Raw genomic sequence first — 57,549 nt, 5'->3', positions numbered from 1 at the left:
ATCGCATCTGGGAAGCCATCAACAGCAATGTCGACCCTGACAACCGCGTCACGCTCTATCAGCAAATGGCCGACATCGCAGCCGAGGAATTCGAGGCCTTCGGCGTCACCAAGAACCCCTCGACCTATGGGGTGGTCAAAAACGGGCTGATGAACGTGCTGCCGGGCATGGTCTCGACCAGCCAATGGCCCAGCCCCGCGAACGTCTTCATGCCGCAAGCGTGGTATTGGAAGAAGTAATCACAATATCTGATCTCTCGTTGGGCTGCTCCGGTGGCCCAACGAAGCCTTGCCGCAGGACAGCGGCAATCCGATCAATACGACGGAATATTCTCTCGAAGAACCACCTGAAGACGCGGCGGATATTCCGGCTCTGATTTGCCGTTCACGGCAGAGGCGAGCAGTTTGACGACCTCGCGGGCCTGCACCTTTGGGTTTTGATCAATGACCGCATCAAGCGTGCGGTCAATCAGCATGATCCGGGTCGCTTCGGTGATGTCATGCGCGACAAATACCGTTTTGCGTGCGATCCCTTTTTCCTGCAATGCACGTGCGATGCCCTGGTTGCCCGCACCGATACTGTAAATTGCGCTGATTTCGCCTTTGTTCAGGATGCTCAGGGTTTCCTCATAGGCAAGATCGCGGTCGTCGCTGACCTCTGCCAAGGCGGCAATCGAAAGATCGGGAAACTCTTCCGACAGGATTGATCGGAACCCCATCTCGCGCTCTTCGTGCCCGCGATAGGCATGCGAGCCAAGGAACAGCGCCACCTTGTGCTGACAATCCGCAGGCAGCAATCGCCCAACCAGCAATCCCGCCAATCGCCCGGCAGCCCGGTTGTCGATCCCGACATATCCGACTTTGTGCACCGTCGGGATGTCAGACACCATGGTACATTTTTGAACGCCGGTTTGCGCCAACGCATTCACGGCTTCGCGCACCTCGGGGTGATCCAGCGCAATAAGACCGACCGCATCGGTGGCTCCACGCAGCGCAAGAAGCTGTTCGGCAAGAGTACGGGGTTCAAAAACCTCGATCTGATGGATCTTGATCTCACAGCTTCCATGTCTGGCTATGGCGAGACCGGGCCATATGTGAAACGCCCCGGCCAGGATCTGCTGTTGCAGGCGATGTCGGGGGCGATGCTTTCGGCGGGGCGCAAGGGCGAGGCGCCACAGGCAGCGGGACAATATCTGGTTGATGCGGTCACCGCATATTCGGCATTCGAGGGCGCATTGGCCGCCCTGTTGCACCGCGAACGCACTGGCGAGGGCCAAAAGGTCGAGGTCAACATGCTCGACGCCATCACCACGCTGCAAATGCAGGAGCTTTCTGTTTTCACTGCCGGTGGCGTGCCGCAAACGCGCAGCGCAGAACCACATGCCCATTCCTATATCCGCGCGCCTTATGGGACGTTCAAAACGCTGGACGGCTATATCGCCATCGCGATGCCGGACTTTGACGGGCTGTCGCGCGCGCTGGAAGAGCCTGCGCTCAGCGGTCTGGATGTCGATCAGGCGGGCTGGACCGACCGGGATCAGACATTTGCCATGGTGCGCGACGCGGTGGCGAAATTCCAGACCGAGGACGTGCTGAACCGGCTGGAGGCCGAGGGCGTCTGGTCCGGTCCCGTCTATGGTTATGCGGATCTGGTTGCAGACCCTCAAATCCGCCACAATCAGACCTTTGTGGAATATGATCACCCGACCGAGGGGCGGGTCAAAACGCCGGGTTTTCCCATTCGGTTTGGCCGCACCCCGTCGTCGATCCGCTATGGCGCGCCGCTCACGGGGGAACATACCGATGATATTCTTGCGCACCTCGGCATCCCCGAAGGCGACATCAAAACCCTCGCCGAAACCGGTGTCATCGGGCGGAGGGAGAAATGACCTACCTTGGCCTGACCTGGGATCACCCGAGGGGGTTCAATGCATTGGCCGCCGCCGAGAAAAACGGCGGGCCGGTACATTGGGATGTGCAGCCGCTGGAAGGGTTCGAAACCGCCCGCGAAAACCTCAAGGCGGCATTCAACATGCCATTGGAAAAGGCCATCGCCTACGAGCGTGATCTCCAATCCATTTGCTTTGCGACCGATGACGCCCAGGAGGGGCGCGCCGCCTTTGCCGAAAAACGCACACCTCAGTTCAAGCGGAAATAACATGTCCAATCAAACCCATATCCCCGATGTCGCTGATTTCGACGGGCGCGCTGTTCCTCTGGGCCGTGTGTGGAATGCCGACGTTGCTGGCGAAGGGCTCACCCATAAGATCAATGATACCGTGGTGATTTCAGCCGCCGGTTTCGGCGCATTGCGCAATCGCGTGCGGCTGTCTACCGAGTGCCCGGAATGGGCCTTTGGCATCAGCCATCTGATGCGAAATCTTGCACATCGCAATTTGATCTGATGCTGGGAACATATTGAAACAATGGCATTTGGTCACGGGTTACTGGATCGACGGCCGGGACCGCAGATGGAGTCTATCGGTTGGGTAAATCAAACCCGTAATGCGCCCGGATTGCTGGCAACCCTTGGAACTGGGCCTGCTGATCTCTGAGCATCTTGACATTGCAGCCCCACCTGAGGGTCAGGCCCCCTACGCATACCCCTTGCCCCGCAAGTGCGCCGCCGGTCTGCACGATATACGCCGCGGGTTCGCCCCACGGTTTTTCACCGACCACCCCCGGACAACCAGGTCTTTCCCCTGCCCCGCCTTTGCGGTATCTCGCGTGCAAACCGTATGACAGACCGGAAGCGACGCACATGAAATTCACCTTGTCCTGGCTCAAAGATCATCTCGACACCACTGCGTCGGTCGATGACATTGTTTACGCGCTGACCGATCTCGGGCTTGAGGTCGAGGAAGTGGCCAACCCGGCAGAGCGTCTGGCGGATTTCACCATCGGCAAGGTCGTCAGCGCCGAAAAACACCCCGATGCCGACAAGCTGAAGATCTGTCAGGTGGCCACGGCAGATGGCGAGACCCAGATCATCTGCGGCGCGCCCAACGCACGCGAAGGCATCACCGTGGTGATCGCCAAACCCGGCGTCTATGTCCCCGGCATCGACATCACCATCGGGGTCGGCAAGATCCGCGGCATCGAAAGCTATGGCATGATGTGCTCCGAACGCGAGATGGAGCTCAGCGAGGAACATGACGGCATTATCGAACTGCCTTCTGGCGAAGTGGGCGACCGCTTCATCGACTGGCTGGCCGAAAATGATCCGGCCAAGGTCGATCCGGTGATCGAAATCGCCATCACGCCAAACCGCCCCGATGCGCTTGGCGTGCATGGCATTGCCCGCGATCTGGCGGCGCGCGGGCTTGGCACGTTGAAACCCCTGCCACGTGAACAGGTCGACAGCCAATTCCCCTGCCCGATCCAGATCACAATCGACGACGATGCCCGCAACGATGGCTGTTTCGTCTTTGCCGGCCGCCTGATCCGCAATGTGACAAACGGCCCCTCGCCGCAATGGTTGCAGGACCGCCTGCGCGCAATTGGCCTGCGCCCGATCTCGAAGCTGGTCGATATCACCAATTTCTTCACCTATGATCGCAACCGCCCCTTGCATGTCTTTGACGCGGACAAGGTTGCCGGCCCCCTGCGGGTCCATCGCGCCCAGGACGGCGCGACGCTGACCGGATTGGATGAAAAAGAATACACCTTCTCCTCCGGCCAGGTGGTGATTTCCGATGACAATGGTGTCGAAAGCATCGGCGGCATCATGGGCGGTCTTGCCACCGGCTGTACCCATGAAACGGTCAATGTCTTTCTTGAGGCCGCGGTCTGGGACCACATCCAGATCGCCATGACCGGTCGCGCGCTGAAAATCAATTCCGACGCCCGCTATCGTAATGAACGTGGCATCGACCCGGCCTACAACATGCAAGCCATGGAAGACGCGACACAGATGATCCTGGATCTCTGCGGTGGCGAGGCCTCTTCGCTTGTGGTTGCAGGCGAGGTGCCGAATGTCGCCCGCGCCTATGAGCTGGACCCCAAACGGTTGCAGTCTCTGGTCGGCATGGAAATCCCCGAAAGTGACCAGCGCCAGATCCTCACATCTCTGGGTTTCCGGCTCGAAGGCAATATGGCCCAGGTGCCAAGCTGGCGCCCCGATGTGATGGGCACGGCCGATCTGGTCGAAGAAGTGGCACGGGTGGCCTCGCTCACCAAACTGCCGGCCCAGCCGCTGCCACGCCCAACCGCCGGCATTCCCCGGCCCATCCTGTCGCCGATGCAGAAACGCGAAGCGGCAGCGCGGCGCACCACTGCGGCGCTCGGCTATAACGAATGCGTCACCTACAGCTTCATCGACGAAGCGGCGGCCAAATTGTTCGGCGGCGGCGCGGATGTCACCAAACTGGCCAACCCGATCTCCTCCGAGATGAGCCACATGCGCCCCGATCTTTTGCCCGGCCTGCTTCAGGCCGCGGCCCGCAACCAGGCGCGCGGTTTCATGGATCTGGCGCTGTTCGAACTGGGTCATATCTTCCAGGGCGGCGAACCGGGGGAACAAAGCAACCAGGTTGCCGGTCTTCTTGTCGGACGCACGGCCCCAAAGGATGTGCACGGCACAGCCCGCGCGGTGGATGTCTTCGACGCCAAGGCTGATGCCGAAGCCGTCCTTGCGGCAATGGGCGCCCCGGCCAAGGCACAAATCCGCCGCGATGGCGCCGCATGGTGGCATCCGGGACGTCACGGCGTGATCTGTCTCGGCCCGAAAAAGGTGCTGGGCGTGTTTGGCGAATTGCACCCCAAGGTGCTTCAGGCAATGGACATCAAAGGTCCGGCAATGGCCTTTACCCTCTGGCCCGATGCAATCCCGATGCCGCGTAAATCCGGCGCAACCCGGGCGGCGCTGGCATTGAACGACCTGCAGGCGGTGGAACGCGATTTCGCCTTTGTGCTCGACGCGGATGTCGCGGCGCTCGACGTGGTGAATGCCGCCAGCGGCGCGGACAAGGCGCTGATCGCCGGGGTGCGGGTGTTTGACGAATTCATCGGCGGCTCGCTTGGCGAAGGCAAGAAATCCCTCGCCATCACCGTGCGTCTGCAACCCAGTGACAAAACGCTGACCGAAAAAGACATCGAAGCGGTTTCCGCCAAAGTGGTGGAAAAGGTTGCCAAGGCCACCGGCGGCGTGCTGCGCGGTTAAGCCCTTTCATCTGACCCGAAATATCCCGGGGGTGAGGGGGCTGGCCCCCTCTTCTGCCCGGCCGGATACCTTGGCTCAGAACGGGGCTTTCGCACGAAACTTCATGCCTTCGCCGCCATCCGGGTGGCGCAGGCGCAGCTCCTCGGAATGCAGCATCAGGCGGGGATAGTCCCGCGCCGCGCCCGTGGCATAGAGCGGATCTCCCAAAATCACATGGCCCAGTTCCAGCGCATGCACCCGCAATTGGTGGCTGCGACCGGTCTTGGGCATGAAGCGCACCCGTGTCTCGCCTTCGGGATAGGATTGCACCCGCCAATCGGTCTGCGCCGCCTTGCCGGTGTCATGGCACACTTTCTGCAACGGGCGATTGGGCCAATCCACGATCAACGGCAAATCCACCGTGCCGGTTTTCGGCTCCAGCCGCCCCCAAAGCCGCGCGACATAGGTTTTCTTGACCTGCCGTTTCTCGAACTGCAGGCCAAGATGGCGTTGGGCATGTGGCGTCAGGCCAAACACCATCACCCCCGATGTGTCGCGGTCCAGGCGATGCACCAGCAACGCAGTGGGAAATGCGTCCTGCACCCGCGCAATCAGACAATCCGCCAGATGCGGTCCCTTGCCCGGAACCGAAAGCAGCCCCGAAGGTTTGTTGACGATCAGGATTTCATGATCGGCATGAACAATATCAAGCGGGGTGTTGGGCGGGTCATAATCACTAATCCCCTGCATGTGGCAAATGCTTTGCCCCTCTGCAAGGGCGGATAGCTCAGGCCCGGCCCTGCGCCGTGGCCCGGCGCATGCCACGCACCATCGCCACGCAATAGATCACCAGCGCCACCCAGATCATCGGAAAGGCGATCATTTCCGCGGTGCCAAATGGTTCGCCGAACACCACAACCGCACAGAGGAAGATCAACGTCGGGGCAATGAACTGCAAGATTCCGGTGGTCGACATCCGCAACAGCCGCACCCCATTGGCAAACAACATCAACGGCACCGCCGTCACCACGCCGCAGCCCACCAACAACCAGGTGTCCGACGCCACGCCATTGGCAAAATGCGACTGCCCGGTCATCTGCAAATGCGCCAGCCAAATCAACGCAGGCCCCAGCAGGATCAGAACCTCGAGCAGGAACCCCTGGTTCGGGCCAACGGACAGCTGTTTTTTCGCCAGGGCATAAAACCCCCAGCTCAACATCACGCCCAACGCAGGCCAGGGCAGCTGCCCCGCATCCACTGTCAGGATCATCACCGCCAATGCCGCCAGCGCCAGCGCCGCCAGCTGTGCACGTTGCAGTTTTTCCCCCAGCAGCACCGCGCCAAGAAACACCGAAAACAGCGGATTGATATAATACCCCAGCGCCGCCTCGATCGTGCGATCATTGGCAATCGCCCAGATATAGATGCCCCAATTGATCGACACCAATGCCGCTGTGACACAGCCCATGGCAAGAGTTCGGGGATTGCTCAGGGCTTCGCGCAGCTGGCCGGTGCGCCCCATCAGGATCAAAACCGCCCCCGCCAAGGGAACGGACCAGATCACCCGGTGCACCACGATTTCGACCGCGGGCACATGCGACAGCGCCTTCAGGTAAAGCGGAAGAAACCCCCAAAGCACATAGGCGGCGGTTGAATAGCCCAAGCCCTGCGGCGTGTCTTCGTTCACGGCGGGTTTTTGACTTTCAGCGCTGGCCATAAGAGGTCCCCTTTCACATCCGCGCAAGACTTGGCGAAGTTGAGACCCAAAGGCAAGCGGTCACACCCCTTGGGGGTGCAACCTCACTCTGTCACGCGATCATTCGATCACCGGCCCCCAAAAGGGTCCGGCCGGGACACGCGCATTGCCACCGTGGTGGTGTTAGCTGCCGCTTTCGGCAGTCTCTGCTTGCGGAGCCAAGGACAGCAAGAAGGCATAAAGGTCTTTTGCCTCATCCTCTTTGCGCACCTTGTAGCTCATCTTTTGAACGCGCAGAGCCATCGCCCGTGACCTCCTGGATCGCCGCCTTGGGATCCATCACATAGGTCACAAATCTGGCTTCGTCATAGACCAGACCCGCCTCTCCGGCTGCAACAAGATCATTGCCGTACCGGTATCCTTCCAGCGTGCCGGCGGTCCGTCCCGCCACCGCAAAGAGGTTCGGCCCGGTCTTCGCCGCCCGTCCCGCCAGCACCTCACCGGCGTCGTTTTTCACCACATGGCAGGATTGGCATTTCTTGAACGCCTTTTCGCCTTTGGCCACATCGCCGGTGGCGGTCAAGTCAACAGCGGCCATGTCGGGGTCGTGGCTTTCTGCCAATGCCGGAACAGCAAGGGCCAAAGTCAGGATGGATGTCAGAACTAAACGATTTATCGTTGTCTCTCCTGTGTTATGGGGCTCAATCTGCTGCTTATGGGCCATTGGTCAAGCCATCTGGACGCGACAGATTGCCCTGACCTTTACATGCCGCATGCATCCGCTTGATTTTCCAAGTCCAAAAAGGGTAGGCGATGCAGCCAAACGGGCCTGGGCGTTTCGACGCAGCCATCCCCCGGGGTCGCAACAACGCCAACACGAGGGCAGAATGACAGATTTGGTTCCCGCATGGGTCGATGGGCACTTGACCCCGGTTGGCAAGCTGGAGGCCCATGAACGCGGTCTGCGTCATATGGCGGTATCGGTGTTTGTCATCGCGAAAAGCGGATCGGACGACCTCATCCTGATCCAGCAACGTGCCGCCGGAAAATATCACACGCCGGGGCTTTGGGCGAACACCTGTTGCACCCATCCGCATTGGGACGAAAAGGCCGATGATTGCGCGCGGCGGCGGCTGGATCAGGAACTGGGCATCACCGGGGTGACCCCGGTCTGGCGGCAACAGGTTGAATACCGTGCCGATGTTGGCGGCGGCATGATCGAACATGAGGTGGTCGAGATTTTCACGGTTCACGCCGACCTGACCCTGAGCGTCACCGCCAATCCCGACGAAGTACAGGCCCTGCGCTGGATCACCCGGCAGGATCTGGAACGTGAAATCGCCGCGCAGCCAGATATATTCACCCCGTGGTTGCGGATCTATATCGCGCAACATTCCGCCGCGATTTTCGGCCCGGACTCTGCCCCCTGACCCCCAGATCGGACCGGTCCTGCTCGCGCCCTGACGCCCCTTATGCTGCGACAGGCTGGCGCGCGACGCGACAAGCGTGTATCTGACGCAAAAGCAGTGAACGGGGCAGTGACATGACCACAAACGCCGATCTTGCGGCAGTGACAGACATCGGCCGCCGGGTTTTGCAGACCGAAGCTGACGCGCTGGCCGCCATGGCCGATGCGCTGCCCGAAGACTTCGAAGCCGTTGCGCGGCTTTTTGCCGGGCTGGAGGGGCGAGTCATCGTGTCAGGCATCGGCAAATCCGGCCATATCGGCCGCAAGATTTCAGCCACTTTGGCCTCGACCGGGACGCCGTCGACGTTCGTACACGGCGCCGAGGCCAGCCACGGCGACCTTGGGATGATCACCCGGCATGATGTCTGCCTCTTGATTTCCAACTCCGGTGAGACCCAGGAATTACGCGACATCATCCTGCACACGCGTCGGTTTTCCATTCCGATGGTGGGCCTGTCGTCAAACCCGAACAGCACCTTGATGCAAGCGGCAGATTATCAGCTGACCTTGCCAAAACGCCCCGAAGCCTGCCCCATGGGGCTGGCCCCGACCACCTCGACCACGCTGACGCTGGCCTTGGGGGATGCTTTGGCGGTGGCGGTGATGGAATTGCGCGGCTTTGGCTCTGAGGATTTTCAGGTTTTCCACCCCGGCGGCAAACTGGGTGCGCAGCTGAGCCGGGTATCGGACCTTATGCATGGGCCGGACATGTTGCCGCTGGTGCCTGCTGACACAAAGATGGAGGAGGTGTTGATCACCATGACCTCCAAAAGCTTTGGCATCGCGGCGGTTGTGGAAGACGGAAAATTGGTCGGGGTGATTTCTGATGGCGATCTGCGGCGCAACATTGGCCGGTTGATGCAAATGACAGCTGGCGAATTGGCCAGCCGCAATCCGGTCACCGTGACGCCGGATATTCTGGCGGCCAAGGCGCTGGCGCTGTTGAACGCGCGCAAGATCGGTGCCTTGATGGTGATCGACGAGGCCAACCACCCGGTTGGCATTCTGCATATTCACGATGTCCTGCGGGCGGGGGTGGCATGAAGACGGTAATTCTTATTCCGGCGCGGTATGCGTCGTCACGGTATCCCGGCAAACCGCTGGCGGAACTGACACAGAAAGACGGCAGCAAGAAAACCCTGATCGAGATGAGTCGGGATGCGGCCTGTCAGATCCGCGGCGTCGATGCGGTGCATGTGGTCACCGATGACGCGCTGATCCGCAGCACCGCCGAAGGGTTCGGGGCCTCGGTCATCATGACCTCGCCCGAGGCCGAAAACGGCACCGCTCGCTGTGCCGAGGCACTGGCCAATGGCGCGATCGAGGCAGATCTGGTGGTGAACTTTCAAGGTGACGCGCCGCTTACGCCGCCGTGGTTCGTCGAAGAGCTTATCTCCGCCATGGCGTCAGACCCCGGCGCGAAAATGGCGACCCCGGTGTTGCAATGTGATGCGGCGACCTATGAGATGTTTGTCGAAGACCGCCAGAACGGCCGCGTCGGCGGCACGACGGCAGTGTTTGGCAGCGACAATCGCGCGCTCTATTTTTCCAAGGAAATCGTGCCTTACATTGATCCGGATAAAGTGCCCAAGACCGACATCCCGGTTTATCACCATGTCGGCGTCTATGCCTATCGCCCCGAGGCGCTGCGCGCCTATACCTTCTGGGGGCCAAGTCGGCTGGAAATGCTTGAAGGTTTGGAACAGCTTCGGTTCCTGGTGCACGGCATGCCAGTGCGCTGTGTCGAGGTTCAGGCCCGCGGGCGGCTGTTTTGGGAATTGAACAATCCCGCAGATGTGGCGCGGATCGAAAAGGTGCTGAGAGACAAATGACAGAAGCAAGAACCGTCACCATTGGCGAAGTCGCGGTCAGTGCCAGCCAGCCTTTTGCGCTGATCACCGGGCCCTGCCAATTAGAGAGCCACGCGCACGCCCGCATGATGGCCGAACGCATTGCCGAAGCCTGTGCGCCGACCGGCACACCGTTCATTTTCAAGGCCAGCTACGACAAGGCCAATCGATCTTCGATCACCACCGAACGTGGTCTGGGCATGGATGAAGGGCTGAGTATCCTGTCAAAGATCCGCGACGAATTCGGCTGTCCGGTGCTGACCGACGTACATACCGAAGCGCATTGCGTACCCGCCGCCGAGGCCGTCGACGTGTTGCAAATTCCGGCGTTCCTGTGCCGCCAAACCGATCTTTTGCTGGCGGCCGGCGAAACTGGCAGCGCGATCAACGTCAAGAAGGGCCAGTTTCTGGCCCCTTGGGACATGGGCAATGTCGCGGACAAGATCGCCAGCACGGGCAACCAGCGGATCTTGCTCTGTGATCGCGGCACGTCGTTTGGCTATAACACGTTGGTCAGTGACTTCCGCGGCCTGCCGACCATGGCGCGCACGGGCTATCCGGTGGTGTTTGATGCCACCCATTCAGTGCAACAACCGGGTGGCCAGGGCACCACATCTGGCGGCCAGCGCGAATTCGCGCCGGTGCTGGCGCGCGCGGCGGTTGCGGTGGGGGTCGCGGCGCTGTTCATCGAGACGCATGAAGACCCCGACAACGCGCCTTCGGATGGGCCGAACATGATCCCGGTGGATCAAATGCAAGCTCTGATCGGCCAATTGGCAGCCCATGATCGCCTGACCAAGGGGCTCGCGTGATACTCTGCCTTTTGGCGGCTATTCAGCCGCCAATTCAACGCCGAACTGCTCAATCCTGATATTTTCGGTGGTCAGGTTCTGACCACCCGCGACCTCGGCAATCACCGTGCCATCCAGCGCGACATCAGCCCCGGTCCCATCCTCCCAGACATCCACCGTGACGGCGCGCGCGCCGGTATAGATGTTGGAATAGGTATTGGGATTGATGATGACCACCAGCTCATCCTCGGCAGCGTCGAAATCGGTGATGGTCGAGGGCGCGAAATCAAAACCTTGGGCCACCTCCGGGATTTCATGGTCGACTGCAAAAATATCCGCCCCGGCACCGCCGGTCATCTCATTGCCGTTTTCCGACACCAACAGGTCATCCCCTGCGCCACCAATCAGCGTGTCGCGGCCAATTGTTTGCTCAAAGACCCCTGGTTCAGAGTCATCGTCGTACCAGTACGGCCCATGAACCTCGCCACCTGAGCCAAAGATCTTGTCGTCACCTTCGCCGCCATCCGCCAGATTTTCGCCAGCCTGATAATTGCTGTCGCCCGCCGATGCGCCCCCGACAACGATGTAATCGTCACCGCCACCACCAAGAATCGTATCATCCTCGTAGTTACCATAAAGCGTGGTATCGCCATCGCCGTCTTCCAGCGTTTGCTCTCCGCCGTTTCTCCACAACTGCACCTGCAGCTCGATATCCTCAGCCGCAAGATCCTGACCGCCACCGATATGCGCCACCAGAGCGTCCCCATAATAGAGATCGGCGCCGGTGCCGTCCTCCCAGTCTCGCAGAGTGAGATCGCCGCCTTCCCCCTCGCGGACCTGAATATCAATCCACAATTGGTCTTCAGCCGGATCGAAATCGGTGATCCCGGTGACTTCGTCACGCTCTGGCGTGCGATACATCCGGAAATCATCCGCGCCATCGCCGCCGGACACGGTACTGCCCGCCAGAAACATCAGAGTGTCATCGCCATCGCCGCCATCCATCACACTGGTCGCCGGCCCTGGATCGAGAAAATGATCGTGATCATCCAGCGTGTCATTGCCGCTGCCACCCAGAAGGGTATCAAGCCCCTCTCCGCCGCCAACATAGTCGTTGCCCGCACCGCCATCGACAATGTCGTCACCGTCATCGCCATAGACCAGATCGTTGCCATAGCCCCCCAGAACAGTATCGTCGCCGGTCCAGCCTTCGACGGTATCTTCGCCCAGCCCGCCAACAACAAGATCATCGCCCAGGTCACCCCCCAAAAGGTCGTGACCCGGCCCACCGTAGATTGAATCGCTGCCTGGCCCGCCAAAGACAACATCATCGCCATCCAATGCGCGAATGCTGTCATCGCGCGCGCCGCCGTCCAGAATATCAAAATCATCGGTGCCAGTGATCCGGGCGATCAATGGATCATCCCCGCCATCCGGTGTCACGATGTCGTCGTCATCGGATTCGTCGGGGGTTTGCAGCGGCTGATCGTCATCACCGGACCCATCCGCCCCCAAACCGCCAAATACAAACGGCAAACCCAAAAGCAGACCCGCAAGAAGAAGTAATTCCATCCCCAAATTCCCACCGCAGCAAAATCAATTGTTTCTATGCGCCTCAAGCTAACCAGCCAGACAAGTAAGTCAAATATTTCAGTACCTTGAATCGGCGCACCGGTTTCCAATCCGTATTTGATCCCCGGCGATGATTTCAGGCTCTGCGCCTAAAACGCCCATTATCAGGCGCCGAGATCAAATTTGCGCAATGGTTCGATCAGCCCGGCCTTGCGCAGCGTCAGATTTGGATATTCGGGGTCGTTCAGATACCGATCCAAGGAAAACCCCGGCTCCAGACCTTTGATTTGAAGCAGATATTTCCGCGCTCCGGCCATATCACCCGCATTGGCACATAGCGCCAGCAATTGACGGCGCGGGGCGATGAACCCCGGCGCGGCCTCGCTCGCGCGGGTGGCGGCCAGACGCGCCTCGGTCAATTTGCCGCCGATATACAGACCAGTGCATGATAAAGATCCCAAAGGTGGCTAAGTTCGTCTTCCAACCCGGCGTTGCGACAGGCCGCCGACATTTCATAGGCTTTGGCGGTGTCCCCCACCGCGCTATGGGCCACAGCCAGTGTCTGGCGGGCAAACATATTGTTGGCATTCCACTGCATGGCCAATTCGGCAAGCTCGGCCGGGGCGCGCAGATCATCCTCCAGCATGATCCGGGTTAACGCCACCAAGGCCACCGCCAAACCATTGTCGCGCGCCCCTTCAAGCGACCGGCGGGTCAGCATCGCCACCTCTTCCAGCCGGGATTGATGATCGCCACCCCCACCTTCCACCAATTGCGCCATCCGCACAAAGGCACGCCAGGCCAGATAAACGCCGTTGGCATTGGTGTCATAGGCGCTTTGGAAATAGTTTTGCGCATCTTCAAACGCCGCAGGATCGAACCGCGCCAGTTTCCGCATGCCCAAGCTGGAATACCCCAACGCCGCCGCTTCAGGGCGGCTAAGGTCAATCATCGCCGGCAGGCGGTGCACAATCTTTGAAGCCGCAGAATGCACCAGCCCGGAAATCACATCCGACGAAATAATATCGGATGCCGACCCATCCACGCTGCGGTGGCCGGAAAACAAGGTTCGCCCGTCCCGGCCGCTTTCAACCCGAAGAAACACGACGCCCCGCGCGCCATCCTCGGCCACGTCGCAGCGAATTTCCAGATCCGGGGACTGGGCCGCCCGCGACCGTTCAAAGCTGGCAAAGCGCAGCGCCGACAACCGTTCCTCCAGGCTTTTGGCCACCTGATCGGCAACGATTTGACCGGTGATCCGCTCTGTCGCCGACCCCGCGTCGGACATCGCGGCGCGAATGCTGAGCGTATGCAGGGCCTGATGGGCGTTCAACATCGCCGCCGCCGGTTGTTCGCTGCCGATCTGACGTTTGAGAAGCGCTTGTTGCCAGGCCTCGAATTCGGGATCGCGCACATCCAGACCCTCTAACAGGTCACGATGGGCGGCGCGCAGGGGCGATCCGGGGGCCAGATCGGTCACAATCCGGCTGGCATCCAGCCAGACATCCAGCCGATCCGCCCCAAAGATGTCGGTATCCGGGTGCAGCGCCTGGCGCACTTCGGTCAGGGTCTGTCGCAGGCTGCCGGCGGCCTGAACCTGGGAGCGGCCCGACCAAAGTTTCCCTTCAAGCCAGCGACGCCCGCGACGCATTTCGTCGGCCTCGCACAGCAGCGCCAAAAGACCGCGTGCCTTGGACCCGCGCGGCGTGACATCACGACCCTCCGGGTTGGTGATGGTCAATCCGCCATAGAATCGCACTTCATATTGATCCGCCATGCAGGCCCCCAAGCCTATATACCACGGGAAATATGGTGCGCAGTGCCCGTGTCAATTTTCCGCAAACTTATCATGAATTGATCGCAAGCGTGATTATTTGCCCGTCACTGCCGTAAATCAACCGCAAATCCGACGCGAATTTATCGCCTGAAATTCGCACTGATCCCGGCCTTTGTTGAGCAATCTCCAATCCACTTCATTCTGGTTTTTGCGGATTGACGAATTCGCGCTTTACACGGGTTTTTCGCCCCTCGATCTGCTTTGCAATTTGGCCCTTGGGCTGACCAGAACCGGGCGTGGGCGCAATTCCTGTCATCTTTCAACGCGCAGAGATCAGGAGATTTCCAATGGCAATGCCAAAACCAAAACTCATCACGCAAACACCCCGTCCTTCGATTGGCGCGGGTCGGCTTGCGGTCAAACTGACCAAAGGCTAATTGCCGGGTTGACCCTGTGAGGTAGATTTTGGGAGGGATTTACCGGGGCGATACCTGCCCATGCACTTGTTCGATCCGTGCAATTTGCACCTGCCATTTCGATTGGCAAAAACGGCAACCGGCGGCGTACCGAATGTTTCACCGCGCAGATTTGCGCCCCGAAACCCCGGATGCCGCCGGTGGTCCATATTTGCAGCGCCTTTGGGCGCACGGTAAACGGGTCGCCCCAGCACGCTTTGCGTCGCGACAAACACCGCATCAGAGGTTGGCGACAATAAAGCAGCCAGATCCAACGCTGTCCCCATACGCCCAATCGGCGAAATCAAATACCCGGTGTTATCAGGCCAACACAGCCACGGAACGTAAGTTATTTCCACGTTACGCCAAATGATAACGCATTGCACAGGAACACCGATTTAGCCCCGTGGACACCGGGATTTGGAGTTACGGCGGATGTTTGCGCCATATTGCCCCGGGGCTTTGCGGGGATTGCTGGCGCTGCGCAATGTGTTTGCCAAACCGGCAGTAGGGAAATCTGCGTCGAAAATACTATGCACCGCATGTTGCGCATTTTTCTTCAAATCCGCTTTTTGCAGCACTGCCACCTGAAACAATGGGAAATCACGGGGAAAGAAGATTTCGGACATGGTCCGGGTCAGCTGGATATTGATAAAAAGCGGACAAGGCGCAAAATGATCGGTTTCGACAATACCTTCGTAACACCAATAGGCACTTTTGGTATGCACATTGGCCAGTGGGCGAATTTGCAGCGCCTCGCCCGGGTCGGTCTTTACAAAATAGCCGGTCCAAATCTGGACAATGCCGGTGTCTGATAGATCCTCCAGGAAATTTGGCAGCGGTCCATAATCGGCGGCAAAATCTTTTTCCCAGGCCGTCTCCATTTCCGGTCCCAACGGTTCCGACCGCAGGGCGCGCCATTCGCTCTCATCCGCGAGAAAGACCTCTTTGCCATCGAACAACAGGCTGAAATCACGTGGTGGGAAAACATACCACCCCAGCGCCGACGCCGTGCGCAGCGCTTCGCAGTACTGAAAGGCCGACAAGGGAAGACGGCCCAGCGCGCCGGTATCCGCCTTCATTGGTGGTTTCAGGTCGTCGTGCACAGAGTAGAACGTAAGCATGCGCCGCTTTCTGCAGACCTGAACTCCACTGGCTGCCGGTTACTTCATTTGGCGTTCATCCTGCATCCGTGCCCATTGGCGGGTCAATCCGACCGGCGGGCGTGCCCGGTGTTTTGACGGTGGTTTCACTCTTGGCCAGCGGAATGTCATCCGCGCATACGTTCGCTTTTGGCGTCATACATCGGTTTGAGCGAGGCTTCGGCCCCCACCCGCACCCCGGCCACATCAATCTCGTAGGTTGAGGCCAGCACATCGGCCGGGCTTTCACCGGTGCAGGGCACATAGCCCAGCCCCATCGCCCCGCCCAGATGATGACCATAGGCCCCAGAGGTCAAAAAGCCGACAATCTCGCCATCCCGCAGGATCGGTTCATTGTGATAGAGCAGCGGCTCTGGATCGGTCAGTCGGAATTGCAACATCCGCCGGTCCAGCCCGGCCTCGCGTTTGCGCAGCACCGCATCACGGCCAATGAATGCCGGTTTGTCTGTTTTGACCGCAAACCCCAAACCCGCCTCCAACACGTGATCTTCGCAGGTGATATCATGGCCGAAGTGGCGAAATCCCTTTTCCATCCGGGCGCAATCCATCATGTGCAAACCACAGAGTTTCAGGCCGAGACCCTGCCCCGCCTTTTGCAGAACCTCGAACACATGCGCGGCCATATCGGCGCTGACATAAAGCTCCCAGCCCAGCTCGCCGACATAAGACACCCGATGCGCCCGGGCGAGGCCCATGCCAATCTCGATCTCCTGGGCGCTGCCAAAGGGGTTGACCGCATTGGAGAAATCATCGGGCGACACCAGATTCAACAGATCACGCGACCTTGGCCCCATGATCGCAAGCACGCCTTCGCCCGCCGTGACATCGGTCACAACAACCCGGTGATCCCCCAAATGACGCCGCAGCCATGTTTCATCCGCCAGCCGCGTCGCGGCGGGGGTGACCACCAGATAGGCGGTTTCAGAAAGACGGGTCACGGTCACATCCGCCTCGATCCCGCCCAGCGCATTAAGGAACTGCGTATAGACGATTTTCCCCACCGGAACTGCCATGTCACCGCCGCAGACATGGTTCAGAAATGCTGCGGCGTCCGGTCCTTCGACGCGCAATTTGCCAAAGGACGACATGTCGTACAGGCCGACGCCCCCCCGCACCGCGGCGACCTCGGACGCGACGTTTTCGAAGAAGTTCTGACGTTGCCAGGAGTATTGATATTCCGCTGGCTGGCCGTCACGCGCGAACCAATTGGCGCGTTCCCATCCCGCGAATTCACCAAATACTGCGCCCTGTTCCGCCAGTTGCGCGTGAAACGGCGACCGGCGAATGCCGCGCGCGGTCTCCTTTTGCCGGAACGGAAAATGATCGGCGTAAAGCAGCCCCAGCGTTTCCGTGGCCCGCCTGCGCAGATAGCTGCGATTGCCCTGAAACGGTGCCATGCGGGCAATATCAACATCGCCAAGGTCAAAGGGTTTTTCGCCAGTCTCCATCCATTGCGCCAGCGCCATCCCCGCCCCGCCAGCCGATTGGATGCCGATGGAATTGAACCCCGCCGCGACCCAGACATTGTCCATCCCCGGACATTGCCCAAGGTGATAGGCATCGTCGGGGGTAAAGCTTTCTGGTCCATTGAAGAAGGTGTGAATGCCCGCTTCGGCCAGCATCGGCATGCGGTGGACGGCCTGTTCGAGGATCGGCTCGAAATGGTCGAAATCTTCGGGCAATTGATCGAATTCAAACCTGTCTGGGATGCCGTCCATGCCCCATGGTTTGGCCACCGGCTCAAACGCCCCCAACAGGATCTTGCCCGCGTCTTCCTTGTAGTAGGCGCATTCGTCCGGCACCCGCAGCACCGGCAATTGTGTCAGCCCCGGCACCGCCTCGGTCACGATATAGAAGTGTTCGCAGGCCTGAAGCGGGACATTTGTGCCCAGCATCTTGCCGACCTCACGCCCCCACATGCCCGCGCAGTTGATGACATGATCACAGGTGATATGGCCGCTGCTGCCATCCTCGGCCTGCCAATCAACGCCGGTGATCCGGCTGCCCTGGCGCGTGACGCCAGTGGCCTTGGTCCGTTCGGCAATCTGCGCGCCCCGTTGCCGTGCGCCCTTGGCCAGCGCCAGCGCGATATTGGCCGGATCACCCTGTCCGTCCTTGGGCAGGTAAACACCACCAACAACGCCATCAAGGTTGAGATGCGGATAGCGTGCGCCGATTTCACCCGGCGAAATTTCTTCGATCTCGACACCAAAGGCCCGCGCCATGGCGGCCGATCGTTTCAATTCTTCCAACCGCGCTTTGGTCAGAGCCACGGTGATGGACCCCACCCGTTTGAACCCGGTCGCAACGCCGGTCTCTGCCTCCAACGCGCCGTAAAGCTCCTGCGAATATTTCGCCAGTTTCGTCATATTGGCACTGGCCCGCAGTTGCGCGATCAGCCCGGCGGCGTGCCATGTGGTGCCGGATGTCAGCTGTTTGCGTTCCAGCAACACCACATCCTGCCACCCCAATTGCGTCAGGTGATAGGCGACAGAACAGCCAATCACACCGCCGCCGATAATAACGGCACGCGCATGGGCGGGGATATTGGTCATGCTCTTATCCTTTCGTTTTTCGCGTCCCACAGCGGCGCATCGGGCTGAACCGTTGCGCGGCGGCGTTCGCCAAAGATGTCGACCTCGACCTCGGTTCCCGGCGTGGCAAGATCGGCGCGGATCATGCCCAGCGCAATCGACGCATCCACACGGTATCCCCAACCGCCCGACGTGACCTCGCCCACCACCGCGCCATCGTGCCAAAGCGTCGCCATATAGGGCGCATCGCAATCACCGGCATCGACAATCAGGGTGACAAACCGCTTCGCCGACCCGTGCTGTTTTTCCGCCGCCAGCACAGATTTTCCGGGGAATTCCTTGGACCAGTCGATGAACCGGTCAAGCCCGCCTTCGAGCAGGGTATAATCACTCGAAAGATCACCCTTCCAGGCGCGATACCCCTTCTCAAGCCGCAGAGAATCCAGCGCATACATGCCAAAGGGTCTGGCCCCGGCAGCGGTCACAGCATCCCAGATCGCCGGGGCATCCTCGGCAGCACAGTGAATTTCCCAACCCAGCTCGCCCGCGTAAGACACCCGGACAAGGGCAGCGTCCCTGCCCGCGACCTGACCTTTGAAACTGACCGACAGCCAGGGTTTTGTCAGGTCGTGATCCGTCAAAGGTTCAAGGATATCGCGCGCTTTTGGCCCCGTCACCAATAGGCATTCAACCGCATCGCTGTGGTCGGAAACCACAATACCGTCGGGGGCTTGCCGCGACAGCAGTTCACCATCATGCCATTGCGCCATGGCCGCAGTGATCAGGCCAACCTCATCTTCGCCGTGCACCATCACCGAGGTTTCGGTCAATATCCGCCCGCGTGTGTCGGGGAAATACGCCAACCCGACGCGCCCCGGTTTCGGCAGGCGCGAGGCCGTGAGCCCATCAACATAGGCGCGTGCGCCGGGGCCTTCGACCTTTAGCCGGGTGAAGCCGGAAATCGCGAGGATGCCACAGTGATCGCGCACCGCTTCGCATTCTTCGCGAATACGCGCCTGCCAGGGGCCGTTTCGGTGCCAGGTCTGGGTCGCCTCTTCGCTGGTATCATCGCCGGGAGCGGCAAACCAATTCGCCCGCTCCCAACCGTTATAGACCCCCAGTTGCGCCCCCGCCCCCAGCAGACGGGAATGCAGCGGCGACAACCGTTTGTCGCGACCGGCCGGCCAGGAGTGGTGCGGAAAATGCATGGCGTATTCATGGCCATAGGTCTCGATCGCCTTGGCGTTGCAATAGTCCTGATCCACGTAGCCGGTATATCGGCGGGGATCGACGGCCCACATGTCCCATTCGGTCTGGCCCTCGGTCACCCATTCCGCCAGAACCTTGCCCGCGCCACCGGCCTGGGTGATGCCAAAGGTAAAGACACAGGCCTCATAGGCATTTGTCACCCCCGGCATCGGGCCAATCAGGGGCAAGCCGTCGGGGGCATAGGGGATCGGGCCATTGATGACACGGCCCACGCCAGAGGTGCCAAGGATCGGCACCCGGGCCATCGCATCCTCGATATACCATTCCAGCCGCTCCAGATCGTCGGGGTAAAGCTGGAACGAGAAATCATCGGGCATCGGATCATCCGGCGTAACCCAATGCGCCCGGCAATTGCGCTCATAGGGGCCAAGGTTCAGCCCGGTCTTTTCCTGCCGCAGATAGTAAGAGCTGTCGACATCACGCAAGAGCGGCAGCTTGCCATGCTCTTTGGTCCAATCCTCGATCTCCTGCACCGGTTCTGTCAGGAAATACTGGTGACTCATCACCGTCATCGGCACGGTGCGCCCGCCATAGGGTTTGAACCATTCGCCGACGCGTTGGGCATAATAACCCGCCGCGTTCACCACTTTCTCACAAGCGATATCGCCCTTTTCGGTGTGCACAATCCACTGATCACCCTTGCGGCTGACACCTGTGGCCGGGCAGAAACGTTCGATCTGCGCCCCCGCCATCCGCGCGCCGCGCGCCAGCGCCTGGGTCAATTGCGCCGGGTCAATATCTCCGTCGTCAGGATCGTAAAGCGCCCCGGCAAGGTCGTGCACCTCCATGAAGGGATATCGGTCCTTCAGGTCCGAAACCTGCAACATCTCAAGGCTGAGCCCCTGATAATTCCCCATGCTCAAGGCACGTTCAAATTCCATCATCCTTTCGCGGCTGTGCCCCAGCCGGATTGAACCGGTGACATGATAGTTGATGGGATAATCAACCTCGTCCGACAGCCGACGATACAGATCCAGCGAATACCGCTGCATGTTCATCACCGCCCAATTGGTCGAGAAGTTGGGACAATTGCCTGCGGCGTGCCATGTGCTGCCGGCGGTCAATTCGTTCTTTTCCAGAACCACCACATCCCAGCCCGCCCGAGCAATGTGATAGGCACAGGACACCCCGACCGCGCCGCCGCCGATAATGACCACGCGCGTCTGTGTCGGAAAGGACCGAGGATTTGCATCCTTTTGGTAAATATCGCTCATGGCTGTCTCTCCAATTCTATCAATAGACCGGCGGGGCGATGACCCAGATCGCCACGGCCGGTTCGTCATAGGGATTGCTCCAGCGAAACGGCTCGCCCCGGATGCGGAAACTGTCGCCGGGGTGCAGGGTGAACCGACGTCCGGCGATTTCCAGATCGAGCTTGCCGGACATCAGATAACCGACCTCCTGTGTCGGCCTGCGCACGGTTTCGCCAATTTCGCTGTGGGGTTGAAAGCTGGAGTGCACCATTTCGAAGTCATCGGTCAGATCCGGTGACAAAAGCTCCTCGACCAGCCCCGCGGCACGCGCGCCGATCGGGCGGCGCGCATTGCGGCGCACCACATGACCAACCTCGTCTGCGGGCGCCGGCGCCTGGCCGAACAACATCGACACCGGCACATCCAATGCCGCGCTGATCTGGCGCAGATCAGAAATTGAAGGTTCTGAAAGATCCCGTTCCACCTGGCTAAGCCAGCCCACAGACCGCCCCAACCCCGTCGCCAGATCCGCCAGCGTCATGCCGCGCGCCCGACGCAAGGCCCGCAAATCCGCCCCGAGGCTCTGACTGTGCGGAGAGTGATCCTGCATATGCGCCCTCATGAAATTATCCCGACGAATTTCATGGTGGCGCGAGTCGTGAAATTTTGCAAGATTTTTTCACGCGCCGCGTCATTGTCCCGGCATCACCATCCCGGCATCGCTGTCCCGGGCTTGATCCGGGACCTATCGCAAGTTTCAGCGGAGGTCCCGGATCACGTCCGGGACAGTGGCAGCATGTAAAAAAACGCCCCCTCGACGACGCGAAGGGGCGTTACAATTTTCAAGTCTGATCTGCGTCGGGCCCAGATCAGGCCCAGATCAGGCCGGCATCAAACCGCCTTTTTCAACGCGTCGACCAAATCGGTCTTTTCCCAGCTGAAACCACCATCCGCATCCGGCGCACGGCCGAAATGGCCATAGGCCGCCGTACGCTGATAAATTGGTTTGTTCAGGTCCAGGTGATCGCGAATGCCGCGCGGGGTCAGATCCATGCATTGCGACACTGCTTTTTCGATCTCGGCCTCCGAAACCTCACCCGTGCCGTGGGTATCCACATAGATCGACAACGGCTTGGCCACGCCGATGGCATAGCTCAGCTGCAAGGTACAACGCTCGGCCATGCCGGCGGCAACCACGTTTTTGGCCAGATAGCGCGCAGCATAAGCGGCAGAGCGGTCGACCTTGGTCGGATCTTTGCCGGAAAACGCGCCGCCGCCATGCGGGGCCGCACCCCCGTAGGTGTCAACGATGATCTTGCGTCCGGTCAGGCCGGGCATCGCCATCGGGGCCACCGATGACAAAGGTGCCGGTCGGGTTCACCCACCATTCGGTCTTGTCAGTCACCCACTCCGCCGGCAGCACTTCGCGAATATAAGGTTCGACAATCGCGCGGATGTCATCGGCGGATTGATCTTCGCTTTCATGTTGGGTCGACAGCACGATCGAGGTGACCTCAACCGGTTTGCCGTCTTCATAACGCACCGAAAGCTGGGATTTCGCATCCGGGCGCAGCGACGGGGCCGCGCCGGTTTTGCGTGCCTCGGCCAGACGCCGCAGGATCGCGTGGGAATACTGGATCGGCGCTGGCATCAGCTCGGGCGTTTCCTTGACCGCATAGCCAAACATAATGCCCTGATCGCCCGCGCCGTCGCGATCCACGCCTTGGGCGATATGGGCCGATTGTTCGTGCAGAAAGTTCAGCACATGGCAGGTGTTCCAATGGAATTTTTCCTGCTCATATCCAATGTCCTGAATGCAATCGCGCGCGATTTGGCCGATCCGGCCCATATAATCGCGCAGGCGCTCCTGACTGGACAGGCCAACTTCGCCGCCGATCACCACCATGCCGCTGGTGGCAAAGGTTTCACAGGCGACGCGCGCGGTTGGTTCTTCGGTCAAAAGTGCATCCAGCACCGCATCGGAAATCCGGTCACAAACTTTGTCTGGGTGACCCTCAGAAACAGAACTCTGAGGTGAAAACATAGGCATTACGAGACATTGAGGTCGCTCCATTGATGAAGAGTGCCACGCCAGGAAGCCGTTGTGACACCGGATTGCTCCGCGGTATGCCGCAGGGGCAGCAGGGTCAATCGCTATTGCGTCTTTGCAGCATGATTTGGCTCAAAACGAGAACTAACAGCAACAACGTTAAAGGAAGATCGCCACTGCGTGCGTAGGGTGTTGCGCCCTGCGCAGGCGGCAGCGGCGCGTCCAGATATCCCGCAGTGTTCAGCGGCAGGAAATCAATGATCCTGCCCTTGGCATCAATCACCGCCGACACCCCGGTGTTCGCGACCCGCACCATGGGCAGGCCGGTTTCGATGGCCCGCATGCGCGCCTGTGCCAGATGTTGGTAGGGGCCCGAATTGGCGCCGAACCAGGCGTCGTTGGTCAACTGAATCAACACATCCGGGCGGGGGGTATGGCGCGCGTATTGCGGGAAAACCGCCTCGTAACAGATCAACACCAAAGCTTTGACAGCCCCAAGGTTCAGCGTGCGCGGCCCCGGCCCGGCGGAATACCCGGCCTCGACCCGCGCGGCGAGACCAGTTATCCCCAGCCGCTGCCAAAAGCCGGGAAACGGCATGAATTCCCCGAATGGCACCAAATGAAACTTGTCATATACTGCTGTTACAGCCCCGTTTTCATCGACGTAAGCCGCGGAATTATAGAAATCCGAACCTTCGCTACGTTGTATCCCCAGCAACAACGGGGTCGCCTCTGCCGCCTCGGAAATATAGCCTAGGGTCTCTGCGCCCTCGTTCAATAGGACCGGAACGGCGCTTTCCGGCCAGATCACCAGATCGGGTTTCGGCGCGGCGGCGGAATAATCCACCATGCGGTTGAAAAACACCGGGATCATTTCGGGATCCCATTTCTGATCTTGCGGCGCGTTGGGTTGGATCAGGCGCAAAACCGGCGCGTCCGGCGCCGGTCCCGTCGCATCGTAACTGGTGGCCTGGGTGAGCCCCGCGTACCACAACACGGTGCCAAGACCGAGTGTCAGGCCAAACACCCGTGCCGCCCCCAACAGGGGCAATGTCACCTGCAATCGATGCCACAACCAAACGGGCAAAGCCGCCATGGCCAGGGTCAGCGCGGTCAGACCATAGGGGCCGATCCAGGCCGCCCATTGGGCAAAGGCGCTGTCAATCCAGATGTAGCCGATCAGCGCCCAGGGAAAACCGGTCAACACATAGCCACGCGCCAGTTCCACAACCGCGAGCGCCAAAGCCAACCGCATGGCCCCACCGCCAAGGCGCGCAGCCCCCCAGAAGGCCGGCGCCCAGAACAGCGCCAACCCACCGGACAAGCCAAACAGGCCGAAAGGTGCCAGCCAGCCATAAAGCTCTGGCTCGATCAGGAATGGTTCCACAATCCAGTTCAGCGCAACGGCGAAATACCCGGTGCCCGCCAACCAGCCCAGGATCATCGCCTGTCGTGGGGTTGCCGCGGTCCGGGATGTCGTCACGGTCTGGAACAGGGCCAGCAGAACCGCCAAGGCAAGAAAGGATGGGGCGACCCAGCCAAAGGGCACCTGCCCCAGGGCCACCAATGCGCCCAACAGCGTCGCCGCCGACCCACGGCGCAGAGCACGCGCAGCGACCCAATCGGCGAAACGCGCCAACATTCTATCCCGCCTTGAGCTCGACCGCTTCGGCCTGCGGATGCGGGCTGCTGTGCAGACGGACACGCAGACGTTTGATCCGCCGTGGATCGGCGTCGACGACCTCGAACTCCGGTCCATCGGGATGCGGCACCATTTCGCCACGCGCCGGCACATGGCCCGCCAGCACAAACACCAACCCGCCCAGTGTGTCGATTTCCTCGGCGTCGACCGCATCGGTCGCGGTCAGATCAATGCCGATTTCGGCCTGGAATTCGTCCAGCGGTGTTTTGGCCAGCGCCAGATATGTGCCGCCTTTTTCCTGCGCCCAGAGCTTGTCTTCGTCGACGTCGTGCTCATCCTCGATCTCGCCGATCACCTGTTCGATCAGATCCTCGATCGTGGCAAGCCCGTCGACCCCGCCGTATTCGTCAATCACCAGCGCCATATGGCGCCGTTCGGCCTGCATCTTGGTCAGCAACACGCCAATCGGCATCGAGGGCGGCACAAACAACAGCGGCCGCATCATCGCCTTGAGCGCAAAGCGCCCGCCCGGGCCGCTGTTAAAGCCGTGTTTCAGGGCAAAATCCTTGAGGTGAACCATGCCAAGCGGCGTGTCCAGGGTGCCATCATAGACCGGCAGGCGGCTGAGCCCGCTGTCGCGGAACACATCCAAAAGATCCTCGCGGGTGATGGTCACCGGCACGGCGACAATGTCGGCCTTGGGGATTGCCACGTCTTCGACCGTCAGACGCCGCAGATTGATCATCCCATGTGTCATCGGCATAGGCGCCGGCATCGAGGTGCCGTTCGCCACCTCTGGTGTCACAGGGGTTGGGCGAAACGCCGAAAAAATCCGACGAAAAAATCCGGTTTTCTGAATGGTCTGGGGTTCGGATTGCGCGCGTTGCGCTGCATTAGAAGGGGGATCTGTATCGTCCATCGTCCTGTCCGCTGTGGGCGTCAATCGCCCAATTCGTCTCTATATGGGTCTGAAATACCCAATTTGCCAAGTATGGCACGTTCATGTGCCTCCATGACAGTGGCATCCTTGTCGCGGATATGGTCATAGCCGAGCAAATGTAACACCCCATGAACAACCAAATGGGTCACATGGGCGTCAAACCGCTTGTTCTGATCCTCGGCCTCGCGTTGGCAGGTGCCAAAAGCGATGGCAATATCGCCCAGCGGCTGTGCCTCATCGCCGCCGGTTGGCGGCTCTTCGGGGGGGTGGCCTGCGATCTGGGCGGAAAGATCCTCCTCTGGCCAGGACAGAACATTGGTCGGCTGCGGTTTGCCGCGAAAGTCGGCGTTCAATGTGGCGATGCGGGCATCGTCACAGGCCAGAATTGCGATTTCGAAATGTTCGGGATCAAGGTCCAGATGCCCCAGCACCGCCCGCGACGCGGTTTCGGCCAGATCCGGAAATTCGATCTGCTGCCAATTTGGATCTTCGATAAGTGTTTCCGTCAGCATATGGCACAATTTCGGGGGCGCTGCCCCCGGACCCCCGGGATATTTATCAACAGAAGAAGGGCTGGACCCGCATCAAGGCGCAGCCGCATCCCGTTCATAGGCTTCAATAATCGCCGCAACCAGCGGATGGCGCACCACATCCTTGGATGTGAAATAGTTGAAGGCGATATTGGGGATCATATTGAGCAGCCGCTCGGCATCTGCAAGCCCCGATGCGACCCCGCGTGGCAGGTCGATCTGGGTGCGGTCGCCGGTGATGACCATGCGCGAGCCTTCGCCAAGGCGGGTCAGGAACATTTTCATCTGCATCGAGGTGGCGTTCTGTGCCTCGTCCAGCACCACAAAGGCATTTGCCAGGGTGCGACCGCGCATAAAGGCCAGTGGCGCAATTTCGATTTTCTTTTCTTCGATCAATTTCGCCAGCTGTTTGGCCTGCAGAAAATCATTCAGCGCGTCATAAAGCGGCTGCATGTAGGGATCGACCTTGTCCTTCATGTCACCGGGCAGATAACCGAGCTTTTCACCGGCTTCGACCGCAGGGCGCGACAGGATGATCCGGTCGACATTGCCGTTCATGAACATGTTCACGCCCACCGCCACGGCGAGATAGGTCTTGCCCGTGCCAGGCCGGGCCGATGCCAAAGGCCAGCTCTTTTTCGAACAACGAGCGCACATAGCGTTTTTGCGCATCAGTGCGCGGTTCGATCAGTTTCTTGCGGGTTTTGATTTCCACATGGCCGCCGGGGAACATATCCAGCTGGTCGCCGTCACGGCTGCCTTCGTCCTCTGGCGCCATGCGCAATTCGCGGTCAATGTCACCTGTTTCAACTGTGCGCCCGGCCTCTAGCCGTTGATAAAGCGCGGTAAGGACATCGGCGGCCTGTTGGCGGGCCTCGTCCCCGCCGATCACGGCCAGATGGTTGCCACGGCGCAGAATCTGAACCGACACACGCGATTCAATGGCCGCAAGATTGCGGTCGAATTCACCACACAGGTCGATCAGCAAGCGGTTGTCAGGAAATTCCAGCACTGTTTCTTGCAGGGTGTCCGCTGCGGTCGTGTCATCAAGATGCTGTGGGTCCAATTCGGCCTCCGTCGAATATATGGTAATCAGCAAAGCCGAGACTTCAAGCCTTGGCAAGGGGCCGGTTGGAAAATGTCACCTGGGCTTCATGAATTTGCGGCGTTTTGAGAAAAACCGGGCTTTCCCGTTCACCTTCGCAAACAGAAACAGCCGCAGGACGACCCCCGCGGCTGTTCATTATTCTGGATCGCCAGTGGTGATCAGTTGGGATCGGGAATAAACGACCCGCCCTTGAAATCACCGGCAGTATATGTCGGCGGGGCGACACCGGAACACACCGGTTTGCCGTAGCGGTCAAGCCGATTGACCTGATACCCTTCGACACCATCATCCGAGATCCAGTGGTCGCAACCATCAGGATCCACAAAAATGCCCCATTTCAGGGTTTTCAGCGAATGGTCATTGATGCCGCGATCCACCGTTTTGTCGGCAGGATAGCCGCGCACGCCTTCGTCGCAGGCAGCGACAACAAAGCCCAGCGACAGGGCGGCACAGAGTTTGACGATTTTCATGTCGCGTCCCCTTACTGGAAGCACAGGATTTCAACGCGGCGATTGCGGGCCATGCCGTCGCGCGTACTATTGGTGGCGACGGGGGCGGTTTCGCCCATGCCACGCACGTCGACAATTTTCGCACCAACCGATTTGGCGACCTTGGCGACCGAAACCGCGCGATTGTAGCTCAAACGTTGGTTATATTCGTAGCTGGCGCGGCTGTCGGTGTGACCAACAATTGTATAGGCAAACGCAGACGAACTCTGAAAGAACTGCTGCAACCGGGCGCGGCCCTGGGAATGGATACGATAGCTGTCCGTGGCAAAGAACTGATCGGCATTCAGCACACCGCAGGAGGTCACATCATGACAGATGGGCGTGCCTTTGCGGGTCAGCCGGTTCGATGCATAGCCTTCGGCGCCATCATCTGCGGCCCAGACCTCGCAGCCATCCGGTGTCAGCACGATTTCCGGAATATATTGGCCCCTGTCCCGTCCGTTTTGTGACGGTGTGTCACGCGTAAACGCCTGCGCATCGGCCATGCTGGCCGAGAACAGGGCAACAACAGCAGCGGTGGCGCAACCCATGGCAGCGGCCCGAAAGGCTTTGGTGATAAAAGTCCCCACAGCTTTTTGTCCCTTGTTAAAGTGTTTCCCCCGAGGGGCCCGCCGCAAAGAGAATCAATCCCAGCGGAACCCTAACTCATTCTATATTCAACACTTTAACAAACAATCCAGAGGTGTGAAGGAAAAAATCCAGATATTGCGGGGGTTTGGCGGATGTTCCGCTATATCGGCGATTATTTGACTTATCCACAGCGGTCAGAGTGCAATGTTTCTCAGGCAGTTAGGTCGCTCTGTTCATCCTGGCCGCAAAAAGCAGCAGCGATTTCGCCGGTGACAAATGACCCGGATTTGCGAACAATTCCGATTGATACGTCGGATTGATGTCAATTTGTAACCAAAGAGAAAAACCTCTTTGGAAAGTGTTAACAGAAGATTAATCTCGCAAGCAGTCACGTTGCACCCTGTCACGGCGCAGCCCATCTGCCGGGCCACGATCGTGCGCAATGCGCTTCCCAGGCCAAAGCATTTGGCCGCACCATTCGATTAGGAATACACCATGAAAAAAGCAATTGTCCTGGCTGCCGTCTGTGCGGCCTTCGCGGCCCCTGCGATGGCGGGTGGCAAGCACAAACACAGCCACCACGGCGCCTATGGTCCGACCGGGACGCAAATCGTTGTCAGCTGTTTTCGGGGCCCGTGGAACGACGTGATCTGGGATCGCCCGAATCCGGTGTTCATCGACAGCCTGGTGGCGATTGGCTATGACTTCCCCAACGCCCATGCGATTGCAGAACGGGTCTGCCGCGACCCGGCGTTGGTCGGCAACCCCGAGGGGCTGAAATCAACGATGCTGCGGATTTATTACGACCGCGCGTCGCATCGCAAGCACAACTACTAACGCCTGGTCGATCCGAACAAGCACGACCCAGACGAACATGAGCAAAGGGCGGGGTCACCCCGCCCTGGCCTTTCCCCGGCAATGACGCGGGGCGCCGCGCTCAGGCCAGGACGCCCGCCAGTGAATTGGTCAGGCTTTCGACGACGCGCACGCGGGCGGTGTCGCCGCGCGCGACCTTGGCATCGGTGACATGCACCGCATGAAGATATTCGGATTTTCCGACCATCTGGCCCGGCATACGCCCCGACTTTTCAAACAGGACCGACACTTCGCGCCCGACCATCGCATCCTGAAGGGCGCGTTGTTGTTCGCTGATCAGCGTCTGAAGCCGTTGCAACCGTTCGCTTTTCACCGCTTCTTCGACCTGAGGGCGTTCGGCAGCGGGGGTTCCGGGGCGGGTGGAATATTTGAACGAATAGGCCGTGCCGTAGCGCACTTCGCGGATCAGATCGAGCGTCGCCTGAAAATCCTCTTCGGTTTCTTCCGGGAAGCCGACAATGAAATCGCCGGAAAAATGCATATCAGGCCGCGCCACCCGCAGCCGTTCAATCAGACGCAGATAGCTCTCGGCCGTATGGGCCCGGTTCATCCGCTTCAGGATCTTGTCAGATCCGGCCTGTACCGGCAGATGCAAATAGGGCATCAGCTTCGCGCAGTCCGCATGGGCGGCGATCAGATCGTCCGACATGTCGTTGGGATGGCTGGTGGTATAGCGAATGCGTTCCAGACCGTCGATCTCGGCCAGACCGTCGATCAGCCGCGCCAGCGACCAATCCCCGCCCTGCCCCGCACCATGATAGGCATTCACGTTCTGCCCAAGCAACGTCACTTCGCGCACACCGCGATCGACCAGCTCGCGGGCCTCGTCCAGAACCTGTGTCACCGGGCGTGACACTTCGGCGCCCCGGGTATAGGGCACAACGCAGAAGGCACAGAACTTGTCGCAGCCTTCCTGAACAGTGAGAAAGGCGGTGGGGCCACGGGCCGCCTTGGGCCGGGATTTCAGGTGCTCGAATTTGTCTTCTTCGGGGAAATCGGTGTCCAATGCCTTGGACCCGTCCCGCGTCTTGGCCTCCAGCTCGGGCAGGCGGTGATAGCTTTGCGGGCCCACCACCAAATCGACCATCGGCTGACGGCGCATGATTTCCTGTCCCTCGGCCTGGGCGACACAGCCCGCAACGCCGATTTTCAGATCCGGCTTGGCCTCTTTCAATCCCCTGTAGCGACCTAATTCGGAATAGACCTTTTCCGCCGCCTTTTCCCGAATGTGACAGGTGTTCAGCAGGATCATGTCCGCGTCTTCGGGGCTTTTGGTTTCGACATAGCCCTGCCCGCCCAGCGATTCCGCCATCCTTTCGCTGTCATAGACATTCATCTGGCAGCCGTAGGTCTTGATAAAAAGCTTTTTGGGGTCGGACATTGTCAAATCCTTGGGCGCGTCATAAGGCCGGTCTGAGGGCAGGTTAGAAGGCGTCTAGGTACAGCAAAAACCACCTGTCTTGCAATGCACACAAAATTCACCGAGTTTGCGGCAAGCTTCGGGGTGTCGATGCAGCGAAATTTCAAGATCATGGCAAAATGACAGACATGCGGTTTTCCTCTCTCCTGGACTTTCTGGCGCGCGGCAAGGCCGTTCTGGCCAAAGGCCCGGTTGCGCTGATCCTGTGCGAAGACGATGTTGAAATTGCCTCGACGCTGCGCCACCATCAGCATCTTGGGTTCAAGACAATTGTAGGCTTCATGCCCGACCGGGTGAACCTTCCCGATGATCTGAGCGATGGCATCTGCCGTGTCGATCACACCACCGCACGGGATGGCGGGATCGAGGCATTGGTCAATGCGGTGATCCCGGTCGCGGGGACCAGCTGGCTCTATTATTGTTACAATGCGGAATATCTGTTCTATCCGTTTTGCGAAACCCGCACCATCAGCGAAATGCTGACCTTCCACGCCGAGGAACGGCGCGATGCGATGTTGACCTTTGTGGTTGATCTTTATGCCCAGGATCTGAACAAATTTCCCAATGCTGTGTCACTGGACGACGCCCAGATCGACCGCAGCGGGTATTATGCGCTGGCCCGCCCGGACCCGAAGAACCATGGTCACCCCAAAGAACGACAGTTGGATTTCCACGGCGGTTTGCGCTGGCGGTACGAGGAACATGTGCCCCCCACACGGCGCAAGATCGACCGGGTGTCGATTTTCCGTGCCAAACCCAAGCTCACGATGCGTCCGGACAACACCTTTGATGACGAGGAATTCAACACCTACGCCTGCCCCTGGCACAACAACCTGACGGCGGTGGTTGCCTCGTTCCGCACGGCCAAGGCGCTGAAACTGAACGCCGGATCGACCTTTGATATTCACCAGTTCACCTGGAAAAACTCTGTGCCCTTCGAATGGCATTCGCGGCAATTGCTGGATTTAGGGTTGATGGAAACCGGCCAGTGGTTTTGAAACATGGCACGGGCGCCACGACACCCGAGCGACAGAGACATCACTGCGAAGGGGAATTGCGATCATGAGCTATCTTGGCATTGATCTGGGGACATCGGGATTGCGGGCGCTTTTGGTGACAGAAGACGGCGCGCCGCTGGGCGCGACGGAACGCCATTACCGCGCCCATCACCCCCATCCGGGCTGGTCGGAACAAGACCCCGCCGACTGGATTGCCGCTCTGGACAGCGCGATCGAGGAACTGCGCACCACCTGCCCCGGATTTGCCGACCTGCGCGGCATCGGCGTGGCCGGTCATATGCATGGCGCGACCCTGCTGGATGGCGACGGCAAGGTGCTGCGCCCCTGTATTCTGTGGAACGACAGCCGCGCCAGTCAGGAGGCCGCGCGCCTTGACGCATTGCCGATCCTGCGCGCCGAATCCGGCAATATCGTTTTTCCGGGCTTTACCGCGCCCAAGCTGGATTGGGTCCGCACCCATGAGCCCGAGCTGTTTGATCAGGTGGCCAAGGTGCTTTTGCCGACGGCCTATGTCAATTTCCACCTGACCGGCGCCTATGTCGCCGATATGTCCGACAGCGCCGGCACCTCCTGGCTGAACACGGGGCGACGGGATTGGTCCGATGACCTGCTGGCCGCCGGTCACATGCGCCGCGACCAGATGCCAAGACTGGTCGAAGGCAGCGAAGAAGCCGGACAATTGCGCGAAGAGCTCTGCCAAAAATGGGGATTGCGCGGCCCGGTGTCGGTTGCCGGCGGCGCTGGGGACAATGCGGCGGCGGCCTGTGGCATTGGCGCGCTGAACGAAGGTCAGGGATTTGTCTCGCTCGGCACCTCGGGTGTGCTGCTGGCGGCACGCGATGGCTATGCCCCGGCACCGGAAACTGCGGTGCATACCTTTTGCCATGCCGTGCCCGGGCAATGGTATCAGATGGGCGTGATGTTGTCGGCGACCGACAGTCTCAATTGGCTGGCACAAATCACCGGGGCCACGCCCGCGGAACTGACTGCGCCGCTGCGGGATTTGCAGCCGCCGGGACAGGTCCGGTTCCTGCCCTATTTGTCGGGCGAACGCACACCGCATAACGATGCCGCCATTCGCGGCAGCTTCACCGGGCTGTCCACCGCCACCAGCCGCGAGGATATGACCCGCGCGGTGCTGGAAGGTGTGGCCTTTGGTCTGCGCGACAGTTTCGATGCGCTGGTCCAGACCGGCGCACGGATCGAGCAATTGATTGCGCTGGGGGGCGGCAGCCGGTCGGATTATTGGTTGCAATTGATCGCCACCGTGTTGGGCGTGCCACTGGCGCTGCCGGCCGATGGTGAATTCGGTGCGGCCCTGGGGGCCGCGCGATTGGGCATGGCCGCCGCGGGCGCAAATTGGCAGGACATCATGACCCCGCCCGACATCGCAGGCGTGGTTGCCCCCAATACAGAATTGCAGGGCGCCTATGATGCGGCACATGCCCGGTTCCGCGCCGCCTATGGTCCGACCAAGGTCGTGCAATAACGCCGCTTTTCATTCCCCACCCTCCGCCATAGGAAGAGCCCATGGATTTACGTGCGATATTGATGGGCCTGGCTTTTGCCGCCATGTGGTCTTCGGCCTTTACCTCGGCCCGGATCATCGTTGCCTATGCCCCGCCGATGGGGTCTTTGGCGCTGCGGTTTCTGGTGTCCGGGGTGATCGGGATCGCCATCGCATTGGCCATGGGCCAGAACTTCCGGCTCAGCCGCTTGCAATGGCGGGCGACGCTGGTGTTCGGCATATGCCAGAACGCGATGTACCTTGGCCTGAATTTTGTCGCCATGCGAACCATCGAAGCTTCACTGGCCTCGATCATCGCATCCACAATGCCGCTTATGGTGGCGCTGGCGGGCTGGGTGTTCTTTCGCGAAAAACTGCCAAGGCTGGCGGTGGCCGGGCTGGTCGCCGGGTTTGGCGGGGTCATGGTGATCATGGGCGCGCGGATTGGCGCCGGTGTCGATATGTTTGGCCTGACGCTGTGCATGGCCGGCGCGGCGGCGCTGACAATTGCCACCCTGTCGGTCCGCGGCGCATCATCGGGCGGCAATGTGATGATGATCGTCGGATTGCAGATGCTTGTGGGGGCGGCAATTCTTGGGGTGGCGTCCTTTGCATTGGAATGGCCGTTTGAGGTCCAGATGACAACGTCATTGGTGCTGGCCTTTATCTACACCACATTTGTGCCCGGTCTTTTGGCCACCTTTGTCTGGTTCACGCTGGTCAACCGCATTGGCGCGGTCAAGGCCGCAACCTTTCATTTCCTGAACCCCTTCTTTGGCGCTGCGGTTGCGGCCGTGCTGCTGAAAGAAAACCTGGGGCTGCTGGATGTGATTGGCGTGGCGATTATCGCCGCGGGTATCCTGGCGGTGCAATTGTCGAAACAACGGGCGCCCAAGACGCCACGGTCGACCCTGTGACCTTGTGTTCCTGTGTTCCTGTGTTCCTGTGATCCTGTGATCCTGTGATCCTGTGATCCGGGGCGATCACCCACTTGTCAGATGACATTTCAACCGCCCGAGGCAACAAAAGGGCGATGGAAATGTTGTTTGCATATGGCGCGGGGCTGCTGACCCTGATCAACCCCTGCGTTCTGCCGGTGCTGCCAATTGTGCTGGCCACCGCCCTGCAATCCGGGCGATCCGGGCCGCTGTGGCTCGCGGCGGGTATGAGCCTGTCTTTTGTCGTGCTGGGTGTATCCGTGACCGCATTCGGCCATTTGATCGGGCTGCATTCCGACCATATTGCCCAGGCTGGCGCGGTGTTGATGATTGTGTTTGGCACCATGCTGGTGATCCCCCGGTTTTCCGCCGCCTTTTCAACGGCAACTGCGGGTTTTGCAGCCAGCGCCGATGGACAGCTTGATCAGATCGACCGATCAAGACCACAGGGCCAGTTTCTGGGCGGGTTGCTGTTGGGGGCGGTTTGGTCGCCCTGTGTCGGGCCGACGTTGGGCGGGGCCATCGCCCTGGCAAGCCAAGGCGACGATCTGCTGCGCGCCACGGGGATCATGGTATTTTTTGCGGCGGGCGTGTCGACCATCATCATCGCGCTGGCCTATGTTGCACAAAATACAATGGCCCTGCGCCGCCTGGCAAAAGTATCACGCCCGGTGTTGGGCGGCGTTTTCATTGCGGTTGGGCTGGCGCTGCTGTTCCGATTGAACCATGTCATCGAAGCCTGGGCGCTACAGAATATGCCCAACTGGCTGATCGACTTTTCTGTGATCTTGTGAACCCGAGGACCCCGATATGCATCGACGCGATTTTTTCCAACTGAGCGCAGCTTTCCTTGCAACCACAGGCAGCGGACTGTTGCCGCATGCCGCTGGTGCGGCGCCTTTGGCTTACAAACCCGGGATGCTGGATGCGCGGCTGGACGCGGGCGAGACCCTGTTTCTCGATTTCACCGCCAGCTGGTGCAGCACCTGTCATGCGCAAAAGCGGGTCATGGACAAGCTGAAGGCCGAGAACCCGGCTTATGAAGCCAACATCACCTTTATCGAGATTGACTGGGATCTTTATGGCCGCTCCCAGATGGCTGCGCGGATGCGGATTCCGCGCCGCTCGACGCTGGTTGTTCTGAAAGGCGACGATGAGCTGGGCCGTGTCGTCGCGCAAACCCGTGAAGAAAAGATCCGTGAATTGATGGACATTGCGCTGAACGCGGCGACCTCTGCCTAAGGAGGGACAGGTCGAATTCCCCCAAGATTTCTTGCGACACGTCAGATCCGGCGGTGCTTTCTTTGGTGGGTCTGACGCCGATGGATCTGATCGTTGGGGTCTTTTCCCGCGCCGGGGCGATCGGGAAATAGTGTCCGGGCACGGCATCCAACAGGTCTCCGACCGGCATTCAACGGGAGATTGGGACGCGAGGCTAGGAACGGATTGTTTGGGGGTATAACCTTGGCGCATAGAGCGCGGGAGGCCTCCACATGATCAAACTACAGCATATCGAAATGCTTTTGGCGATTGAACAGGCCGGCAGCATTCGTGCGGCCGCGAAACTGTTGGGCAAGACCCAACCAGCGGTCACCAAGGCCCTGCGCCAGGCCGAGGCCGAATTGAACACCGCGATCTTCAAACGTGCACCAAGCGGTGTCGCAGTGACCGAAGAAGGCACGCAGGTTCTGCGCCGCGCCGGGATCATTCGGGCGGAATTGCGCAAGATGCAGGAAGACGTCGAACAACGCAGCAGCGCAGGCACCGGGCAGCTGAACATCACTGTGTCCCCCATGGCCGCCAGCCGGATCGTCGGCGGCGCCATCCGCCGGTTCAAGCGGCGCTTTCCCAAGGTACGCGTGCAAATCACCGGCGGGCATGAGCCGATGGCCTTTGGCCCGGTGCGCGACGGTTTGGTCGATCTGGTGATCGGGCCGGAACCACGCGCCGCGGATACCGCCGGGCTGACGGTGGCGCATCTTGTCGACACGCCTGTCGCGATCATCGCAAGCAACAATTCTCGCTGGGTGAACAAAACCCGGCTGGCGGATCTGGAAGGGGCGGATTGGCTGATGATCGGCACGCGGGCGCGTCTGCCTTATCTGCAACGGCATTTCATCTCGCGCGGGTTGCCGCCGCCCGACCCGATGGTGACCTCGGATTCCATCACCAGTATTCTGGCAATGGTCGAAGGCGGCGATGTGCTGTGCACCTTTCCCGCGTTGCTGCTGGATATCATCGAGGGCCGGTACAAAATCCGGGCGCTGGCGCTGGAAGATCCGCTCTCGTCCTCGCCAATTGCGCTTGTCACCGCCTCGGAACGTCCCCCGACCCCGGCCGTGCGGTATTTTTCGGATTGCGTGCTGCAGGTCGCCCAGAACGAATTTGGCTAGGGTATTCCCAAAGGATATACCCATCAACATTTCGGTTCTCGTGCGAATAGATTTTCAGCGCTACACCTGACCCATCGGGAGGGCGCCGCGCCGCGGTGCACAGGTTGGGAGGCCGCGATGAATATCTTGTTCATCATGTATGATCAGTTGCGCTTTGATTATTTGAGCTGTGCAGGTCATGCCACATTGGATACGCCGAATTTTGACCGGGTGGCGGCGCGCGGCGTGCGCTTTACCAATGCTTACGTACAATCACCAATCTGCGGCGCCTCGCGGATAAGCTTTTATACCGGGCGCTATGTGTCTTCGCATGGGGCGCAGTGGAACGGATTTCCCCTGCGCGTAGGCGAGGTGACACTGGGCGATCACCTGCGTGAGGCCGGCATGGATTGCTGGCTGATGGGCAAGACCCACATGAAGGCCGATGCCAAGGGCATGGCGCGGCTGGGACTGGCACCCGACAGCGTGATCGGCGCGCGGCAGGCGGATTGCGGTTTCGACGCATGGGCGCGGGATGACGGGCTTTGGGGGATGGGGCCGGATGGGTTCTATGACGAAAAACGCTCCCCCTATAACGAATTCCTGAAGGCACAGGGGTATGACGGCGAAAACCCCTGGGCCGATTATGCCAATGCCGGGGTCAGCGATGGCGAGATCGCATCGGGCTGGATGTTTCGCAACGCCGACAAACCCGCAAATATCCGCGAAGAACACAGCGAAACCCCGTGGTTGACCTCCGAAACCATCCGGTTTGTGGACGAGGCCAAGGGCCCCTGGTGCGCGCATGTGTCCTTTATCAAGCCGCATTGGCCTTATATCGTGCCCGCGCCCTATCACGACATGTACGGCCACAACCAGATACAGGCACCTGTGCGGGACGCTTCGGAGCTGAACGATCCACACCCTGTTCTGGACGCCTATCACAACATTCGCGTGGCACAGGCGTTTCAGCAGGACGCAGTGCGCGAAAAGGTCATCCCGGCCTATATGGGCCTGATCAAGCAATGTGATGATCAATTGGGCCGCCTGCTTGATCACCTCGAAACCACGGGCAAGATGGACGACACGATGATCGTTCTGACCTCGGACCATGGTGATTATCTGGGCGATCACTGGCTGGGCGAAAAGGATTTCTTTCACGAGGCATCGGTCAAGATCCCGATGATCATCTGCGACCCACGCGACAGCGCCGACGCCACGCGCGGCACCACCTGTGATGCGCTGGTCGAGGCCATCGACCTTGCCGCGACATTTGTCGATGCGGCAGGCGGCACTGTGGCCGATCATATCATCGAAGGTCGATCGCTCATGCCGTGGATTCAGGGCGAAACGCCCGAGGATTGGCGCGACTACGTCATCAGTGAATACGACTATTCTGTCACGCCGCGCGCCGCGCAACTGGGCGTCACGCCCCGCGATGCGCGGATGTTCATGGTTTTTGACGGGCGCTGGAAACTGATCCACTTCGAAGGTGGCTTTCGCCCGATGCTGTTTGACCTGGCCACCGACCCACAGGAATTCACCGATCTCGGCGCGAAGGAGGAGCACGCGCCACAGATCGACCGGCTGTATGAATTCCTTGGGCAATGGGGCCGGCGCATGGCGCAACGGGTGACAAAATCCGACGCCGACATCTTGGCAATGCGCGGTGTCACGATGCGCCGCGGCATCCTGCCCTTTCTCGTCGATGGCAGCGAAGTGCCGGACGAGCTTACAGAAAAATACCGGGGGCCTGCGCGTCAGGTTCATCTGGACGGCCCTGAGGCCGGGGAGGAAACCCAATGACAACCGATGCAAAGACAATGCCGCAGAGGCGCGGCATCCTGTTTGATAAACACATCTCGGATGTGATTGCGGCGATCTTTGTCGGCGTGATCGTGCTGTATTCCGCTTCTGGCCCGATCAGCGATTTTGTCCGCTGGTTCATCGAAACCACGACCCCCGCCTTCGACGAGATGAGCCGCCGCGATCAACGGGTTTTCCTGCGCGAACATTGGCTGGGCGCCACCTATCGCGCGTTTGAGCAGGGGTTCCTGCTGCCCACCGGGTTGATTGTCGGGCTGCCCATCGTGCTCAGCTTTGCCATCACGCTTTTGACGCTGCACCGCGAACCGGGGCTGAGGGCGGTCAACTGGGCGTTGACGATCCTGGCGGCGGCGGCCTTTACCAGCTGGATCATCGCGATCTTTGCATCAGACGCAGGCGTTTTGCCATCGGCGCGCGGCATCGACTATGTCATGTTCCCGCTGGCCACGGCCATCACGCTGTACCTGACATGGCGGCTGTTTGGCGGCTTTATCGTCGGGTTCTGCCTGCTTTGGGTGGTCTACTTTTTCATCAAGGGTTATCTGCCGGACTGGACCGGTATCCTGGCCGGGTCCGAGTCGACGTTCAGCCAGAACCTGCGCCAGATGATCCTGCAATTCTGGGCCCAGACGGGCGGCATGTTCGGCCAACCGATTCAGGTGGTCACCGGCAACGTTCTGATCTTTATCGTCTTTGGCGCTGTGCTGATGGCCAGCGGGGCGGGTGATCTGTTGATGAAGATCGCCAACCGGTTGACCGGTGGCATGACCGGCGGGGCGGCGCATGCCTCGGTTGCGTCGTCGGCGCTGTTTGGCACATTGTCGGGGGCGGCGATTTCCAACGTCGTGTCCACCGGGGTGATGACCATTCCGGTCATCCGCAAGGCCGGGTTCAAACCCGCCTTTGCAGGCGCGGTCGAGGCCGCCGCTTCGACCGGGGGGCAGATCATGCCGCCGGTGATGGGGGTTGTGGCCTTTTTCGTCGCGGGGCAGATCGGGCTGGAATACCGCTACATCGTGGTGGCGGCGATCCTGCCTGCGATCTTCTTTTATCTCGGGACGTTTCTGGCGGTCTATTTCGAGGCCCGCAAATGCGGCATCGGCGCTTTGCCCGCGTCCGAACGCCCGAAATTGACCGGCAAGGAATGGCTGCAATGCCTGGTCTTCGTGATCCCGCTTGGCACGCTCAGCTATTTCCTGTTTTCCCAACCTTCGGTGCCAAAGGCCGGTTTTTACGGGCTGGTTGTGGCGCTGATCTCGGCGAGTATCCTGTTCCGCGAATTCCGTTCGGCCAGCCGGTTGTGGCGTGCGATTGTTGATGCCGGCCGGATGGCCGCCACCATCGTAATCATCGTGACCGCCATCGGGTTGATCGTCGGGTTGATCCAGACCTCGGGCTTTGCCGGTCGTTTGTCACAGCTTTTGGCGGAACTGGCCGATGGTCCGCTGCCGCTGGTGCTGGTGGTGGTGGCGCTGGGGGCAATCGTGCTGGGCATGGGCCTGCCGCCGGGGGCAACCTATTTCATCATCGTGATTGCGCTTAGCTCGGGTATCGACGCGGTGGGCATTGCGCCGCTGACCCTGCACCTGTTCGTCGTCGTCTTTGCGATGATGTCGACGGTCACGCCGCCGGTTGCGCTTGCGGCCTTTGCCGCCGCGCCCATCGCCGGGGCCGATCCGATCAGAACCGGATTCGAGGCCGCCAAGATCGCCCTCGCGGGGTTCCTGATCCCCTTTGTTTTCGTCTATCATCCGGCGGTTCTGTACAAGCTTCAGGTGATGTTCGAATGGTTCGGCGAAGACCGGGTCGTGTCCCGCGCCATGATCGACATTTCGACCGTCACCTGGTTTGATTTCTTCTGGATCATCGGCGCTTTCACCCTTGCGATGTGGCTGATCGCCTCGGCGCTTGCGGGCTTTGACCGCAACCGTCTGCCCCGATCGAGCGGGTCTTGCGGCTGGCCCTGGGCGGGCTGACCCTGCTGCCGCAACTGGCCATCGCCGCACCCGCCGCCGCACTGGGCCTCGCGCTGATTATCGCAAGTCCGCGCCTTGCCAGACCCACGGCCGCGACACCGACCTGACACAAGAACGCATTCAACCGGGAGGAAACAAGATGCGATACCTGACCCTGGCGGCCCTGACCGCCACGACATTCGCCACCACGACGGGCGCAGAAACGCTCAAGATGGCCACCATCGAACCAAGCCTTGGACAGGCGATCACAATGGCGACCTTCGCCAATGTGGTGAACTCGAACCAGGACACGGTCGAGATCGAAGTGGCCGGCGGTGGCGCCGCCACGGTGCACCAGCTCGAGGCCGCACGCGGCAATCTCGACATGTGGATGACCTCGCCGACGATCTACACGTTCCAGAAAAACGGCACGGCCATGTATGCCAGAGAGGCCGACGCCGCCGCCCTTGCCGAAAACCTCGCGCTGTTGATGTGGTTCCCCTATGGCGACTACCATTATGCCGTGCGTGGCGACAGCGACATCGAATATCTCGATGACATCGAAGGGACCACCGTCTTTCTCGGCCCCGCAGGCGGCGGCGCGTTCAACGCGGCCAAAGGCTGGATCGAGGCGACGACCGGCCTTGTCGCGGGTGAGGATTATGAAGCGATCACCGCCAACTGGGCAACCGGTTTCCAGGCCTTTCAAGACGGCAAGATCGACATGTATGTGAACGGCTGTATCGACCCCTGCCAGCAGTTCCTGCAGTTCACCGAAACCGAAAGCGTGCGCTTTATCGCGCCCGAGGATCACACCGGCGAGGCGGTCGACAAATATCTCGGCAATTTCCGCTATATCACCGAACTTGCCCCCAACATGTACAAGAACCAGATGAACGACGGCCCGGTCGTGTCCAATGACACGCCGGTCGGCATCGGTGTGCGCGCCGATCTGGATGAAGAAGCGGTTTACCAGATGACCAAGGCGTTCTGGGACAATCTCGACTCGATCTCTTCGGATGCGCCCTGGGCCACGGCGTTGAACATTGAATTCGCCGTCGAAGACCGGGCCGGCATGCCGCTGCATCCGGGTGCCGCGCGGTATTACCGCGAAGTCGGTGCATTGAAGTAAACAATTGGCCGGGGTGGTTTTCTGCCGCTTCGGCCCTTTTTCCTGCGCTCAGCCCAGCCGCGCGCAAACACGGCTAGGTAGTTTGGCCGAGGAACCAATCACACATCTCTATCCTGTCCTGCCCAAAGAAAAGCTGATCCCCGAACACCAGTGACGGCGTGCCCCAATGTCCGGCCTGGTCCAGATCTGCACTGTTGGCGGACAGGATACGATCACAGGTCTCGGGGTTTTCTTTGATATGTGTGCAGAGATGCGCCCAATCACAGCCCGCACGCCGCATCGCATCCTCTAGCGCACCTGCGGCAGACCAATCGCCTCGCTCGCGAAACAACAGACGGCTCATTGCCCGATAGGCCTGAACACCCTGCCCCATGTCGCATGCAGCAACGAGCAGTCGGGACAAGCGCCGAATATGCGGCTGTTCGGTTGCAATTTCGCTTGTCGCCAAATCCTGCACAATCGGGTCCGGCATGGGCCATGAAAACAATATGCCCTGCATCTGCGCCACACGCTCGGCATCTCGTCGCAGATAGGTCAGCAATGCCGGATGGCCAGCGTCAAAAAACGCAGGCAAGCGTATCGCCAAGGGGTAAACCGGCTTCAAAACCAGCTCAAGCTGGTGTTTTTCGGCCAATGCCACGACGCGATCAAGCGCCAGATAGGAATACGGCGACCGCACCGTGACGTAGAATTGCAACTGATCCATCGGGCGCACCCTTTGTTGTTGCGGTATCATCGCATACCGCGCGCTGGGATCGCACGCGATGATCCCGCGCCTATGCCTTGGGGTCAGGCCCCATTCATCCTGCCCCTAGCCACCGAGGTAGCTGCGCTGCACCGCCTCGTCCTTTGACAGATCCTCACCAGAGCCGCTCAGGACAACATTGCCGATCTCCAGAACATAGGCCCGCTTGGACATGTTCAACGCGCGCTTTGCATTCTGTTCGACCAACAGGATGGGCAAGCCCGTGTCAGCGACATTGTGAATGATTTCGAAAATCGTATCGATGACCTTGGGGGCAAGCCCCATGGAAGGTTCGTCCAAAAGCAGGATCTTGGGCTTCGCCATCAAAGAGCGCGCCATGGCCACCATTTGTTGCTCGCCACCACTCAGCGTTCCGCTCACCTGTCCGAGACGCTCCTTCACCCTTGGGAACAGCGCATAGACGGTTTCAAGATCTTCGGAAATACCGTCGCTGTCCTGACGCCCATATGACCCCATCAACAGATTTTCGCGCACCGTCAGCCCCTTGAAAAGATGCCGCCCCTCAAGCACGTGCCCAATTCCGTTTCGCGCAATTTGATGCGGTGGCATGGTGGTCAGATCGGCCCCATTCAACGTGATGGACCCGGCATAGGGTTTCAGGATGCCGGAAACACAGCGCAATGTCGTGGTCTTGCCCGCGCCATTGGCCCCAATCAGCGCAACAACCTCACCTGCATTGACCTCCAGATCAATGCCATGCAGCGTCTCGACATTGCCATAGCGAAACTTCAAACCCTTGACGCTCAGCATTGCTCGGCTCCTTCACCAATATAGGCCCTGATGACCTCGGGGTCGTTCTGGATGTCCTTGGGCAGACCTTCTGCAATCCGAACACCGTGATCGAGCACTGTAATCTTGTCCGCGACGCCCATGACCAGCTGCATGTCATGCTCGACGATCAACACGGTCACACCCTTGTTTGCGATCTGTCGAATGGTATCGCTAAGGCGGATTTTCTCTGTCGGGTTCATCCCCGCCGCAGGCTCATCCAGCAAGATCAACTTGGGGTCCCCCGCAAGCGCACGGGCGATTTCGAGAATGCGTTGCTCACCATAAGACAGGCTGCCGGCAAGCATCAAACCCGCGCCCGCGCTATCGCCCAAACCGACAAAATCCAGCAGCTCAAGCGCCCGCGCCTTTGTCGCTTCGGCTTCACGGCGGGCACTGGGCAAATTCAACATCGACGCCAAGATCCCCGAATGCGTTCGACAATAGGCCCCCGCCATGACGTTTTCGATGACGTTCATCTCTTTGAACAGGCTGATCAGCTGAAATGTGCGCGCAATGCCCATCTTCATGCGATCATGCGGCAATGTCCCCGCCAAATCCTGGCCGTCGAAATTGATCGCCCCATCCGAGACCGCAAGCGCCCCGCCAATCATGTTGAACATGGTGGTTTTGCCCGCGCCGTTCGGGCCGATCAGCGCATGAACCGCGCCCTGTTCGACGCTAAAGGAGCACGAGTCGACAGCCGTCAATCCCGCAAAGCGTTTGGTTACGTTATCTACTTTAAGAAGCGTCACTTGATAGCTCCAGTTTTTTGGAATTCTGGCGGTTAAAACGGTCGTTCAACGTGCCTGCAATTCCGCGCGGCAGGAACATGATGACCACCATGATGATCAACCCATAGACAACCATCTGGACCTGACCAAAGGGCTGAAGAGCTTCGAACAGGATCGAAATCAGCACGGTGCCGATCACCGGGCCCCAAAGCGTCCCGCTGCCCCCCAACAGAACCATGGTCAGGAAGATGACCGACTGTTGCAGCGCAAAGGTTTCCGGGCTGATGAAGCCGACCAAATGGGCATAAAGCGCGCCACCAAAGCCGCCGAAAAACCCCTCGACGGTGAAGGCTGTGACCTTCATCCGGCGCACATTGATCCCGAAAGCCGCAGCCGCCGCATTGTCATCACGAATGGACCGGAACGCGCGCCCCACCCGGGAGGTGACAAGGTTGTGTTTGATCACAAGGAAGACCACGACACAGGCCAGAACGAAGTAGTAATAAGACCCGACCGTTTCAAAGACATAGCCAAAAAGGTTCAGTTTCGGGATAAACGAAATCCCGTCCGCCGCCCCTGTGAGTTCGCCACCATTCATCGCAAGCAGTCGAATGATTTCGCCAAAACCGATCGTCACCATCGCCAGAAAATGGTGCACCAGTTTGACGGATGGAATGGCCACCAACATGCCAAGAAACGACGACAGCAAACCGCCGAAAATCATGCAGAAAATCACCGGGATTTCGGTATGAATGGACAAGATCGCCGAAGAATAGGCCCCAATGGCGTAAAAGCCGGCCTGCCCCAATGTGATCTGCCCGGAATAGCCGAACACGATATCAAGGCCGCAGTTCACGATGATGTAAATCCCGATCAACGTGGCAACCAGCAACAGATAGTTGTTGGTCAATATCAGCGGCACACAGACCAGCGCGACCAACAGCACCGCCAGGACATACTTTTGATTGATCTGACCCATCAGAGATCCTCCAACGCAGGGCTTGGCAAAAGACCTTCGGGGCGCACAAACAGCACCAACAAGAGCACGCCGAAAACCACGACGTCCTTGAAGCTTAAATCGATGTAGCCAGAGGAAAACGCTTCGATCAAACCAACCAGAAAGCCCCCGATCACAGCGCCATAGATAGAGCCATAGCCCCCGACCACGGCGGCGGCGAAACCCTTGAGGCCAACCAGAAGGCCCATGTGCGCCGTGACGCCAAAAATGGGCGCGATCAACAGACCGGCAATCCCGGCCAACCCGACGGAAATCCCCCAGGTCAAACCAATCGCAAAGACAACATTGATGCCCAATGTCGCCGCTGCCATCTTATCCTGTGCCGCCGCGCGCAACGCGGTGCCGACCTTGCTTTTGTTCATGAAAATATGCAGCGCGACCATGATGCCAAGCGTGATGAACACAATCGCCAGATTTTGCGGAACGACATAGATATCGCCGAACTTCATGGGCATATCACCCATCACGGAAGGCACATGAAACCCTTGGCTGCCCCAAATGATCATCGCCATGTTCTGCAAGAAGATAGAAAGGCCAATGGTCGCAAGAACGATGTAAATCGGGCCGCTTCCGCGCGCAATGAGCGGGCCGATCAACACCCGTTCGGTCAAGAACCCGAGCCCAAGCATCAGCGCGCCAACAAGGGGCAGGACCACAAAGAACGGAAGTCCCACCAATACCGAAAAGGTAAAGGTAAGAAATGCGCCAAGCATGAAGTAGTCGCCCTGGGCGAAGGTCAACAATCCCGACGCGCGGTAGATAAGGCTATACCCCATTCCGAGCAGCGCATAGATGGCGCCGACCATCAGCCCGCCGAGGGCAAGTTGGATGAAAAATTGCATTGTATGCCGCCTGCATAAGAGAGGCCTGCGGCAGGGGATGCCACAGGCCCAGAGTTGCGATTAGGGATTATTGCACTTCGGAGAAGTTGCCGTCTTCGATTGCAAACAAGCGGACCGCGTCGATCCCCTCGCCTTGACCGCCAACGAAATTGAACGTCCCGGCGAGCCCCTCATACCCTTCGATATTGTTGATCGCATCGCGCAGGGTTGCGCCGTCGAATGTTCCGGCGGCTTCTGCGGCCTCTGCAAAAAGCTTCACCGCATCATAGCCGCGATAGGAATTGTCGGAATCCGGCATACGTCCGATCAATGCGACGTAATCCTCAAGAAAGCTTTTGATCGCGTCATTCGATGCCTCCTCGGGGAAGTTTGGCAGCAGGTATTGCGAGGCAAGGATAACGCCATTCGCCGTCGATCCGGCGATTTCAATCGCTTCCGGCGTGGTATAGCCTTCGGCCCCCAGGATCGGGCCAAAATAGCCCAGCTGACGCAATTGCTTGGTCACGGGGCCAAGGTCATCGCCAATCGCCCAGATCAAAACCGCATCCGGCGACGCCTTTACGATTGATGCGATTTGCCCGGTGAAATCACGGTCGCCACGGGTGAAGGATTCATCGCCAACCAACGAGAGGCCATATTCCTCGGCGGTCATCGAGAATGCTTTTGCGCCCGCGTTGCCGTATTCGTCATTGGTGTGGAATACGACAATCTCGTTCAGCTCGTGCGCCTTGGCGTATTTTGCCAACTCCTTGATCGACAGGCTGCTGTTGCCAAGCGCACGGAACAGATAGGTGTAACCACTTTCCAGCCATGTCGGCGACGTGCCTGCCCCGATAAGAGGGACCTGGGCCTCTTCAATGACAGGGCCGGACGCCAGGATATTGCCACTGTGCAGAGAGCCGACGATAAAGGCGACATTGTCGACTTGCACCAGTTTGGTCGCGGAACGCACGGCCTGTTCGGGGGACGAACGGTCGTCGTATTCGATCATTTCGATTTGGTGCCCCAACACACCGCCAGCGGCGTTGATCTCGTCAAGCGCAACCAAGGCGCCATTGCGCAAGGATTGTCCAAGCTGGGCGCTTGGGCCTGTCAGCGGCCCGAAAAAGCCGATTTGCGTGGTGTCCTGTGCGGATGCGAAATGTGCTGTGAAAAGCGCGCTGGCTGCGACGGTCGCGGCCAAAAAACCTCGTTTGGTGAACATGAATTCTTTCCTCCTGCTGGCGACGAAACGCCAATTCGTTGGCGGCACATGCCGCGATGCGGGCAGTGCCGTTGTCGATTCGTCTCTTTCCTCCGTGAGACAAGGCATATTGTGATCTGAGATCTCAAATAACGCAAGGAATTTCCCCAACCACAGGGCCAGCTCGGACAACAACCCCCTAAGCCGCTGAAAACAGAACGTTTAAATGAATAGAAAATCGCGCGGAGGCCCCGCCGACAGTGAAAGACAGTGATGAAAATTGCCCCGACAACGGCAAAGACCGCACACCCAAGAAACCCTGGGGTGCGGCCCTACCAAATTCGCTCAGGGAGGAGACGAGCGAATTATGTCTTGAGTGGCTTTAACGCGCGCTTTACCGCCATGAGGTTCATGTCGCGCTCATGGAACAGCTCGATCGGGGATTGCCCGGCGTAGTCATAAAAGCCCCTGCCATGCGAAACGCCCTCGTGACCGTCCTCGACCATTTTGTCCAAAGCCTGACTGCCGGTCGGCAATACCGGCGGAACATAGGCCCCAAGCTTGTGACTGTCGCGAACGATTTTAACGCCCGTGTAATCAATTTTCTTGAACTGCCCGAACAAGGCCAAGCGCATGGCCAGCCCCTCTCGGATCGACTCATCAATGTCTGCGGCGTCGGCAATACCGGCATCCAGCAGGTGAAAAATCTCGCTCTCGATGGCCATTTGCACCCGGTTGGCGATATAGCCCGGAATGAACTTCTTTAACCGGACCGGCTTCTTTCCAAGCGCCGTGAGGTACGACATAAGCTTGTCCGCCAGCGCGACCGGAACTTCCGGCGCGGGCACAACATCAACAAGATCAATGATATAGGGCGGCGTGTACCAGTGCACGACAAAGGCACGCGCCCGCAATCCTTCGGGCAAGGCCGGAAAGATATCCAGGTATGACGTGTTGCTGGTGACCACCGCATCCTTTGGCGCGAGCGCCTCGATACGGCTGAAGATGCGCCGCTTGACCTCCAGATCTTCGGTAATGGCCTCGACGACATAATCGGTCGTCGCCAGAGCCGTATCCAGATCGGTTGAATAGGTGATCAGCGCCTGTGCCCGCGCGACATCCGCGGCCGTTGCCACCTGTCCTTCGCACAGGGTCTCAAAAGCGCCGGCAATCTGGGATTTCGCCTTTTCAAGCGCCTCGTCCGACAGATCGCACAGAACGACCTTGCTGCCGCCCAGCGCATGGACCACGGCAATACCGTGCCCCATGACGCCCGCACCAATGATGCAAATATTTTCAAACGTTGGAGACATTATGCAGGGATCCAAGCTGGCTGAGGGTTGCAATCCGCGTCTGTGACAACGTCAATCACAACCGGCTCTCCCAATTCAATTGCTTTCTTGATGGTCGGGACAATGTCCTCGGCTCGCTCGACGCGCATGCCCTTGATGCCATAGACCTCGGCCAGCTCTGCAAAATTGATTGGGTGGAAGTTCACCAAATCGTCGAGATTGCCGTCGCGATCCTTATACAATTGCTTCACCGACCGAAGCCCCTGTCCCAACGAGGAATTGTTGTTCACAATGGTGATCAACGGGATATTCCAGCGCCGAACGGTTTCAAGCTCGGACGAGTGGTAATGCATCGCGCCGTCACCTGTGAAGCAAATGACCGGGCGGTTCATTTGCCCACATTTCACGCCAACCGCCGCAGGAAACGCCCACCCGAGCGATCCCGCCGCGCGGATGTATTGCTGTGTCGGTTTGCGAAACTCTGTAAGCTGCGCCGTCCAGGTCGCGGAAAACCCGGTATCGGCAACAACAATCGCATCATCCGGCAGCGCATCTGACAGGTCATATGCCAAACGCTCGGCCCGAATGGGTTGTTGCGGGCTTGTGATGATATCCTGATAGCTCGCGACCCAATCCGATTGCGCTTTTGCACATTTTGCGGTCCACGCCGCCCGCGACTGCGCCTCACCGGCTGCGACCAGTTGCTCCAGCACCTTGACCGGATGCCCCGCAAGGCCACATGTATTCGGATAGTTTCGGCCCAGTTCGGCGGGATCAATATCAATATGAATGATGGGCGTTGCTGTCGCCGGAATTTTCCAATCGCAGCTGATCTGATCGCCGGTGTGGCACCCGACATAGATCACCAGATCCGCATCAAACAGCATCTCGTTTGCGTAAGGGGCGGAATAGGTTCCCACCACCCCAAAGTGCAAGGGATGTGATGTTTCGATCAAGCTGCGCCCCCCGACAGAGGTCGCGATTGGCACATCAAACTTCTCGGCAAACTGGCGAAGCGCATCGGCGATTCCGGCCTCATCCGCCCCCATGCCGACGACCATCATCGGCCGCTCCGCCGCAACAAGACGCGACATCGCCGCCGCAAGCGACAACTCTGACGCGGGCGCCTGATCCGCCGCATCGGGCGTCACGAATTGCGCGTAAACCCCGGCAGGAAGCTGCAGCGTCGCATCTTCGATGTCGGAACCACGATAATGCATGAAATCCAAATGCACCGGGCGTTTGGTGCCGGTAAAGGCCGATCGCACCGCTTGCTTCAGCAGGTAGGGCAGTTGGTCGATTTCATCGACATCGGCCTGGTACTTCGTCACCGATTTATACAACGGCGCATGCGGCACCTCTTGGTAGGAATTGCGATACTGGTGCATGGCATCCTTCTTGCCGGTGATCGCCAAAACCGGCGTCCGGTTCAGATATGCATCCTGCAAACCAGCCGCGAGATTGGCCGCGCCGACAGATTGCGCCATGCAAACCCCAAGCTTCCCCGTGGCGCGGGCAAAACCATCGGCCATATAGGCCGCGGATTTTTCCGAATGCGCAAGAATGCGTTTGATGCCGCGTTTCTCCAGCGCGACGAGGGTCTCGCGCAAAACGGCATCGACAAAGAACACATGGTCGATGCCGAGACCCTGAACACTATCCGCAATAAACTCGGCACCCGTGTTGGAAGTTTTATTGTCTGCAGTCACTTTCCGATCTCCTCAGTCGATCATTCTTCATTTCTGGCGCCACCATATACTGAGATCTCAGATCGCACAAGTGTCAAGAAAAGCCAGTGGGCAAACCGCCCCGGAAGAATTCGACATCCGCTTGTTATCACGCAGGAAAATTTCTAAATACGCGCGGCACGCACACACAGATCAGGATAGACAGCGGCGCACAAACGATGATTTCCACCCTCAGGCAAACCGAATCCCGGCGGACACCCCGCGACCGAATTGCCCCCCAAGCGCGCCCCAGACGGGCGAAGCGGCTTTAGCACTTGCAACTTCAACATCCAGCCCTAGTAATATTTGAGATCACAGATCTCAAATTAGAGGAGGTATAAATGACACTCGCCCATATCAAGGCCCTGACGTTTGATACTGGTGGCACGGTTCTGGACTGGCACACAGGCTTTGCAGAGGCCTTCGAAACCATCGGCGCAAAGTATGGTTTTGCGCGAAACTGGAAGGATCTGGCCAATGAATTGCGCCGCCGATCCCTGGAGCTGATATTGGCCGTCGCACCGGACGACATGCAGACATACACCTTTGACAACGCGCACCGCGAGGCATTGGATCACCTGCTGTTTGAACATGGCTTGGGGATTTTCACGGCAGAAGACCGCCATTACATCGCATACGAAGCGGTTCACAGCTTCAATTGCTGGACCGGCTTTGCCCAAGCGCACAGAGAGCTGCGCGCCAAATACCTCATGTGCCCCCTCACCGTACTGAGCTATAAAATCGTCATCGACACCGCGCGGCACAACAACATTCACTGGGACGCCATTTTCCCATGTGAGGCGATCGGCGCCTACAAACCAAACCCCGAAGTTTACCGCCGGGGCGCACAGTTCCTACAGCTTGACCCGTCTGAAATCCTGATGGTCGCCTGCCACAACTTCGACCTTAACGCCGCAAAGGAACAGGGTTTCAAAACAGCTTTCGTGCATCGCCCGCAGGAATGGGGCCATCAAACCGCGCCAACGCTGGACCCTGTGACCGACCATGACCTCATCGTCGACGACTTCGCTGCGCTGAAAACCGCCCTGTTGTAAGGGGCGCGGCCGCCACAGACAAAAGCGCGCCATTGTGGCGCGCCTTTTTGGGCAAGTACCTGTATAAAACCGAAGCGCGGCTAGGCCGGCGAACATTCCAAGACGCGCTGACATCCCTTCAAGAAGGCCTCGCGCACGTCCACGGTCCTGACGTTACAATCAAAAAACTGGAACGTCGTCTCATAGGCTTCTGCCAGGACACCATTGCCGACAAATACGATTGAACGATCCGACGGGTCCGGCAGGCTTTTTAGGCCCGCCATGACCTCGGCACCGATCAATACGCCCGACAGAAACGAAAGGCGTTCGGCGTTGCTGCGGACAGGATCGCATACTTTCTCAATTCGAACCGAAAACATCAGCTTAAGGATGCTTTCCCCCGATTGCACCGCTTTCAGGCCCTCGCGAAAGTGGTGATCGTTGATGCTGGCGTCGCCTGTCGCCAGACTTTCCTTCAGGACACTATGCTCACGGAGCACCTGAAACAATTCACCCGTCATGAAGGTCGAGATCCCCTTGATCTCACTCCCCCGCGTCAGGACCCATTTCGAATGCGATCCCGGCAAACACACCAACATGTCCTTGTTTTCCGCCGCGACAGCAGAGCCAAAAACCTGGACCTCCTCGCCGCGCATCATACCGGTCGCGGGGCTTCTTACCTGTGTTCGCACGCCGGGCACGATCTGAACCAATTGAAAGCCCTCGACATCGACCTCTACCAGCCCTTCGGAGGTTTGCGTGATGCCGCAAGGCCCCTCTATCAGGGGGACCACGGTCCAGCCAATTTCACTGCCGACCATCCCAACCAAAAGCACGCGACGTACCTTGTGCGAAACGCGCCACGCCGCTGTGATCACGTCAAGAACCTCCTGGCAGGTTTGACCGTTCAGGTTCTTTACGCCGGTCCTTTCGTGCAACTCGTCAACGCATTGACCGTGCTCCGTGACCAGATACGCCCTTAGATTGGTTGTTCCCCAGTCCACGAAAATATTGAATGTTTGTCGGGAAGCCATCGGTCATCCTAAATTGAGATCACAGATCGCATATCACAATTCTGATGTACCGGTCAATAAACCCTGATAGAGTAAGTGCAACCAGTCTTCATTTTAGGTGAAAATTCGACATGACTTCCGACTTGAAAAGCCTCAAACCCATCGCGCACCGCTCTGCCAACGAGCTGGTCTATGAACGTGTGAGAGAAGCAATTTCGTCGGGAAAATTCGCCCCGGGCGAAAAACTCAGCACGCGCAATGTTGCCGCGCAACTGGGCGTCAGCCAGATGCCGGTGCGGGAGGCTTTTCACCGTTTGGTGGCCGAGGGTGGGATGGTCAAATTGGAAAACCGCACCATTGCGCTCCCCGATCTCAACCTCAAGGAATTCTCCGAGCTGACGGAGCTGCGCCTGCTGTTGGAAGGCACGGCCGCCGCCAAGGCAGCCCAACGCACCACAAAAAGAAAACTGTCAAAAATCGCCTCGCTCGTCGAACAATTGGACGAGACCGAAAACAACAGCGAAAAACACCTAGAACTGAACCGACTGCTGCACTTTCAAATCTACGAAATGGCGGATTCTGACAGTCTGGTGCAGATGATCGAGCTTCTATGGCTTCGCGTCGGGCCAATTTTGCGCTTCAACACCAAGCGCGATGAAACTGTCGCAAGCTCAAACCAACAACACGAAGCCATGCTGGAGGCGATGCAAACCGCAAATTCCGACGGGGCACGCCGCGCGGTCGAGCTCGACATCTCAGAGGCGGCCGATGTCGTGAAGGCGCATTTGATCGCGGATGGGAAGGGCTAGAAAGCCACCTTCGCTGTGCGACATGCGGGACCGGCGGGCTTAGCGGGGCATATCAATGCGGCCCTCAAACAACGCCTGCCCGTCCTCCCCCAGCCCGCTGCAATGCCACAGCGACCCCTCTCGGTTGGATGCGGGCGACAGGCCGGGTTTTCCACCGTCGGTGACATACAAACCGCCATCGGCAAACACACAATTTGTGGGCACGGTTCCAACCGCAACCGACCCGGCAATGGCGCCCTCGGGCGTGACGATTTCAACCGTCCCGCTTTGGCAGCCCGTGATATACAGCTGACCGGATTGACCGATTTTCAAACCGTCGGGGATACATCCGTCGGGCAAGGTACACAGCGTGGTTATTGCGCCATGCGACAACCTGCGCACGGCGCGTGTATAGGATTCGACCCAAACGACATCGCCTGACGCCTCGACCACGATACCATTGGGATAGGTCGGCGGCAGCTCCGCCAGCACAACACCGCTGCCATCGGGACGCAACGCGCAGATGAAGCCCGGATTGCTCTTGGCGACGGGATCGAACGCCCCGCCGGGATCGGTAAAATAAAGCCAGCCATTTGGTCCGAAAACCAGATCATTTGGCGCCCGAAGCTTGTGGCCGTCGACCTCGTCGGCAAGGATTTCCACCGCGCCATTTGGCAGCACGACCTGAATGGAGGGTGGCTGTTTGACATCGGCCTCCCATGGGCCGATGACGCCGCCGTTCTGGGTGACGTAGACGCAGCCATCCGCGCCGGACAGCGCGGCATTGGGGCCTCCGCCCGTCTCTGCGAAACTTGCCACCGTTCCGTCGGCCTCCAGCACCGAAACGCGGCTGCGATAGGTTTCAACAAACGCGATACGGCCATCCGCCAGTTTTGTCGGGCCTTCTGGCCAGCCCAACCCATCGGCAAGACATGTCAATTTCACCATTCGACCCTCACAGATGCTTTGCCGCTTCTCGGCCTTGGGCGATCTTGGCCTGTACGACGATAAAGACCAACAAGAAGCCGCCGCGAATGACCGATTGCCAATAGGCGGACAGCGAAATCCAGCCTTTGCCATTTTCAAAGTTCAGCATGTTGAACAAAAGCCCCAGAAGCAAAACACCCCCAAGCGTGGCCACCACCGACCCCTCACCACCTGTGAGCAAGGTTCCCCCGACAACCACAGCCGCGATGGCGAACAGCTCCCATCCTGTGCCTTCGGTGGGTTGCCCTGCGCCGAACTGAGCGGCAAGGATGGCACCGGCAAGCCCCGCCATGACACCGGAAAAGATATAGACCCCAAAGATAATCCGATCCGTGCGCACCCCCATCAGACGAGAGGCATCCTCTCCCCCGCCGACGGCCAGGATACGACGCCCAAGCGGCAAGCGGGACAGCACAAGCCAACCGCCAACAAACAGCACACCGACCAGAACAGCCGGAATTGGCATCCCAAACCAATCCCCCTGCCCGAATTCGATAAACAGGGTTTCATAGGACACGCCGACGCTTTGGTTGTTGCTGATCAACAGGGCTGTGCCCGTGCTGGCCAAGGCCGTGGCCAAAGTCGCGATAAAGGGGGCAATGCGCATTTGAACCACGCAATATGCGTTCAGCACCCCGACACACATGCCGGCACCGACACCCACAATTATTCCCGGCATCACACCATATGGGGACGCCATCGCCGCCAGGACAGAGGCCAGGGCAGCCGCGCCGCCCACCGAAAGGTCGATCCCCCCAGTCACAATGACAAAACACATCCCCAAAGAGATCGCCGCAAAGATCGCATTGTATTGGAAGAACGAGAAAATATTGTAAGCGCCGAGGAAGTTGTCGTAGCGCAACCAGCCAAACAGAACCATCAACAACAGGGTGGCCCAGACGGCCAAACCCATTGCGTTTTTGCCAAGGGCAGCGCGCATGTTGTTTGGATCGCGCGCGCCCCCCGCACCGGGGACAGATGTGTGATTAATTGACATGTTTACGTTGAATCCTCACAGCGAGAATGATGATGACCGCCTTGAAAACAAGGGCCGCTGAATCGGGCACACCATTTGCAAGCAGGGTGTATCGCACAAGCTGAATGACGCAGGCCCCAAGGAATGTCCCCAAAATGGTCGCCCGCCCCCCTGTCAAAAGCGTGCCCCCAATGGCCGCCGCTGCGATTGCATCCAGCTCAATCCCCAACCCCACGAGGTTGGCGTCACTGGCCCCATTGCGCGCCACAACGATCAACCCCGCCAAGGCCGACAGCACACCGCAAATCGCATAGGCAACAAGCCGGACCCAGCGGACGTTGATACCAACCATCTTCGCCGCAGCGGCATTGCCACCAGAGGCCAGAAGATACCGCCCAAACAACGTCTTGCGCAGCAGGAAGGCCCCAAGAAACACCACCGCAAGCATGATGAAGACCTGCACCGGAATGCCCCAGAGCCGCGCCAGGGCGATGAACTGAAAATCGGGACGATTGAAAACCTGAAGGCTGCCGTTGGTCAGGACCTGCGCAATGCCACGTCCCGTCACGAACAACACCAAGGTCGCGACGATCGGCTGAATATTATAATGGGTTATCAAAAACCCGTTAAACAGACCAAGACATCCACCCACGACAAGCGGCAGGACAATCGCGACCACGACACCAAAAAACGGGTCGGTGATGCCAAGGAACGCGCCGGTAAAGATCAACGGCGCCAAAGCCCCGGCAATGGCCATTGTCGACCCAACCGAAAGGTCAATGCCCCCCGACGCAATCACAAAGGTCATCCCGACAGCGACGATAACGATGGTGCAAACCTGTGTCAGATTGACAGAGATCGTATTCATGCTCGCAAAATTCGGGGTAATCAGCAGGTTCAACAGAACCAGCGCCAAAAAGGCGATGCCGACGGTGTATTGCGCAAGCGCCTGTCGCAGATCCCCGAACTGCGGAAACTTCTGAGAGGAAAGATCGGTCATGCTGCACCTTCTGCGTGGTCCAAAATCGCATCGCCCGATGCAATCGTGGACAGGATGTTGTCCTCGGTGATTTGGGGCCCGCTCAGGTCTGCGATGGTTTGGCCATCCCACAAGACCGTCACGCGATCCGCAACGGCCACGACCTCCTCCATCTCTGAAGAGATCAACAGAACGCCAAGACCCTCTGCCGCCAAATCCTTGATGACCGAGAGGATCTCTGCCTTTGCGCCCACATCAATGCCCCGCGTCGGTTCATCCACGATCAGGATGCTCAGGTTCATCGCCAACCAACGTGCCAACAACACTTTTTGCTGATTGCCGCCAGAAAGCTGGCTGATCTTTTGCGTGCGCGAGGCGACCTTGATATTCAGCTTTTCGATAAAGACATCGGCGATCTCGTCCCGGCGCTTTGTGTCGACAATCCCCCAATGGGTCAGGCTTGGCAGCAACGCGAGGGTCAAGTTCTCTGCCACGCTCATGTCGGGCACGATGCCGTCAACCTTCCGGTCTTCACTGCACAGCCCGATCCCCGCCACAATCGCATCCGCAGGTCGGTCGAACGCAACCGGCTTTTGCTGGATCTCGATAGAGCCATGCGTCAGCTTGTCCGCACCAAACAACGCATGCGCCGTCTCTGTGCGCCCTGACCCCAAAAGCCCCGCCAGCCCGAGAATTTCACCCGCCGCCACATGCAGATTGACAGAGGCCAGACCGCTGTTCGTTTGCATGTCTTTCGCCCTGAGCCGCGCGGCGGTCTCGCGTGGCGCTTCGGTCCGCGCGGATCGTGTGAACGCGTCAAAGGTCTTGCCAAGCATGATTTCGACAAGTTGCTTTTTGGAAAGCTCTGAAAGCACATGTTCGCCGACTGTGCGCCCATCACGCATGATGGTGACATCATCACAGACCGCATAAAGCTTATCCAGCTTGTGACTGACAAAGATAATTGCAACGCCCTTGGCCTTCAACTTGCGCATGGCCGAGAACAGAAATTCCACTTCGCGCCGATCAAGTGACGAGCTCGACTCGTCAAAGATGACAACCTTGGACTCCAGCTGCACCGCGCGTGCAATTGCCACCATTTGTCGCGTCGCCGCATTGAAATCGCCCAAGGGTCGGCTGACATCAATGTCGACACCAAACTCTGCCAATGCCTGTGCGGCACGCGCGTTCATCGTTTTATACGCAATCATCCCAAGCCGCGTCGGCTCTCGTCCGAGGAAGATATTCTCGGCAACGGTCCGCTGCGGGATAAGGTTGATTTCCTGATAGATCGTGCTGATGCCGCTTTCCAGCGCCTCATAGGGGGATGCGAAATCAACATCCTGTCCGTCCATCACAACCTGACCGCTATCGCGGCCCGTCGCGCCGGTCAGAATGCGGATCAACGTGGATTTTCCCGCACCATTCTGTCCGATCAACGCCATGGCACGACCGGGTTCCAAACTGAGCCGCACGTCGCTCAATGCAGGCACACCGCCATAGGCTTTGCAGATACCGGTCATTTCAATCATCGACATTTCTGCGGCTCCTTTTGGGGTTTCACCGGCGAACCATGTCGCCGGTGAATGCAATCAATCACCAAGCCTGATCAAGCTTCGCAGCCGCATTGCCCTGGCCATAGTCGTCATCGGGAAGAACAACCCAAGGTTCGATCGCCTCACCGGCCGCAAGACGGTCAATTGTTTCGAACGCTTTCGGCCCCATCTTCGGGCTGGATTCGACCAGATAATGAACCTTGCCTGCGGCAACCTGTTCGACCACTTCCTTGCCCGCATCAATGCCGACAATCATGATGTCCTTGCCGGGGATCTTTCCCGCAGCTTCGATGGCCGAAATCGCACCCATCGTCATTTCATCGCTGTGGGAATAGATGATATCCGCATCCGGATGTGCCAGAAGCAGCGTTTCGACGACCTTGCGACCGACATCACGATTGAAGTCACCCGATTGAGAATCCAGAATTTCAAACGCGCTGTTCGCGGCGATGGCTGTGTCAAAACCGGTTTTGCGGTCATTCGCAGGCGAAGACCCGACCGTCCCCTCAATCTCTAGAATTTTTCCGCCATCAGGATGGTTTTCCAACAGCCATTCGGCAACACGCTTGCCCTGAAGCACAAAG

The 57,549-nt window shown here is 59.1% G+C and carries 52 protein-coding genes, 2 pseudogenes and 1 riboswitch (2 of these 55 only partly in view); of the genes and pseudogenes, 21 read left to right on the top strand and 33 right to left on the bottom strand.

Annotated elements, in window-relative coordinates:
* Positions 1-239, top strand: partial view of an ABC transporter substrate-binding protein gene (locus AC0L4F_RS10785; protein ID WP_244688245.1) — the end only. Its footprint begins 1,672 nt before the window's first position; the window shows 239 of its 1,911 coding nt (coding positions 1,673-1,911); its start codon lies beyond the left edge, outside the window; the stop codon is at positions 237-239.
* A 74-nt stretch (positions 240-313) separates the two neighbouring features.
* On the opposite strand, the gene AC0L4F_RS10780 is transcribed toward AC0L4F_RS10785, so the two are convergent.
* Positions 314-940: a substrate-binding domain-containing protein gene (locus AC0L4F_RS10780; protein ID WP_244688243.1), complete on the bottom strand. Its 627-nt coding sequence runs from the start codon at positions 938-940 to the stop codon at positions 314-316.
* Positions 941-946: 6 nt separating this feature from the next.
* On the opposite strand from AC0L4F_RS10780, the gene AC0L4F_RS10775 reads away from it, so the two are divergent.
* The 4 genes from AC0L4F_RS10775 (at position 947) to pheT (ending at position 5,160) form a co-directional block, all read left to right on the top strand.
* Complete coding sequence (locus tag AC0L4F_RS10775) at positions 947-1,888, top strand: CaiB/BaiF CoA transferase family protein (protein WP_244688241.1); 942 nt, start codon at positions 947-949, stop codon at positions 1,886-1,888.
* Positions 1,885-2,157, top strand: a complete 273-nt coding sequence (locus tag AC0L4F_RS10770; RefSeq protein WP_244688238.1) for an enoyl-CoA hydratase/isomerase family protein — start codon at positions 1,885-1,887, stop codon at positions 2,155-2,157. The genes AC0L4F_RS10775 and AC0L4F_RS10770 overlap by 4 nt, the downstream gene beginning before the upstream one ends.
* A 1-nt stretch (position 2,158) precedes the next feature.
* Positions 2,159-2,404 (top strand): hypothetical protein, encoded by a 246-nt coding sequence (locus tag AC0L4F_RS10765; protein WP_244688236.1) that lies wholly within the window; start codon positions 2,159-2,161, stop codon positions 2,402-2,404.
* A 356-nt stretch (positions 2,405-2,760) separates the two neighbouring features.
* Entirely contained in the window at positions 2,761-5,160 is a 2,400-nt protein-coding gene (gene pheT / locus AC0L4F_RS10760) for a phenylalanine--tRNA ligase subunit beta (RefSeq protein ID WP_244688234.1), read from the top strand.
* Positions 5,161-5,235: 75 nt separating this feature from the next.
* Here the strand turns inward: pheT and AC0L4F_RS10755 are convergent, their stop codons facing one another.
* From AC0L4F_RS10755 to AC0L4F_RS10745, 3 genes are all read right to left on the bottom strand, one after another.
* A complete protein-coding gene (locus AC0L4F_RS10755; protein ID WP_244688231.1) occupies positions 5,236-5,889 on the bottom strand; it encodes a pseudouridine synthase in 654 nt (217 codons plus the stop codon).
* 37 nt (positions 5,890-5,926) lie between these two features.
* On the bottom strand, positions 5,927-6,856 hold the full coding sequence (rarD, locus tag AC0L4F_RS10750) for an EamA family transporter RarD (protein ID WP_244688229.1): 930 nt from the start codon (positions 6,854-6,856) through the stop codon (positions 5,927-5,929).
* 232 nt (positions 6,857-7,088) lie between these two features.
* Entirely contained in the window at positions 7,089-7,433 is a 345-nt protein-coding gene (locus AC0L4F_RS10745) for a c-type cytochrome (protein WP_348524086.1), read from the bottom strand.
* 289 nt (positions 7,434-7,722) lie between these two features.
* Here AC0L4F_RS10745 and idi point away from each other — a divergent pair, with 289 nt between their 5' ends.
* From idi to kdsA, 4 genes are all read left to right on the top strand, one after another.
* Positions 7,723-8,265 (top strand): isopentenyl-diphosphate delta-isomerase, encoded by a 543-nt coding sequence (gene idi, locus AC0L4F_RS10740; RefSeq protein WP_244688227.1) that lies wholly within the window; start codon positions 7,723-7,725, stop codon positions 8,263-8,265.
* Positions 8,266-8,378: 113 nt separating this feature from the next.
* The gene (locus AC0L4F_RS10735; RefSeq protein WP_244688224.1) at positions 8,379-9,347 is read left to right on the top strand and encodes a KpsF/GutQ family sugar-phosphate isomerase; all 969 of its coding nucleotides are present in this window, start codon (positions 8,379-8,381) and stop codon (positions 9,345-9,347) included.
* Positions 9,344-10,135, top strand: coding sequence for a 3-deoxy-manno-octulosonate cytidylyltransferase (locus AC0L4F_RS10730; RefSeq protein ID WP_244688222.1), 792 nt, complete (start codon positions 9,344-9,346; stop codon positions 10,133-10,135). The genes AC0L4F_RS10735 and AC0L4F_RS10730 overlap by 4 nt, the downstream gene beginning before the upstream one ends.
* Positions 10,132-10,965, top strand: coding sequence for a 3-deoxy-8-phosphooctulonate synthase (kdsA, locus tag AC0L4F_RS10725; RefSeq protein ID WP_244688220.1), 834 nt, complete (start codon positions 10,132-10,134; stop codon positions 10,963-10,965). The genes AC0L4F_RS10730 and kdsA overlap by 4 nt, the downstream gene beginning before the upstream one ends.
* A gap of 18 nt (positions 10,966-10,983) precedes the next feature.
* On the opposite strand, the gene AC0L4F_RS10720 is transcribed toward kdsA, so the two are convergent.
* The 14 genes and pseudogenes from AC0L4F_RS10720 to AC0L4F_RS10655 form a co-directional block, all read right to left on the bottom strand.
* Positions 10,984-12,516 carry a calcium-binding protein gene (locus tag AC0L4F_RS10720; protein ID WP_244688218.1) on the bottom strand — a complete coding sequence of 511 codons (1,533 nt, stop codon included), beginning with the start codon at positions 12,514-12,516 and terminating at the stop codon, positions 10,984-10,986.
* Positions 12,517-12,680: 164 nt separating this feature from the next.
* Positions 12,681-12,935, bottom strand: coding sequence for a hypothetical protein (locus AC0L4F_RS10715; protein ID WP_244688215.1), 255 nt, complete (start codon positions 12,933-12,935; stop codon positions 12,681-12,683).
* Entirely contained in the window at positions 12,932-14,293 is a 1,362-nt protein-coding gene (locus AC0L4F_RS10710) for a hypothetical protein (RefSeq protein ID WP_244688213.1), read from the bottom strand. Before AC0L4F_RS10710 ends, AC0L4F_RS10715 begins: the two co-directional genes overlap by 4 nt.
* A gap of 853 nt (positions 14,294-15,146) precedes the next feature.
* Positions 15,147-15,872 carry a DUF6065 family protein gene (locus AC0L4F_RS10705; RefSeq protein ID WP_244688210.1) on the bottom strand — a complete coding sequence of 242 codons (726 nt, stop codon included), beginning with the start codon at positions 15,870-15,872 and terminating at the stop codon, positions 15,147-15,149.
* A gap of 146 nt (positions 15,873-16,018) precedes the next feature.
* On the bottom strand, positions 16,019-18,466 hold the full coding sequence (locus AC0L4F_RS10700) for a GcvT family protein (protein WP_244688208.1): 2,448 nt from the start codon (positions 18,464-18,466) through the stop codon (positions 16,019-16,021).
* Positions 18,463-20,928, bottom strand: coding sequence for a GcvT family protein (locus AC0L4F_RS10695; RefSeq protein WP_244688206.1), 2,466 nt, complete (start codon positions 20,926-20,928; stop codon positions 18,463-18,465). Before AC0L4F_RS10695 ends, AC0L4F_RS10700 begins: the two co-directional genes overlap by 4 nt.
* A gap of 19 nt (positions 20,929-20,947) precedes the next feature.
* A complete protein-coding gene (locus AC0L4F_RS10690) occupies positions 20,948-21,517 on the bottom strand; it encodes a helix-turn-helix domain-containing protein (RefSeq protein WP_244688204.1) in 570 nt (189 codons plus the stop codon).
* A gap of 281 nt (positions 21,518-21,798) precedes the next feature.
* Positions 21,799-22,967: pseudogene (metK, locus tag AC0L4F_RS10685) on the bottom strand (methionine adenosyltransferase).
* Positions 22,968-22,973: 6 nt separating this feature from the next.
* A riboswitch (SAM-SAH riboswitch) is annotated at positions 22,974-23,021 on the bottom strand.
* 33 nt (positions 23,022-23,054) lie between these two features.
* Positions 23,055-24,599, bottom strand: coding sequence for an apolipoprotein N-acyltransferase (lnt, locus tag AC0L4F_RS10680; RefSeq protein ID WP_244688202.1), 1,545 nt, complete (start codon positions 24,597-24,599; stop codon positions 23,055-23,057).
* Between the two features lies 1 nt (position 24,600).
* The gene (locus AC0L4F_RS10675) at positions 24,601-25,518 is read right to left on the bottom strand and encodes a hemolysin family protein (protein ID WP_244688200.1); all 918 of its coding nucleotides are present in this window, start codon (positions 25,516-25,518) and stop codon (positions 24,601-24,603) included.
* Between the two features lie 20 nt (positions 25,519-25,538).
* Entirely contained in the window at positions 25,539-26,051 is a 513-nt protein-coding gene (gene ybeY / locus AC0L4F_RS10670; protein ID WP_244688197.1) for an rRNA maturation RNase YbeY, read from the bottom strand.
* Positions 26,052-26,123: 72 nt separating this feature from the next.
* Positions 26,124-27,135 (bottom strand): annotated as a pseudogene (locus tag AC0L4F_RS10665) (PhoH family protein).
* Positions 27,136-27,335: 200 nt separating this feature from the next.
* The gene (locus AC0L4F_RS10660; RefSeq protein WP_244688195.1) at positions 27,336-27,647 is read right to left on the bottom strand and encodes a hypothetical protein; all 312 of its coding nucleotides are present in this window, start codon (positions 27,645-27,647) and stop codon (positions 27,336-27,338) included.
* 11 nt (positions 27,648-27,658) lie between these two features.
* Entirely contained in the window at positions 27,659-28,255 is a 597-nt protein-coding gene (locus AC0L4F_RS10655) for an OmpA family protein (protein WP_244688193.1), read from the bottom strand.
* Between the two features lie 496 nt (positions 28,256-28,751).
* Here AC0L4F_RS10655 and AC0L4F_RS10650 point away from each other — a divergent pair, with 496 nt between their 5' ends.
* Entirely contained in the window at positions 28,752-29,093 is a 342-nt protein-coding gene (locus AC0L4F_RS10650; RefSeq protein WP_244688191.1) for a hypothetical protein, read from the top strand.
* A gap of 100 nt (positions 29,094-29,193) precedes the next feature.
* Here AC0L4F_RS10650 and miaB read toward each other — a convergent pair whose 3' ends face one another.
* Positions 29,194-30,513, bottom strand: coding sequence for a tRNA (N6-isopentenyl adenosine(37)-C2)-methylthiotransferase MiaB (gene miaB, locus AC0L4F_RS10645; RefSeq protein WP_244688188.1), 1,320 nt, complete (start codon positions 30,511-30,513; stop codon positions 29,194-29,196).
* A gap of 167 nt (positions 30,514-30,680) precedes the next feature.
* Here miaB and AC0L4F_RS10640 point away from each other — a divergent pair, with 167 nt between their 5' ends.
* From AC0L4F_RS10640 to AC0L4F_RS10600, 9 genes are all read left to right on the top strand, one after another.
* On the top strand, positions 30,681-31,550 hold the full coding sequence (locus AC0L4F_RS10640; RefSeq protein WP_244688922.1) for a glycosyltransferase family protein: 870 nt from the start codon (positions 30,681-30,683) through the stop codon (positions 31,548-31,550).
* 64 nt (positions 31,551-31,614) lie between these two features.
* Positions 31,615-33,060 (top strand): xylulokinase, encoded by a 1,446-nt coding sequence (xylB, locus tag AC0L4F_RS10635; protein ID WP_244688186.1) that lies wholly within the window; start codon positions 31,615-31,617, stop codon positions 33,058-33,060.
* Positions 33,061-33,101: 41 nt separating this feature from the next.
* Positions 33,102-33,995: a DMT family transporter gene (locus AC0L4F_RS10630; protein WP_244688184.1), complete on the top strand. Its 894-nt coding sequence runs from the start codon at positions 33,102-33,104 to the stop codon at positions 33,993-33,995.
* A gap of 122 nt (positions 33,996-34,117) precedes the next feature.
* Positions 34,118-34,810 carry a cytochrome c biogenesis CcdA family protein gene (locus AC0L4F_RS10625; RefSeq protein WP_348524085.1) on the top strand — a complete coding sequence of 231 codons (693 nt, stop codon included), beginning with the start codon at positions 34,118-34,120 and terminating at the stop codon, positions 34,808-34,810.
* Positions 34,811-34,826: 16 nt separating this feature from the next.
* Positions 34,827-35,258 (top strand): thioredoxin family protein, encoded by a 432-nt coding sequence (locus tag AC0L4F_RS10620; RefSeq protein ID WP_244688180.1) that lies wholly within the window; start codon positions 34,827-34,829, stop codon positions 35,256-35,258.
* 251 nt (positions 35,259-35,509) lie between these two features.
* Positions 35,510-36,409 (top strand): LysR family transcriptional regulator, encoded by a 900-nt coding sequence (locus tag AC0L4F_RS10615; protein ID WP_244688177.1) that lies wholly within the window; start codon positions 35,510-35,512, stop codon positions 36,407-36,409.
* A 117-nt stretch (positions 36,410-36,526) separates the two neighbouring features.
* Positions 36,527-38,194 (top strand): sulfatase-like hydrolase/transferase, encoded by a 1,668-nt coding sequence (locus tag AC0L4F_RS10610; RefSeq protein ID WP_244688175.1) that lies wholly within the window; start codon positions 36,527-36,529, stop codon positions 38,192-38,194.
* Complete coding sequence (locus AC0L4F_RS10605) at positions 38,191-40,191, top strand: TRAP transporter permease (RefSeq protein ID WP_244688172.1); 2,001 nt, start codon at positions 38,191-38,193, stop codon at positions 40,189-40,191. The genes AC0L4F_RS10610 and AC0L4F_RS10605 overlap by 4 nt, the downstream gene beginning before the upstream one ends.
* Before the next feature lie 139 nt (positions 40,192-40,330).
* Positions 40,331-41,302, top strand: a complete 972-nt coding sequence (locus tag AC0L4F_RS10600) for a TAXI family TRAP transporter solute-binding subunit (RefSeq protein ID WP_244688170.1) — start codon at positions 40,331-40,333, stop codon at positions 41,300-41,302.
* A 73-nt stretch (positions 41,303-41,375) separates the two neighbouring features.
* On the opposite strand, the gene AC0L4F_RS10595 is transcribed toward AC0L4F_RS10600, so the two are convergent.
* The 8 genes from AC0L4F_RS10595 to AC0L4F_RS10560 form a co-directional block, all read right to left on the bottom strand.
* Positions 41,376-42,008 carry a 2-hydroxychromene-2-carboxylate isomerase gene (locus AC0L4F_RS10595; RefSeq protein ID WP_244688167.1) on the bottom strand — a complete coding sequence of 211 codons (633 nt, stop codon included), beginning with the start codon at positions 42,006-42,008 and terminating at the stop codon, positions 41,376-41,378.
* A 105-nt stretch (positions 42,009-42,113) separates the two neighbouring features.
* Positions 42,114-42,818 carry an ABC transporter ATP-binding protein gene (locus AC0L4F_RS10590; protein ID WP_244688165.1) on the bottom strand — a complete coding sequence of 235 codons (705 nt, stop codon included), beginning with the start codon at positions 42,816-42,818 and terminating at the stop codon, positions 42,114-42,116.
* On the bottom strand, positions 42,812-43,591 hold the full coding sequence (locus tag AC0L4F_RS10585; protein WP_244688163.1) for an ABC transporter ATP-binding protein: 780 nt from the start codon (positions 43,589-43,591) through the stop codon (positions 42,812-42,814). Before AC0L4F_RS10585 ends, AC0L4F_RS10590 begins: the two co-directional genes overlap by 7 nt.
* A complete protein-coding gene (locus tag AC0L4F_RS10580) occupies positions 43,578-44,549 on the bottom strand; it encodes a branched-chain amino acid ABC transporter permease (protein ID WP_244688161.1) in 972 nt (323 codons plus the stop codon). The genes AC0L4F_RS10585 and AC0L4F_RS10580 overlap by 14 nt, the downstream gene beginning before the upstream one ends.
* Complete coding sequence (locus AC0L4F_RS10575; RefSeq protein WP_244688159.1) at positions 44,549-45,430, bottom strand: branched-chain amino acid ABC transporter permease; 882 nt, start codon at positions 45,428-45,430, stop codon at positions 44,549-44,551. Before AC0L4F_RS10575 ends, AC0L4F_RS10580 begins: the two co-directional genes overlap by 1 nt.
* Positions 45,431-45,497: 67 nt before the next feature.
* Positions 45,498-46,634: an ABC transporter substrate-binding protein gene (locus AC0L4F_RS10570; protein WP_244688157.1), complete on the bottom strand. Its 1,137-nt coding sequence runs from the start codon at positions 46,632-46,634 to the stop codon at positions 45,498-45,500.
* A 344-nt stretch (positions 46,635-46,978) separates the two neighbouring features.
* A complete protein-coding gene (locus AC0L4F_RS10565; RefSeq protein ID WP_244688155.1) occupies positions 46,979-47,926 on the bottom strand; it encodes a 3-hydroxyacyl-CoA dehydrogenase family protein in 948 nt (315 codons plus the stop codon).
* The gene (locus tag AC0L4F_RS10560) at positions 47,926-49,614 is read right to left on the bottom strand and encodes a thiamine pyrophosphate-binding protein (RefSeq protein ID WP_244688153.1); all 1,689 of its coding nucleotides are present in this window, start codon (positions 49,612-49,614) and stop codon (positions 47,926-47,928) included. Before AC0L4F_RS10560 ends, AC0L4F_RS10565 begins: the two co-directional genes overlap by 1 nt.
* A gap of 359 nt (positions 49,615-49,973) precedes the next feature.
* Here AC0L4F_RS10560 and AC0L4F_RS10555 point away from each other — a divergent pair, with 359 nt between their 5' ends.
* Positions 49,974-50,687: an HAD-IA family hydrolase gene (locus AC0L4F_RS10555; protein ID WP_244688151.1), complete on the top strand. Its 714-nt coding sequence runs from the start codon at positions 49,974-49,976 to the stop codon at positions 50,685-50,687.
* An 80-nt stretch (positions 50,688-50,767) separates the two neighbouring features.
* On the opposite strand, the gene AC0L4F_RS10550 is transcribed toward AC0L4F_RS10555, so the two are convergent.
* Entirely contained in the window at positions 50,768-51,700 is a 933-nt protein-coding gene (locus AC0L4F_RS10550) for a 2-dehydro-3-deoxygalactonokinase (RefSeq protein ID WP_244688149.1), read from the bottom strand.
* A gap of 122 nt (positions 51,701-51,822) precedes the next feature.
* On the opposite strand from AC0L4F_RS10550, the gene AC0L4F_RS10545 reads away from it, so the two are divergent.
* On the top strand, positions 51,823-52,488 hold the full coding sequence (locus AC0L4F_RS10545) for a GntR family transcriptional regulator (RefSeq protein ID WP_244688147.1): 666 nt from the start codon (positions 51,823-51,825) through the stop codon (positions 52,486-52,488).
* A 39-nt stretch (positions 52,489-52,527) separates the two neighbouring features.
* Here AC0L4F_RS10545 and AC0L4F_RS10540 read toward each other — a convergent pair whose 3' ends face one another.
* The 5 genes in view from AC0L4F_RS10540 to AC0L4F_RS10520 are tightly spaced (at most 58 nt apart) and all read right to left on the bottom strand, a layout consistent with a single transcriptional unit that may run on beyond the window.
* On the bottom strand, positions 52,528-53,415 hold the full coding sequence (locus AC0L4F_RS10540; protein ID WP_244688145.1) for an SMP-30/gluconolactonase/LRE family protein: 888 nt from the start codon (positions 53,413-53,415) through the stop codon (positions 52,528-52,530).
* Between the two features lie 7 nt (positions 53,416-53,422).
* On the bottom strand, positions 53,423-54,451 hold the full coding sequence (locus AC0L4F_RS10535; protein WP_244688143.1) for an ABC transporter permease: 1,029 nt from the start codon (positions 54,449-54,451) through the stop codon (positions 53,423-53,425).
* Entirely contained in the window at positions 54,441-55,430 is a 990-nt protein-coding gene (locus AC0L4F_RS10530; protein ID WP_244688141.1) for an ABC transporter permease, read from the bottom strand. The genes AC0L4F_RS10535 and AC0L4F_RS10530 overlap by 11 nt, the downstream gene beginning before the upstream one ends.
* On the bottom strand, positions 55,427-56,947 hold the full coding sequence (locus AC0L4F_RS10525; RefSeq protein WP_244688139.1) for a sugar ABC transporter ATP-binding protein: 1,521 nt from the start codon (positions 56,945-56,947) through the stop codon (positions 55,427-55,429). The genes AC0L4F_RS10530 and AC0L4F_RS10525 overlap by 4 nt, the downstream gene beginning before the upstream one ends.
* Before the next feature lie 58 nt (positions 56,948-57,005).
* Positions 57,006-57,549 carry the 3' portion of an ABC transporter substrate-binding protein gene (locus AC0L4F_RS10520; protein ID WP_244688136.1) on the bottom strand. It continues 422 nt past the right edge of the window, so only the last 544 of its 966 coding nucleotides appear in the window; the start codon falls outside the window, past its right edge; it ends in the stop codon at positions 57,006-57,008.

Source organism: Marinovum sp. J2-8 (assembly GCF_055808435.1).
This window is presented reverse-complemented; position numbering and strand designations above follow the sequence as displayed.

What these genes read in the sequence shown, in the direction of transcription:
- miaB (WP_244688188.1), bottom strand. Translation starts at nt 30,513, where the DNA reads ATGTCCGACCCCAAAAAGCTTTTTATCAAGACCTACGGCTGCCAGATG.
- AC0L4F_RS10650 (WP_244688191.1), top strand. Translation starts at nt 28,752, where the DNA reads ATGAAAAAAGCAATTGTCCTGGCTGCCGTCTGTGCGGCCTTCGCGGCC.
- AC0L4F_RS10640 (WP_244688922.1), top strand. Translation starts at nt 30,681, where the DNA reads ATGCGGTTTTCCTCTCTCCTGGACTTTCTGGCGCGCGGCAAGGCCGTT.
- AC0L4F_RS10550 (WP_244688149.1), bottom strand. Translation starts at nt 51,700, where the DNA reads ATGGCTTCCCGACAAACATTCAATATTTTCGTGGACTGGGGAACAACC.
- idi (WP_244688227.1), top strand. Translation starts at nt 7,723, where the DNA reads ATGACAGATTTGGTTCCCGCATGGGTCGATGGGCACTTGACCCCGGTT.
- AC0L4F_RS10690 (WP_244688204.1), bottom strand. Translation starts at nt 21,517, where the DNA reads ATGCAGGATCACTCTCCGCACAGTCAGAGCCTCGGGGCGGATTTGCGG.
- AC0L4F_RS10765 (WP_244688236.1), top strand. Translation starts at nt 2,159, where the DNA reads ATGTCCAATCAAACCCATATCCCCGATGTCGCTGATTTCGACGGGCGC.
- AC0L4F_RS10610 (WP_244688175.1), top strand. Translation starts at nt 36,527, where the DNA reads ATGAATATCTTGTTCATCATGTATGATCAGTTGCGCTTTGATTATTTG.
- pheT (WP_244688234.1), top strand. Translation starts at nt 2,761, where the DNA reads ATGAAATTCACCTTGTCCTGGCTCAAAGATCATCTCGACACCACTGCG.
- AC0L4F_RS10600 (WP_244688170.1), top strand. Translation starts at nt 40,331, where the DNA reads ATGCGATACCTGACCCTGGCGGCCCTGACCGCCACGACATTCGCCACC.
- AC0L4F_RS10575 (WP_244688159.1), bottom strand. Translation starts at nt 45,430, where the DNA reads ATGCAATTTTTCATCCAACTTGCCCTCGGCGGGCTGATGGTCGGCGCC.
- AC0L4F_RS10695 (WP_244688206.1), bottom strand. Translation starts at nt 20,928, where the DNA reads ATGAGCGATATTTACCAAAAGGATGCAAATCCTCGGTCCTTTCCGACA.
- AC0L4F_RS10570 (WP_244688157.1), bottom strand. Translation starts at nt 46,634, where the DNA reads ATGTTCACCAAACGAGGTTTTTTGGCCGCGACCGTCGCAGCCAGCGCG.
- AC0L4F_RS10535 (WP_244688143.1), bottom strand. Translation starts at nt 54,451, where the DNA reads ATGTCAATTAATCACACATCTGTCCCCGGTGCGGGGGGCGCGCGCGAT.
- AC0L4F_RS10735 (WP_244688224.1), top strand. Translation starts at nt 8,379, where the DNA reads ATGACCACAAACGCCGATCTTGCGGCAGTGACAGACATCGGCCGCCGG.
- AC0L4F_RS10730 (WP_244688222.1), top strand. Translation starts at nt 9,344, where the DNA reads ATGAAGACGGTAATTCTTATTCCGGCGCGGTATGCGTCGTCACGGTAT.
- AC0L4F_RS10625 (WP_348524085.1), top strand. Translation starts at nt 34,118, where the DNA reads ATGTTGTTTGCATATGGCGCGGGGCTGCTGACCCTGATCAACCCCTGC.
- AC0L4F_RS10605 (WP_244688172.1), top strand. Translation starts at nt 38,191, where the DNA reads ATGACAACCGATGCAAAGACAATGCCGCAGAGGCGCGGCATCCTGTTT.
- AC0L4F_RS10525 (WP_244688139.1), bottom strand. Translation starts at nt 56,947, where the DNA reads ATGTCGATGATTGAAATGACCGGTATCTGCAAAGCCTATGGCGGTGTG.
- AC0L4F_RS10555 (WP_244688151.1), top strand. Translation starts at nt 49,974, where the DNA reads ATGACACTCGCCCATATCAAGGCCCTGACGTTTGATACTGGTGGCACG.
- AC0L4F_RS10720 (WP_244688218.1), bottom strand. Translation starts at nt 12,516, where the DNA reads ATGGAATTACTTCTTCTTGCGGGTCTGCTTTTGGGTTTGCCGTTTGTA.
- AC0L4F_RS10530 (WP_244688141.1), bottom strand. Translation starts at nt 55,430, where the DNA reads ATGACCGATCTTTCCTCTCAGAAGTTTCCGCAGTTCGGGGATCTGCGA.
- AC0L4F_RS10615 (WP_244688177.1), top strand. Translation starts at nt 35,510, where the DNA reads ATGATCAAACTACAGCATATCGAAATGCTTTTGGCGATTGAACAGGCC.
- AC0L4F_RS10595 (WP_244688167.1), bottom strand. Translation starts at nt 42,008, where the DNA reads ATGGATCAGTTGCAATTCTACGTCACGGTGCGGTCGCCGTATTCCTAT.
- lnt (WP_244688202.1), bottom strand. Translation starts at nt 24,599, where the DNA reads ATGTTGGCGCGTTTCGCCGATTGGGTCGCTGCGCGTGCTCTGCGCCGT.
- kdsA (WP_244688220.1), top strand. Translation starts at nt 10,132, where the DNA reads ATGACAGAAGCAAGAACCGTCACCATTGGCGAAGTCGCGGTCAGTGCC.
- AC0L4F_RS10580 (WP_244688161.1), bottom strand. Translation starts at nt 44,549, where the DNA reads ATGGGTCAGATCAATCAAAAGTATGTCCTGGCGGTGCTGTTGGTCGCG.
- AC0L4F_RS10660 (WP_244688195.1), bottom strand. Translation starts at nt 27,647, where the DNA reads ATGAAAATCGTCAAACTCTGTGCCGCCCTGTCGCTGGGCTTTGTTGTC.
- xylB (WP_244688186.1), top strand. Translation starts at nt 31,615, where the DNA reads ATGAGCTATCTTGGCATTGATCTGGGGACATCGGGATTGCGGGCGCTT.
- AC0L4F_RS10675 (WP_244688200.1), bottom strand. Translation starts at nt 25,518, where the DNA reads ATGGACGATACAGATCCCCCTTCTAATGCAGCGCAACGCGCGCAATCC.
- AC0L4F_RS10590 (WP_244688165.1), bottom strand. Translation starts at nt 42,818, where the DNA reads ATGCTGAGCGTCAAGGGTTTGAAGTTTCGCTATGGCAATGTCGAGACG.
- AC0L4F_RS10565 (WP_244688155.1), bottom strand. Translation starts at nt 47,926, where the DNA reads ATGTCTCCAACGTTTGAAAATATTTGCATCATTGGTGCGGGCGTCATG.
- AC0L4F_RS10700 (WP_244688208.1), bottom strand. Translation starts at nt 18,466, where the DNA reads ATGACCAATATCCCCGCCCATGCGCGTGCCGTTATTATCGGCGGCGGT.
- AC0L4F_RS10630 (WP_244688184.1), top strand. Translation starts at nt 33,102, where the DNA reads ATGGATTTACGTGCGATATTGATGGGCCTGGCTTTTGCCGCCATGTGG.
- AC0L4F_RS10755 (WP_244688231.1), bottom strand. Translation starts at nt 5,889, where the DNA reads ATGCAGGGGATTAGTGATTATGACCCGCCCAACACCCCGCTTGATATT.
- AC0L4F_RS10540 (WP_244688145.1), bottom strand. Translation starts at nt 53,415, where the DNA reads ATGGTGAAATTGACATGTCTTGCCGATGGGTTGGGCTGGCCAGAAGGC.
- AC0L4F_RS10745 (WP_348524086.1), bottom strand. Translation starts at nt 7,433, where the DNA reads ATGGCCGCTGTTGACTTGACCGCCACCGGCGATGTGGCCAAAGGCGAA.
- AC0L4F_RS10705 (WP_244688210.1), bottom strand. Translation starts at nt 15,872, where the DNA reads ATGCTTACGTTCTACTCTGTGCACGACGACCTGAAACCACCAATGAAG.
- AC0L4F_RS10710 (WP_244688213.1), bottom strand. Translation starts at nt 14,293, where the DNA reads ATGGCGGATCAATATGAAGTGCGATTCTATGGCGGATTGACCATCACC.
- rarD (WP_244688229.1), bottom strand. Translation starts at nt 6,856, where the DNA reads ATGGCCAGCGCTGAAAGTCAAAAACCCGCCGTGAACGAAGACACGCCG.
- AC0L4F_RS10620 (WP_244688180.1), top strand. Translation starts at nt 34,827, where the DNA reads ATGCATCGACGCGATTTTTTCCAACTGAGCGCAGCTTTCCTTGCAACC.
- ybeY (WP_244688197.1), bottom strand. Translation starts at nt 26,051, where the DNA reads ATGCTGACGGAAACACTTATCGAAGATCCAAATTGGCAGCAGATCGAA.
- AC0L4F_RS10770 (WP_244688238.1), top strand. Translation starts at nt 1,885, where the DNA reads ATGACCTACCTTGGCCTGACCTGGGATCACCCGAGGGGGTTCAATGCA.